The 57,671-nt window shown below is 72.4% G+C and carries 52 protein-coding genes and 1 pseudogene (1 of these 53 running past the window's edge); 16 read left to right on the top strand and 37 right to left on the bottom strand.

The genetic code is table 11. The annotated features are described in order from the left end of the window. Positions 1-603: the 3' portion of an HD family phosphohydrolase gene (locus VFZ92_RS10710; RefSeq protein WP_330875689.1), read on the top strand. It extends 45 nt beyond the left edge of the window; the window shows 603 of its 648 coding nt (coding positions 46-648); its start codon lies beyond the left edge, outside the window; its stop codon occupies positions 601-603. A gap of 75 nt (positions 604-678) precedes the next feature. Here VFZ92_RS10710 and VFZ92_RS10705 read toward each other — a convergent pair whose 3' ends face one another. After that, on the bottom strand, positions 679-939 hold the full coding sequence (locus VFZ92_RS10705; RefSeq protein ID WP_330875688.1) for a hypothetical protein: 261 nt from the start codon (positions 937-939) through the stop codon (positions 679-681). A gap of 87 nt (positions 940-1,026) precedes the next feature. Then, positions 1,027-1,950 (bottom strand): heme o synthase, encoded by a 924-nt coding sequence (locus VFZ92_RS10700; RefSeq protein WP_330875687.1) that lies wholly within the window; start codon positions 1,948-1,950, stop codon positions 1,027-1,029. 285 nt (positions 1,951-2,235) lie between these two features. Between VFZ92_RS10700 and tkt the strand changes: the two genes are divergently transcribed. The 7 genes from tkt (at position 2,236) to VFZ92_RS10665 (ending at position 12,406) form a co-directional block, all read left to right on the top strand. After that, complete coding sequence (tkt, locus tag VFZ92_RS10695) at positions 2,236-4,332, top strand: transketolase (RefSeq protein WP_330875686.1); 2,097 nt, start codon at positions 2,236-2,238, stop codon at positions 4,330-4,332. Then, positions 4,329-5,441 (top strand): transaldolase, encoded by a 1,113-nt coding sequence (gene tal, locus VFZ92_RS10690; RefSeq protein ID WP_330875685.1) that lies wholly within the window; start codon positions 4,329-4,331, stop codon positions 5,439-5,441. Before tkt ends, tal begins: the two co-directional genes overlap by 4 nt. A gap of 8 nt (positions 5,442-5,449) precedes the next feature. Then, the gene (locus VFZ92_RS10685; RefSeq protein ID WP_330875684.1) at positions 5,450-7,063 is read left to right on the top strand and encodes a glucose-6-phosphate isomerase; all 1,614 of its coding nucleotides are present in this window, start codon (positions 5,450-5,452) and stop codon (positions 7,061-7,063) included. Next, complete coding sequence (gene zwf / locus VFZ92_RS10680; protein ID WP_330875683.1) at positions 7,060-8,610, top strand: glucose-6-phosphate dehydrogenase; 1,551 nt, start codon at positions 7,060-7,062, stop codon at positions 8,608-8,610. The genes VFZ92_RS10685 and zwf overlap by 4 nt, the downstream gene beginning before the upstream one ends. Next, positions 8,607-9,755, top strand: coding sequence for a glucose-6-phosphate dehydrogenase assembly protein OpcA (gene opcA, locus VFZ92_RS10675; RefSeq protein ID WP_330875682.1), 1,149 nt, complete (start codon positions 8,607-8,609; stop codon positions 9,753-9,755). Before zwf ends, opcA begins: the two co-directional genes overlap by 4 nt. Next, complete coding sequence (gene pgl, locus VFZ92_RS10670; protein WP_330875681.1) at positions 9,752-10,531, top strand: 6-phosphogluconolactonase; 780 nt, start codon at positions 9,752-9,754, stop codon at positions 10,529-10,531. Before opcA ends, pgl begins: the two co-directional genes overlap by 4 nt. Positions 10,532-11,185: 654 nt before the next feature. Further along, positions 11,186-12,406: a sensor histidine kinase gene (locus VFZ92_RS10665; protein WP_330875680.1), complete on the top strand. Its 1,221-nt coding sequence runs from the start codon at positions 11,186-11,188 to the stop codon at positions 12,404-12,406. Between the two features lie 520 nt (positions 12,407-12,926). Here the strand turns inward: VFZ92_RS10665 and VFZ92_RS10660 are convergent. Beyond that, positions 12,927-14,573, bottom strand: coding sequence for a serine/threonine-protein kinase (locus VFZ92_RS10660; protein ID WP_330875679.1), 1,647 nt, complete (start codon positions 14,571-14,573; stop codon positions 12,927-12,929). After that, entirely contained in the window at positions 14,570-15,352 is a 783-nt protein-coding gene (locus tag VFZ92_RS10655; protein WP_330875678.1) for a hypothetical protein, read from the bottom strand. Before VFZ92_RS10655 ends, VFZ92_RS10660 begins: the two co-directional genes overlap by 4 nt. 189 nt (positions 15,353-15,541) lie before the next feature. Between VFZ92_RS10655 and VFZ92_RS10650 the strand changes: the two genes are divergently transcribed. Next, positions 15,542-16,432 (top strand): hypothetical protein, encoded by an 891-nt coding sequence (locus VFZ92_RS10650; RefSeq protein WP_330875677.1) that lies wholly within the window; start codon positions 15,542-15,544, stop codon positions 16,430-16,432. A 134-nt stretch (positions 16,433-16,566) separates the two neighbouring features. Here VFZ92_RS10650 and VFZ92_RS10645 read toward each other — a convergent pair whose 3' ends face one another. From VFZ92_RS10645 to VFZ92_RS10590, 12 genes are all read right to left on the bottom strand, one after another. After that, positions 16,567-16,911, bottom strand: coding sequence for an RNA polymerase-binding protein RbpA (locus VFZ92_RS10645; RefSeq protein WP_106196854.1), 345 nt, complete (start codon positions 16,909-16,911; stop codon positions 16,567-16,569). 51 nt (positions 16,912-16,962) lie between these two features. Then, positions 16,963-17,196 (bottom strand): preprotein translocase subunit SecG, encoded by a 234-nt coding sequence (gene secG, locus VFZ92_RS10640; protein WP_330875676.1) that lies wholly within the window; start codon positions 17,194-17,196, stop codon positions 16,963-16,965. A 91-nt stretch (positions 17,197-17,287) separates the two neighbouring features. After that, positions 17,288-18,076 (bottom strand): triose-phosphate isomerase, encoded by a 789-nt coding sequence (tpiA, locus tag VFZ92_RS10635; protein ID WP_330875675.1) that lies wholly within the window; start codon positions 18,074-18,076, stop codon positions 17,288-17,290. Next, positions 18,076-19,239 carry a phosphoglycerate kinase gene (locus VFZ92_RS10630; protein WP_330875674.1) on the bottom strand — a complete coding sequence of 388 codons (1,164 nt, stop codon included), beginning with the start codon at positions 19,237-19,239 and terminating at the stop codon, positions 18,076-18,078. Before VFZ92_RS10630 ends, tpiA begins: the two co-directional genes overlap by 1 nt. A gap of 7 nt (positions 19,240-19,246) precedes the next feature. Further along, positions 19,247-20,251, bottom strand: a complete 1,005-nt coding sequence (gap, locus tag VFZ92_RS10625) for a type I glyceraldehyde-3-phosphate dehydrogenase (protein ID WP_330875673.1) — start codon at positions 20,249-20,251, stop codon at positions 19,247-19,249. Between the two features lie 505 nt (positions 20,252-20,756). Further along, positions 20,757-21,743: a DNA-binding protein WhiA gene (gene whiA, locus VFZ92_RS10620; protein WP_330875672.1), complete on the bottom strand. Its 987-nt coding sequence runs from the start codon at positions 21,741-21,743 to the stop codon at positions 20,757-20,759. Then, complete coding sequence (locus VFZ92_RS10615) at positions 21,734-22,753, bottom strand: uridine diphosphate-N-acetylglucosamine-binding protein YvcK (protein ID WP_330875720.1); 1,020 nt, start codon at positions 22,751-22,753, stop codon at positions 21,734-21,736. The genes whiA and VFZ92_RS10615 overlap by 10 nt, the downstream gene beginning before the upstream one ends. An 8-nt stretch (positions 22,754-22,761) precedes the next feature. Continuing rightward, the gene (rapZ, locus tag VFZ92_RS10610) at positions 22,762-23,619 is read right to left on the bottom strand and encodes an RNase adapter RapZ (protein ID WP_372506937.1); all 858 of its coding nucleotides are present in this window, start codon (positions 23,617-23,619) and stop codon (positions 22,762-22,764) included. A gap of 26 nt (positions 23,620-23,645) precedes the next feature. Beyond that, positions 23,646-25,604 (bottom strand): excinuclease ABC subunit UvrC, encoded by a 1,959-nt coding sequence (uvrC, locus tag VFZ92_RS10605; protein WP_330875671.1) that lies wholly within the window; start codon positions 25,602-25,604, stop codon positions 23,646-23,648. A 58-nt stretch (positions 25,605-25,662) separates the two neighbouring features. Beyond that, entirely contained in the window at positions 25,663-26,151 is a 489-nt protein-coding gene (locus tag VFZ92_RS10600) for a Rieske (2Fe-2S) protein (protein WP_330875670.1), read from the bottom strand. 101 nt (positions 26,152-26,252) lie between these two features. Beyond that, the gene (locus tag VFZ92_RS10595; RefSeq protein ID WP_330875669.1) at positions 26,253-26,648 is read right to left on the bottom strand and encodes a Rieske (2Fe-2S) protein; all 396 of its coding nucleotides are present in this window, start codon (positions 26,646-26,648) and stop codon (positions 26,253-26,255) included. A gap of 616 nt (positions 26,649-27,264) precedes the next feature. After that, positions 27,265-27,756, bottom strand: coding sequence for a hypothetical protein (locus VFZ92_RS10590; protein WP_330875668.1), 492 nt, complete (start codon positions 27,754-27,756; stop codon positions 27,265-27,267). Between the two features lie 345 nt (positions 27,757-28,101). Between VFZ92_RS10590 and VFZ92_RS10585 the strand changes: the two genes are divergently transcribed. Then, positions 28,102-29,598 (top strand): helix-turn-helix transcriptional regulator, encoded by a 1,497-nt coding sequence (locus VFZ92_RS10585; protein ID WP_330875667.1) that lies wholly within the window; start codon positions 28,102-28,104, stop codon positions 29,596-29,598. Beyond that, positions 29,599-30,078, top strand: a complete 480-nt coding sequence (locus VFZ92_RS10580) for a hypothetical protein (protein WP_330875666.1) — start codon at positions 29,599-29,601, stop codon at positions 30,076-30,078. It abuts the gene before it with no gap. Here VFZ92_RS10580 and VFZ92_RS10575 read toward each other — a convergent pair. Both VFZ92_RS10575 and paaK read right to left on the bottom strand, forming a co-directional pair. Further along, positions 30,075-30,531 (bottom strand): annotated as a pseudogene (locus tag VFZ92_RS10575) (TetR family transcriptional regulator). The gene VFZ92_RS10580 and the pseudogene VFZ92_RS10575 overlap by 4 nt on opposite strands. Beyond that, complete coding sequence (gene paaK / locus VFZ92_RS10570; protein WP_330875665.1) at positions 30,528-31,868, bottom strand: phenylacetate--CoA ligase PaaK; 1,341 nt, start codon at positions 31,866-31,868, stop codon at positions 30,528-30,530. The pseudogene VFZ92_RS10575 and the gene paaK overlap by 4 nt, the downstream one beginning before the upstream one ends. 119 nt (positions 31,869-31,987) lie before the next feature. On the opposite strand from paaK, the gene VFZ92_RS10565 reads away from it, so the two are divergent. Continuing rightward, positions 31,988-32,962 carry a YafY family protein gene (locus tag VFZ92_RS10565; protein ID WP_330875664.1) on the top strand — a complete coding sequence of 325 codons (975 nt, stop codon included), beginning with the start codon at positions 31,988-31,990 and terminating at the stop codon, positions 32,960-32,962. A 168-nt stretch (positions 32,963-33,130) separates the two neighbouring features. Here the strand turns inward: VFZ92_RS10565 and VFZ92_RS10560 are convergent, their stop codons facing one another. The 7 genes from VFZ92_RS10560 to rpe form a co-directional block, all read right to left on the bottom strand. After that, positions 33,131-35,551 (bottom strand): hypothetical protein, encoded by a 2,421-nt coding sequence (locus VFZ92_RS10560; protein ID WP_330875663.1) that lies wholly within the window; start codon positions 35,549-35,551, stop codon positions 33,131-33,133. A 64-nt stretch (positions 35,552-35,615) separates the two neighbouring features. Next, entirely contained in the window at positions 35,616-36,059 is a 444-nt protein-coding gene (locus VFZ92_RS10555; protein ID WP_414719860.1) for a PH domain-containing protein, read from the bottom strand. 2 nt (positions 36,060-36,061) lie between these two features. Continuing rightward, entirely contained in the window at positions 36,062-36,559 is a 498-nt protein-coding gene (ribH, locus tag VFZ92_RS10550; RefSeq protein WP_330875661.1) for a 6,7-dimethyl-8-ribityllumazine synthase, read from the bottom strand. A gap of 37 nt (positions 36,560-36,596) precedes the next feature. Continuing rightward, complete coding sequence (locus VFZ92_RS10545) at positions 36,597-37,862, bottom strand: bifunctional 3,4-dihydroxy-2-butanone-4-phosphate synthase/GTP cyclohydrolase II (protein WP_330875660.1); 1,266 nt, start codon at positions 37,860-37,862, stop codon at positions 36,597-36,599. Continuing rightward, positions 37,859-38,500, bottom strand: coding sequence for a riboflavin synthase (locus VFZ92_RS10540; RefSeq protein WP_330875659.1), 642 nt, complete (start codon positions 38,498-38,500; stop codon positions 37,859-37,861). Before VFZ92_RS10540 ends, VFZ92_RS10545 begins: the two co-directional genes overlap by 4 nt. 9 nt (positions 38,501-38,509) lie before the next feature. Beyond that, entirely contained in the window at positions 38,510-39,517 is a 1,008-nt protein-coding gene (ribD, locus tag VFZ92_RS10535; RefSeq protein WP_330875658.1) for a bifunctional diaminohydroxyphosphoribosylaminopyrimidine deaminase/5-amino-6-(5-phosphoribosylamino)uracil reductase RibD, read from the bottom strand. Beyond that, complete coding sequence (gene rpe, locus VFZ92_RS10530; protein ID WP_330875719.1) at positions 39,517-40,176, bottom strand: ribulose-phosphate 3-epimerase; 660 nt, start codon at positions 40,174-40,176, stop codon at positions 39,517-39,519. Before rpe ends, ribD begins: the two co-directional genes overlap by 1 nt. Positions 40,177-40,377: 201 nt before the next feature. Between rpe and VFZ92_RS10525 the strand changes: the two genes are divergently transcribed. Beyond that, complete coding sequence (locus tag VFZ92_RS10525; protein WP_330875657.1) at positions 40,378-41,055, top strand: SDR family NAD(P)-dependent oxidoreductase; 678 nt, start codon at positions 40,378-40,380, stop codon at positions 41,053-41,055. Positions 41,056-41,259: 204 nt separating this feature from the next. Here VFZ92_RS10525 and VFZ92_RS10520 read toward each other — a convergent pair whose 3' ends face one another. From VFZ92_RS10520 to VFZ92_RS10490, 7 genes are all read right to left on the bottom strand, one after another. After that, the gene (locus VFZ92_RS10520; protein WP_330875656.1) at positions 41,260-43,707 is read right to left on the bottom strand and encodes a helix-turn-helix transcriptional regulator; all 2,448 of its coding nucleotides are present in this window, start codon (positions 43,705-43,707) and stop codon (positions 41,260-41,262) included. A 155-nt stretch (positions 43,708-43,862) separates the two neighbouring features. After that, on the bottom strand, positions 43,863-44,366 hold the full coding sequence (locus VFZ92_RS10515; RefSeq protein ID WP_330875655.1) for a flavoprotein: 504 nt from the start codon (positions 44,364-44,366) through the stop codon (positions 43,863-43,865). Between the two features lie 22 nt (positions 44,367-44,388). Further along, positions 44,389-45,834: an RsmB/NOP family class I SAM-dependent RNA methyltransferase gene (locus tag VFZ92_RS10510; protein WP_330875654.1), complete on the bottom strand. Its 1,446-nt coding sequence runs from the start codon at positions 45,832-45,834 to the stop codon at positions 44,389-44,391. Further along, on the bottom strand, positions 45,831-46,778 hold the full coding sequence (gene fmt / locus VFZ92_RS10505; RefSeq protein ID WP_330875653.1) for a methionyl-tRNA formyltransferase: 948 nt from the start codon (positions 46,776-46,778) through the stop codon (positions 45,831-45,833). The genes VFZ92_RS10510 and fmt overlap by 4 nt, the downstream gene beginning before the upstream one ends. Positions 46,779-46,780: 2 nt before the next feature. After that, positions 46,781-47,326: a peptide deformylase gene (def, locus tag VFZ92_RS10500; protein ID WP_330875652.1), complete on the bottom strand. Its 546-nt coding sequence runs from the start codon at positions 47,324-47,326 to the stop codon at positions 46,781-46,783. 49 nt (positions 47,327-47,375) lie between these two features. Then, on the bottom strand, positions 47,376-47,522 hold the full coding sequence (locus VFZ92_RS10495) for a hypothetical protein (protein WP_330875651.1): 147 nt from the start codon (positions 47,520-47,522) through the stop codon (positions 47,376-47,378). Between the two features lie 267 nt (positions 47,523-47,789). After that, positions 47,790-48,353, bottom strand: a complete 564-nt coding sequence (locus VFZ92_RS10490) for an XRE family transcriptional regulator (protein ID WP_330875650.1) — start codon at positions 48,351-48,353, stop codon at positions 47,790-47,792. A gap of 17 nt (positions 48,354-48,370) precedes the next feature. Here VFZ92_RS10490 and VFZ92_RS10485 point away from each other — a divergent pair, with 17 nt between their 5' ends. Beyond that, positions 48,371-48,907, top strand: coding sequence for an N-acetyltransferase family protein (locus VFZ92_RS10485; RefSeq protein WP_330875649.1), 537 nt, complete (start codon positions 48,371-48,373; stop codon positions 48,905-48,907). An 85-nt stretch (positions 48,908-48,992) separates the two neighbouring features. On the opposite strand, the gene VFZ92_RS10480 is transcribed toward VFZ92_RS10485, so the two are convergent. From VFZ92_RS10480 to VFZ92_RS10465, 4 genes are all read right to left on the bottom strand, one after another. Then, on the bottom strand, positions 48,993-49,802 hold the full coding sequence (locus VFZ92_RS10480) for a hypothetical protein (protein WP_330875648.1): 810 nt from the start codon (positions 49,800-49,802) through the stop codon (positions 48,993-48,995). After that, positions 49,799-50,290, bottom strand: coding sequence for a SigE family RNA polymerase sigma factor (locus tag VFZ92_RS10475; protein ID WP_330875647.1), 492 nt, complete (start codon positions 50,288-50,290; stop codon positions 49,799-49,801). Before VFZ92_RS10475 ends, VFZ92_RS10480 begins: the two co-directional genes overlap by 4 nt. Positions 50,291-50,890: 600 nt before the next feature. Next, entirely contained in the window at positions 50,891-52,663 is a 1,773-nt protein-coding gene (gene ggt / locus VFZ92_RS10470; protein WP_414719857.1) for a gamma-glutamyltransferase, read from the bottom strand. 29 nt (positions 52,664-52,692) lie between these two features. Continuing rightward, the gene (locus tag VFZ92_RS10465; protein ID WP_330875646.1) at positions 52,693-54,693 is read right to left on the bottom strand and encodes a primosomal protein N'; all 2,001 of its coding nucleotides are present in this window, start codon (positions 54,691-54,693) and stop codon (positions 52,693-52,695) included. 107 nt (positions 54,694-54,800) lie between these two features. Here VFZ92_RS10465 and VFZ92_RS10460 point away from each other — a divergent pair, with 107 nt between their 5' ends. Both VFZ92_RS10460 and VFZ92_RS10455 read left to right on the top strand, forming a co-directional pair. Next, positions 54,801-56,021, top strand: coding sequence for an SGNH/GDSL hydrolase family protein (locus VFZ92_RS10460; RefSeq protein WP_330875645.1), 1,221 nt, complete (start codon positions 54,801-54,803; stop codon positions 56,019-56,021). Continuing rightward, entirely contained in the window at positions 56,022-56,480 is a 459-nt protein-coding gene (locus VFZ92_RS10455; RefSeq protein WP_330875644.1) for an ATP-binding protein, read from the top strand. It begins immediately after the preceding gene. A gap of 669 nt (positions 56,481-57,149) precedes the next feature. Here the strand turns inward: VFZ92_RS10455 and VFZ92_RS10450 are convergent. Continuing rightward, positions 57,150-57,671, bottom strand: a 522-nt coding sequence (locus VFZ92_RS10450; RefSeq protein WP_414719856.1) for a hypothetical protein, incomplete at its 5' end; no start/stop codon positions are given.

Genomic DNA, 57,671 nt, shown 5'->3' with positions numbered 1-57,671 from the left:
GAGCGGCGCGTGTGGGAGTTGTGCACGCGCCTCGCTCCCCGATTGCAGTTCCACGGCTGGCACCACGTCAGCTTCGTGCGGGACAAGGCGGTCCACTTCGCCGAGCGCAACGGTTCCGAGGTGGACGTGGTGCACGTGGCCGCGCTGGTCCACGACGTGAACTACGTGGTGCGCCGCAACTCGCCCGCGGCCGAGGGCGACGGCCTCCGCCGGGAGATCCTCACCGGAGCCGGAGTGGACCTCGACACGGCGGAGTGGGTGGACCGGATCGTCGACGAGGCGGAGATGCGGACCCGCCACCGCGACATCAGCCTGGAGGCGCAGGCGCTGTCCGATGCGGACACGCTGTTCAAGGCGCTCCCCGTCACACCCGTCGTGCTGGCGCACAAGTACCTGCTGGAGAACGGGATCACGCTCCAGGAACTGGCGCACAAGATCGTCGGCGAGCAGCAGGGCAAGCAGGACGACGGCTACTACTTCTACGACCCGGAGGCCGCCGCGACCTACACGAGGTGGGCGACGGCGAACCTGGAGCTGTGGCAGTGCATCGTCGAGTCCCTCGACGACCCGTGCGTCACCGACCTGCTCGCGGCGGTGTCCTAGCGCTCGGGTGCGGGGCGTCGGGCGGCTCGGTGGGGGCCGCCAGCCCCTCTTCGCCGAGCCGCGTTCCCGGCCCGCTCACCGGGCCCGCGTCGACGCCAGCACCTCGCGCGCAGTGGCCACCAGGGCCGGGCACGGCTCCCGGAGGGCGTCGAGGAGTTCACCGCGCCGCTCGGCGGGGTGCTCGACCAGGTCGGCCCCGCGCCCGCCCAGCGCCTTGCACACCAGTGCCCTCAACGCGGCGGACGAGTCCACCACGGCGGGCGACGCCCTGCCCGCCTCCCGTGCGACGACCCTCGCCACCAGGGCCTCGACCACCAGCTCCGCTGACCCGACCACGCGCCTTCACCCCCCGGAACCCCGACGACGGACTACCGGGACTATCGGGAGGGCGCGGGGATCGCTACGGGGAGTCCCCCGAAGGAGTTAGAACGGCCGGCCGAGGACGGGCAGGCCGACGACGGCGTCCACGGCGAGGCCGCAGAACACCAGCATCAGGTACAGGTTCGACATGTGGAAGAACTTCATCGTGTTGGTCGAGCCGCCCTTGCGGACCACGTTGTGCAGCTTGTGGGCGAAGACGGCGAACCAGACGCCGGAGACGGCGGCGACCGAGACGTAGATCCAGCTCGTGACGGGGGCCAGCAGCAGGGTGCAGACGACGGTGATCCAGGAGTAGATGACGATCTGCCTGGTCACCTGCTGTGCCGTGGCGACCACGGGGAGCATCGGGACACCCGCTCGCGCGTAGTCCTCCTTGAACTTCATCGCGAGCGCCCAGGTGTGCGGGGGCGTCCAGAAGAAGATCACGCCGAACATGACGATCGCGGGCCAGTCCACCGTGCCGGTGACGGCCGACCAGCCGATGATCACCGGCATGCAGCCTGCCATGCCGCCCCAGATGATGTTCTGCGACGTGCGGCGCTTGAGCACCAGCGTGTAGACGAAGATGTAGAAGAGGATCGTCGCGACGGCGAACACGGCCGACATCAAGTTGGTCGTGATCCAGAGGAACGCGAACGACAGCACGCCGAGCACGACGCCGAAGATGAGGGCGTTGCGGGGTGGAATGGTCTGCTGGGCCAGCGGCCGGGCCGTGGTGCGCTTCATCACCGAGTCGATGTCGGCGTCGACGTAGCAGTTGAGCGCGTTCGCGCTGCCCGCCGCGAGGGTGCCGCCGGTCAGCGTGCACGCGATCAGCCACAGCGGCGGCACGCCGCGCGCGGCGAGCAGCATCGCCGGGATGGTCGTGATCAGCAGCAATTCGATGACGCGGGGCTTCGTCAGCGCCACGTAGGCGCCCACGACCTGTCGGGGCGACCGCGCCGGGGCCTCGGTGACGGCACTCATCGCGACGCACTCCTCTACCAGGTCGGGGATGCCGGAATCGTAACCGCGCGCACCCGGCGCCACCCGGCCGGGTGTCCGGCCGACCGGGACCTTGGTCCTGAACAGAACACCCGTTTGTTCCGTATGCCCTTGTGCCGACACACACAGTCGTGTCGTTTCGCGCTCAGATCACACACGCGGACCCTCAGGACTAGGCTGAGAGGAGGACGAGGGAACCCGCGGGGACGAGCCGACTGTATCGATGGAGAAGGCCGTTTCCGCCAACGTGAGAGTGGAGCTGTGTCCGTGTCCGTGAGCGACGACATCACCCGGTTGACCGAAGCGCACCTGCCCGAAGACTGGACCGAGCTGGACAAGCGAGCGGTGGACACGGTGAGGGTCCTCGCGGCCGACGCCGTGCAGAAGGTCGGCAACGGCCACCCCGGCACCGCCATGAGCCTCGCCCCCCTCGCCTACACGCTGTTCCAGCGCGTCATGCGGCACGACCCGGCCGACGCCGACTGGATCGGGCGCGACCGGTTCGTGCTCTCGGCGGGCCACTCCAGCCTGACGCTGTACATCCAGCTGTTCCTCGCCGGCTACGGCCTGGAGCTGGACGACCTCAAGGCCCTGCGGACGTGGGGCTCCAAGACCCCCGGCCACCCGGAGTACCGCCACACCAACGGCGTCGAGATCACCACCGGCCCGCTGGGCCAGGGCCTCGCCTCCGCCGTGGGCATGGCGATGGCGGCCCGCCGCGAGCGCGGCCTGTTCGACCCGGACGCCGCCCCCGGCACGAGCCCGTTCGACCACGACATCTTCGTGATCGCCTCCGACGGCGACATCGAGGAGGGCGTGACGTCCGAGGCCTCCTCGCTCGCGGGCACCCAGCAGCTGGGCAACCTCACGGTGGTCTACGACGACAACAAGATCTCCATCGAGGACGACACCGCCATCGCGCTCGGCGAGGACACGGCGAAGCGCTACGAGGCGTACGGCTGGCACGTGCAGGTCGTCGAGGGCGGCGAGAACGTCACCGGCCTCGAAGCCGCGCTCAAGGCCGCCAAGGCGGAGACGGACCGCCCGTCGTTCATCCTGCTGCGCACGATCATCGGCTACCCCGCGCCCAAGAAGATGAACACCGGCGCCGCGCACGGCGCCGCGCTGGGCGACGAGGAGATCCGCGCCGTCAAGGAGGCGCTGGGCTTCGACCCGGAGCAGACCTTCGAGGTCTCCGACGAGGTCCTGGCGCACGCCCGCGAGGTCGGCAAGCGCGGCGAGCACGCGAAGGCGGAGTGGCAGAAGGGCTTCGACGCGTGGGCGCAGGCCAACCCGGAGCGCAAGGCGCTGCTGGACCGGCTCGTGGCCAAGGAGCTGCCCGAGGGCTGGACCGACTCGCTGCCGACCTACCCGGTCGACGCGAAGGGCACCTCGACCCGCAAGGCCTCCGGTGAGGTCATCAACGCGGTCGCCGGTGTGCTGCCCGAGCTGTGGGGCGGTTCCGCCGACCTCGCCGAGAGCAACCTGACCTCGATCAAGGGCGAGAAGTCCTTCGGCCCGCCGAACATCTCCACGGAGATGTGGAAGACCGACCCGTACGGCCGCACGCTGCACTTCGGCGTCCGCGAGCACGCGATGGGCTCGATCCTCAACGGCATCGCGCTGCACGGCCCGACCCGCCCGTACGGCGGCACGTTCATGGTGTTCTCCGACTACATGCGCCCGGCCGTGCGGCTCGCGGCGATCATGGAGGCGTCGGTCACCTACGTGTGGACGCACGACTCCATCGGCCTCGGCGAGGACGGTCCGACCCACCAGCCGATCGAGCACCTCTCCGCGCTGCGCGCGATCCCCGGCCTGGCCGTGGTCCGCCCCGGCGACGCCAACGAGACCGCGTTCGCGTGGCGCACGATCCTGGAGAACGCCGCCCCCGCGGGCCTGGCGCTGACCCGGCAGAACGTGCCGACCCTGGAGGGCACCTCGTACGAGGGCGTCTCCAAGGGCGGGTACGTGCTGGTCGAGGCGTCGAGCGGCACCCCGGAGCTGGTGCTGATCGGCACGGGCTCCGAGCTCCAGATCGCCGTGGAGGCGGCCAAGGTCCTGGAGGCCGACGGCGTCCCCACCCGCGTGGTGTCCATGCCGTGCTTCGAGTGGTTCGACGCGCAGGACAAGTCCTACCGGGACGGTGTCATCCCGCCGTCCGTCAAGGCTCGGGTCGCGGTCGAGGCGGGCATCGCCCAGTCCTGGTACCGCTACGTCGGCGACGCGGGCGAGATCGTCTCGATCGAGCACTTCGGCGCTTCCGCCGACTACCAGACCCTGTTCGAGAAGTTCGGTTTCACGACCGAGAACGTAGTTGCTGCGGCTCGCACTTCGCTGCAGCAGGTGAAGGAGAGCAAGTGAGCAACCCCAACCTCGTCGCCCTGAGCGAAGCGGGCGTCTCCATCTGGCTGGACGACCTGTCCCGCGAGCGGCTGAAGTCCGGCAACCTGGCCGAGCTGGTCGCCACCAAGAACGTGGTCGGCGTGACCACGAACCCGACGATCTTCGCGAGCGCCCTGGCGAAGGGCGAGTCCTACGACGAGCAGGTCCGGGAGCTGGCCGCGCGCGGCGCGAGCACCGAGGCCACCGTCAAGGAGATCACCACCACCGACGTGCGCACGGCGTGCGACCTGTTCCGCGACGTGTACGCGTCGACGGACGGCGTCGACGGCCGCGTGTCGCTGGAGGTCGACCCGCGCCTGGCGGGCGACACCGACGCCACGATCGCCGAGGCGCTCGACCTGTGGAAGACGGTCGACCGCCCCAACCTGATGGTGAAGATCCCCGCCACCGTCGAGGGCATCCCGGCCGTCACGAAGGTGCTCGCCGAGGGCATCAGCGTGAACGTGACGCTGATCTTCTCCACCGAGCGCTACCGCCACGTGATGGAGGCCTTCATCGCGGGCCTGGAGCAGGCGAAGGCCAACGGCCACGACCTGTCCACCATCCACTCCGTCGCCTCGTTCTTCGTGTCCCGCGTGGACAGCGAGATCGACAAGCGCATCGAGAAGCTGGGCACGCCCGAGGCGCAGGCGCTGCGCGGCCAGGCCGCCATCGCCAACGCGCGCCTCGCGTACGCCGCCTACGAGGAGGTCTTCGCCGGCGAGCGCTGGGAGGCCCTCGTCGCCGCGGGCGCGCGGGCGCAGCGTCCGCTGTGGGCGTCGACCGGCGTGAAGGACCCGTCCTACTCGGACACCCGGTACGTGGACGAGCTCGTCGTCGAGAACGTCGTCAACACCATGCCGGAGAAGACCCTCGACGCGGTCGCCGACCACGGCAACATCGTGGGCGACACCGTCACCGGTGGCGCCGACGAGGCCCAGGAGGTCTTCGACTCGCTGGCGCGGGCCGGGATCGACATCGACGACGTGTTCGTCGTGCTGGAGACCGAGGGCGTCGAGAAGTTCGAGAAGTCCTGGGAAGAGCTGCTGGAGACCGTGACGGGCCAGCTCGACAAGGCGAAGGGCTGAACCTCCACATGACCGACGTGATCTCCGTGGAGATCGTCCGCACGCCGAACCAGGACCAGGTCGACACGATCGTCGGCGACCTGGTCACCGACCGCGTGGCGAGCAGGCTCACCGCGAAGGACGCCACCCTGTGGGGTCCGGAGGCCGAGTCCGAGTCGGCGATCCGGCTGGCGTGGACGACGCTGCACGAGACGTCCCGCCCGCTGGTGGACGAGATCCTCGCGCTGCGCGGCGAACTGCACGCCGAGGGCGTCGACCGGGTCGTGCTCGCGGGCATGGGCGGCTCCTCGCTGGCCCCCGAGGTGATCACCGGCACGGCGGGCGTCCCGCTCGTCGTGCTGGACACCACGGACCCGGCGCAGGTGGCCGACGCGCTCGCGGGCGACCTCCAGCGCACCGTGGTCGTGGTGTCGTCGAAGTCCGGCGGCACCGTCGAGACCGACAGCCACCGGCGGATCTTCGCCAAGGCGTTCGCCGACGCGGGCATCGACGCCGCGTCGCGCATCGTCGTGGTGACCGACCCCGGCTCGCCGTTCGAGGCGCTGTCGGGCGAACTGGGCTACCGCAAGGTGTTCCTGGCCGACCCGAACGTGGGCGGGCGCTACTCGGCGCTCACCGCGTTCGGCCTCGTGCCGTCCGGTCTCGCGGGCGCCGACATCGGCGGCCTGCTCGACCAGGCGGCGGACGCCGCCGAGCTCCTGTCGACCGACTCCCCCGAGAACCCCGCGATCGTGCTGGCGGCCACGTTCGGCGCCGCGCACGCGCACGGCACCGAGAAGGTCGTCTTCGCCGACAGCGGCTCCGGCATCAGGGGTTTCGCCGACTGGGCGGAGCAGCTGATCGCCGAGTCCACCGGCAAGAACGGCACGGGCCTGCTGCCGGTCGCCGTCGAGGGACCGGGCGCGCCCGGTTTCGTCGACGCGCGCTCCGACGCCACGACCGTCGCGATCGGCCCGGCCACCGGGTCCTCGTCGGTGGCCGTGGAGGGCTCGCTCGGCGCGCAGTTCCTGCTGTGGGAGTACGCGACGGCGATCGTCGGCCGCGTGCTCGGCATCAACCCGTTCGACCAGCCGGACGTGGAGGCCGCCAAGAAGGCCGCCCGCTCCCTGCTGGACGCCCCGGCCTCCTCCCCCGCGACGCCCGCGTTCGTGGACGGCCCGGTCGAGGTGTACCCGAGCGAGGGGTGGCTGTCGACGGACGTGAAGACGGTGGCGGACGCGATCACCGCGCTCATCGCCGCCGCGCCGGACCACGGCTACGTGTCGGTGCAGGCGTACCTCGACCGGCTCGACGACGCGTCGTTCGCGCTGCTGCGCCCCGAGGTCGCGCGCAAGTCGCACCTCCAGACCACGTTCGGCTGGGGTCCGCGCTTCCTGCACTCCACCGGGCAGTACCACAAGGGCGGACACCAGAACGGCGTCTTCCTCCAGATCACCGGTGCGTCCGAAGTGGACCTGGAGGTCCCCGAGCGGCCGTACTCGCTCAGCGTGCTCCAGCTCGCGCAGGCGCTCGGTGACGGCCAGGTGCTCGCCGGCCGCCGACCGGTGCTGCGCCTGCACCTCACCGACCGCGTCGCCGGGTTGGCGCAGCTGGTCGAAGCCATTCAGGAGGATGGTTCGTGACTTCCGGCACCAAGTGGCGCAACCCGTTGCGCGATCCCCGCGACAAGCGGCTCCCCCGCATCGCGGGGCCGTGCGGCCTGGTGATCTTCGGCGTGACGGGTGACCTGTCGCGCAAGAAACTCATGCCCGCGATCTACGACCTGGCCAACCGCGGCCTGCTGCCGCCGGGCTTCGCGCTCATCGGCTTCGCCCGCCGCGACTGGGCCGACCAGGACTTCATGCAGGTCGTGCACGAGGCCGTGAAGGAGCACGCGCGCACCCCGTTCCGGGAGGCCGTGTGGGAGCAGCTGGCCCAGGGCATCCGGTTCGTGCAGGGCACCTTCGACGACGACCAGGCGTTCGACAACCTGGCCGCGACGGTGGCCGACCTCGACCGCGAGCGCGGCACGGGCGGCAACCACGCGTTCTACCTGTCGGTGCCGCCGAGCGCGTTCCCGCTGGTGATCAACCAGCTGAAGCGGGCCGGTCTGGCGAAGCCGCCCGGTGACAACCCGGCGCAGTGGCGGCGCGTGGTCATCGAGAAGCCGTTCGGCCACGACCTGACGAGCGCGAAGCAGCTCAACAAGACCGTGAACGACGTCTTCCCCGAGGAGTCGGTGTTCCGCATCGACCACTACCTCGGCAAGGAGACGGTCCAGAACATCCTGGCGCTGCGCTTCGCGAACCAGCTCTACGAACCCATCTGGAACGCGAACTACGTCGACCACGTGCAGATCACCATGGCCGAGGACATCGGTCTCGGCGGTCGCGCGGGGTACTACGACGGCATCGGCGCGACCCGCGACGTGATCCAGAACCACCTGCTCCAGCTGCTGGCGCTGACCGCGATGGAGGAGCCCGTCTCCTTCGCCCCGGCGGACCTGCGGGCGGAGAAGGTGAAGGTCCTCTCGGCGACCAAGCCGATCCAGCCGTACGGCGAGACGTCCGCGCGCGGCCAGTACACCGGCGGCTGGCAGGGCGGGCAGAAGGTGCCCGGTCTGCTGGAGGAGGGCGGCTTCTCGCCCGAGTCGAAGACGGAGACGTTCGGCGCCATCACCGTCGGCGTCAACACGCGGCGCTGGGCGGGTGTGCCGTTCTACCTGCGCACCGGCAAGCGGCTGGGCAGGCGCGTGACGGAGGTGGCCGTGGTGTTCAAGCGCGCGCCGCACCTGCCGTTCGACGACACCGCGACCGAGGAGCTGGGCCAGAACGCGCTCGTCGTGCGCGTGCAGCCGGACGAGGGCGTCACCATCCGGTTCGGCTCGAAGGTGCCGGGCAACACGATGGAGGTCCGCGACGTCACGATGGACTTCGGCTACGGCCACGCGTTCACCGAGTCGTCGCCCGAGGCGTACGAGCGGCTGCTGCTCGACGTGCTCCTCGGCGAACCGTCGCTGTTCCCGAAGAACGACGAGGTCGAGCTGTCCTGGGAGATCCTGGACCCGATCCTGGAGCACTGGGCGAAGAAGGACGAGCCCGCCCTGGAGCCGTACAAGGCGGGCACGTGGGGCCCACCGTCCGCCGACGAGATGGTCGCCCGCACGGGGCGCAACTGGAGGCGACCGTGATCATCGACCTGCCGTCGACGACCACCTCACGCATCAACAGCAAGCTGGTCCGGCTGCGCGACGAGGGTGGCGCCGTCACCCTCGGGCGCGTCCTGACGCTGGTGATCGTCACCAACGACGGGGAGAAGACCGAGGAGGCCGTGGAAGCGGCCAACGACGCCAGCCGCGAGCACCCGTGCCGGGTGATCGTGGTGGCGCGCGGCGCCCGCAAGGCGTCGCCCCGGTTGGACGCCCAGATCCGCGTGGGTGGTGACGCGGGCGCCAGCGAGGTCATCGTGCTGCGCCTGTACGGCGAGCTGGCGGACGAGGGCGCGAGCTGCGTCGTCCCGCTGCTGCTGCCGGACACCCCCGTGGTGGCGTGGTGGCCCTTCGAGGCCCCCGCGGTGCCCGCGAAGGACCCGATCGGCGTGCTCGCCCAGCGGCGGATCACCGACGCCGCCGCCGAGAAGAACCCGATCAAGGCGTTGGAGCAGCGCAGGAGCGCCTACACGCCGGGCGACACCGACCTCGCGTGGACGCGGCTCACGCTGTGGCGGGCCATGCTCGCCTCGGCGCTGGACCTGCCGCCGTTCGAGCGGGTCGTGGACGCCGAGGTCAGCGGCGAGGCGGACTCCCCGTCCACCGAGCTGCTGGCGGCGTGGCTGGCGTCCGGGCTGAAGATCCCGGTCAAGCGGACCAAGGCCGTGCGCGGCGAGGGCATCTGCCTCGTGACGCTCGACCGGAAGTCCGGTGGTGTGGAGCTGTCGCGTCCGGACGGGCGCGTCGGCACGCTGCTCCAGCCCGGTCAGCCGGAGCGCAGGGTGGCGTTGCAGCGCCGGTCGATCCGCGACTGCCTCGCGGAGGAGCTGCGCCGCCTCGACCCCGACGAGGTGTACGAGCTGGCGCTGAAGTCGCTGGGGAAGGTCGTGCGCGGCCGGGCCCACACGGCGAAGCCCGCCGCGGCGCGCAAGCCCGCGGCCAAGGCGGCCCCGAAGTCCGATTCGGCCAAGGCCGACTCGGCCAAGGCCGACTCGGCGAAGGCCGCGGAGAAGGTCTCGGCCAAGGGGGTGCCAGCGAAGGTGTCGGCGGCGAAGACCTCGGGCGGCAAGGCCGTCGTGGCCAAGTCCAAGGACTCGAAGCCGTCGGCTTCGAAGGCGAGTTCGTGAACGGCCCCCAGGTGGTGGTGCACCGTGACGGCGACCTGCTGGCCGCCGCCACGGCCGCCCGCCTGCTGACCCGGTTGGTGGACGCCCAGGCGGCCCGCGGGTCGGCGTCGCTCGTGCTCACCGGTGGCCGCACCGGCACGGCGGTGCTGGAGCACCTGCGGGCGCTGCCCGCGCTGCACGCCGTGGACTGGAGCCGGGTCGACCTGTACTGGGGCGACGAGCGGTTCCTGCCCTCCGGCCACCCGGACCGCAACGAGACCCAGGCCCGTGCCGCCCTGCTGGACCACATCCCGGTGGACCCGGCGCGGGTGCACGCGGTGGAGGCCTCCGACGGTCGGTTCGGCGACGACCCGGACGCCGCCGCCGAGGCCTACGCCGACGTGCTCGCCGAGGCGGCCCGGCCGGAGGACCACGGGTCGGTGCCCTCGTTCGACGTGTGCCTGCTGGGTGTCGGGGAGGAGGGGCACGTCGCCTCGATCTTCCCGGAGTCCCCGGCGGTGCACGAGGTGGAGCGGTCGGTGGTGGCGGTGCGGAACTGCCCCAAGCCGCCGCCCACGCGCGTGTCGCTGACGCTCCCGGCCGTTCGGCGGGCTCGGGAGGTGTGGCTGATGACCACCGGTGAGGCGAAGGCCGCCGCGGTCGCGATGGGGTTGACCGGCGCGGGCGAAGCGCAGTTGCCCGCGGCCGGGGCGACGGGCCAGCGCCGCACCCTGTGGCTGCTCGACACCACGGCGGCGTCGAAGGTGCCCGACCTCTTCACCCCGCCACTGGCGTGAGCGGTGGTTCGGCGCCCCGCTCGGGGCGCCGAACCACCCTGCCGGGGCTCGTCACACCCGGTACTGCCCGCCTCCACCACGCGGGTCCACAAGCACCACCCCGTCGGGCAGCGGGTCACCGCCGGCCACTCCGAGGGTGAACACCGGTGCGGCGGCGGAGGCCCCGGTGCCCCCACCAGAGCGGTTCCGACGGCCGCCGCCACCCCCACCAGCGCCTGCCGCCTGGTCAGCACGGCATCCGACGTCAAGCCCTCCTTGACCACCCGGCTTCCGACCCCAGCGGAGGGGCCGCGCTCGGGGACGGGCCGGAGCACTGCCCCGATGCCCGGTCGCGGGCCGGCTGACGTCCCGGACCCGTTGTCGTGACGTGCGGTTGTGGGTGTGCGGCTCCTGGATCTGCGGTGCTTCGTGGCCTGCGGTGCTGTGGCGCGCCGCCGACCGGCGGGGGGCCGTGCGGGTGTTCGTGGAGTCCCGCGTGCGCTGTTCGCGCGCTTGACGTGTGCGTCCGCACATTTGTGTCATGTTCTGCCGGGTGCGGCGTCCCGTTCCTGTGGTCGACTCGTCTCCATCAGTAACGGGGCACGTCAGGTGCGCCGGGGCGAAGGGGCGGCCATGCCAACCGTGACACCGGCGCAGTACGGTGAGGATCGGCAAGTGGGTGACTCTGGAGGTCGGGTCCTGGTCGGCAACGCTGTGCGGAGACGGCCTGGGGTCGATGTGCCCGCCGTGGCGGCGGCGGCCGTCGAGCAGGTCGTGCGCGGGCGGTGGGGCTGGCTCGCGAAGCGCAGGCAACCGCTGGTGGACATCGCCGCGGTGCTGGTCGGAGCCGCGGACGTGTGGCTCGGGTACAGCTGGAACCGCGACGCGGAGCTGTACTCGCTCGTGCTGTCCGGGGTCGCGGCGGCGGCGCTCGTGTTCCGCGGGCGGTTCCCGTTCCTCACGCTGCTGCTGACCGTGCCGGGGTTCTTCGTCGGGTGGTCCGAGCTGGCCGCGATGATCGCGCTCGCCACCCTCGCCCGGCGCAGGGCGCTCGGCTGGCAGACGCTGGTCGGGGCGGCGCTGGTGTGGGCGGCCCGGTTCTTCTGGTGGCCGCCGGACAAGTTCCTCGCCGCCGAGTGGCAGCAGCACGTGCACAACGCCATCTACGGCTGCCTGGTCGCCGGGCTCCCGCTGGCCATCGCGCTGCTCGCGCACGCGCGGGAGGAGCTGTCGAGCCGCATCGCCGAACTCGCCGTGAGCCGCGAGCGCGAACGTTTGCTGCACGCGCACGCCATCAGGGCCGACGAGCGAGCGCGGCTGGCTCGGGAGATGCACGACGTCGTGTCGCACCAGGTCAGCCTCATCGCGATGCAGGCGGGCGCGTTGCGGGTGGCGGCCGTCGACCAGAACGCGAAGCAGGTCGCGGGCACGATCCGGATGCTCAGCACGAGAACCCTGGACGAGCTGCGGCAGCTGGTCAGCGTGCTGCGCACGACCAACGGCGACGACTCGCCGCAGCCCGGTGTCGAGGAGCTGCCGCAGTTGGTCGCCGGGTGCGGCATGCCCGTGAACCTGACGGTGATCGGGTCGGCCGAGGTGCCCGCGTCCATCTCGGGCGCGGCGTACCGGACGGTGCAGGAGGCGCTGACCAACGTCCGCAAGCACGCCAACGGGTCGCTGGTGACCGTGCGCGTCGACCTGGGTGACGACGAGGTGCGCGTCGAGGTCCGCAACAGCCCGCCGCCCGTCCCGCAGGCGTCACCCGCGCTGCCCAGCGGTGGCCACGGGCTGATGGGGCTGCGGGAACGGGCGGACCTGCTCAGCGGCACCTTCGAGGCGGGTGCCACCGACGACGGCGGTTTCGCCGTGAGGATGACCCTGCCGACCCTGCGGTAGGGGTGAGACGTCCGCGACCAGGCCGCCGTCCTGGTTGTGAGTCGAGCGCTCGGCGGCCGGGCCTGCCCGGCCGCCGAGCCGGTTCGGCCCGCTGGTGACCCGTGATCTCGACGCGGATGTCGCCGGAGTCCGTGAGCAGCGAGACGGTGACCCGTGGACGTCCGGGTTCCCGGCCCACGATCACGACCCAGCGGTCGTTGGCGTAGGACGGCGGCCGGAGACCCGAGTACCGGTGGCGGGCCCTCCCGTCCGGGTCCGCGGTCCTGGTCTCCGCCACGAGGCCGGGCGGGAGGTCGAGCTGCTTCGCGCTGTGCACCGTCAGCGCCGGTCGGGCGGTCGGGTACTGGTCGATGTAGCGGCGAGGTCGGTTCCGCCGCGCACCGCGTGGACCGTGGTCGAACGCTGCCTCAACCGGATCGAGCAGTTCCGCGCCATCGCCACCCGTTACGACAAAACGGCTCCGTCCTACCGGGCGGTGATCGACTTGGCGACTCTCGTCCTCTGGCTTTGAGGACAGGCCCTAGGCCGGTGCGGCCCGTCGGGTGGCGACGGCGACGCACACGGCGGAGATCGCGCCGAGCACGCCGCACACCAGGGTGGGGAGCAGGGCCGGTTCGTTGCGGAGCAGGACGGTCGGGAGCAGCCAGACCGCGACGCCGAGGCCGAAGCCGAGCGGGGCCGCCATGATGGTCGCGCCGGTGCCCGCCTGGCGGCGGCGCAGGGAGCGCAGGATCGACTCCAGGTACGCCAGGGTGAACAGGAGCACCACCGCGCTGCCAACGCCCATGATGCTCAGCAGCGGGTTGGCCGGGGGCGTGAGCAGGTACTCCTGCCTGCTCTCCCCCGTCACCTCGGCGACGACCGCGCCGCCCGCGATCCAGCGGGTCACGCCCGGCAGGACCAGGCCCGCGGTCGGGTCGCCGGTGACGGTGGCGAGGGGCACGCCCGCGACGGTGAGGGTCAGCGTGACCGGCGGTGAGGACGGGAGGTCGAGCACCACCGGTTGGCTGAGGTCGCGGGTCAGCACGGGCAGGTCGCGGCCGGTGACGGTGAACGGCAGCACCAGCATGAGGATCGCGGTCAGCGCTCCCGCCAGCGCGAACCAGCGCGGCGTCCTGCGGGCGGGCGGGCCCGCCGCGAGCACGGTGCTGGCCGGGATGAGGGTCTGGCTGCCGATCTGGGTGACCGGGGGCGCGTCCACCGCCGTGCCGCGCACCCGGTTCAGCGCCAGCGTCTCGCGCGGCTGGGTCGGGTGCGGGGACGGGCGGGTGCTGCCGGTCGCGACGGCGGGCGACAGGTGGACGCGGACGCCGAGGCGGGTCAGCCAGTCGGGCCCGAACACCTGGGCCGCGGCGCCCGCCAGGTCGATCGCGAACGTCTCCGCGTTGCGGTAGCGGGCCTGCGGTTCGCGCGCCAGGCTGCGCATCACGACCTCGGCCAGCGGCGCGGGCACGGACGGGCCGAGCGGGCGGGGTTCCTGGTGGACGTGCCGCTGGATCATGGCGAGCGGACCGCCGCCGCTCTCGTAGGGCAGCGCGCCGGAGAGCAGTTCGTAGAGGACGGTGCCGGTGCCGTAGACGTCGGCGGCGGGCGTCAGCGGGTTGCCCAGTGCCTGTTCGGGCGCGATGTAGGCGGGTGTGCCGAGCACCTGACCGGCGTGCGTCATGAGGGTGGCGCCCTCGCTGACGACCTGCGAGATGCCGAAGTCGGCGACCTTCAGGACACCGGACGACGTGAACAGCAGGTTCTTCGGCTTCACGTCCAGGTGCAGCACGCCCGCGACGTGGGCGGCGTGCAGGCCGGACAGGGTCGCGAGGCCGATGGCGCACGCCTGCCCCGCGGTGACGCCCTCCTCGCTGAACTTCGACCACACGGTGCCGCCGTCGAGCTTCTCCATCACCAGGAGGTGCTCGCCGTTGTTCTGCACGTAGTCGTAGACCGGCACGATGTGCGGGTGGTCGAGCCGCGCGAGCAACCGGGCCTCGTGCTCGAAGCGGGCGCTCATCCCCTGGTCCTCGGCCAACAGGCCGGGGAGCCTCTTGATCGCGACGGGACGGCCGAGCGGCCGGTGCACGGCCGCGTACACCACGCCCATGCCTCCGTGCCCGATCTGCTCACCCAACTGGTACTGCGGCAGCGCGGCGACGACGCTCGGGGCGACGGTCACACCGCACCGCCGGGCGGCAGCGGACGGGTCGTGCGCTCGGTCAACGGGACCGCGTCGTAGGTGGCGGTGAAGGCGTCGGTCTCGCGGTCGGCGTCGTCGACCGGGCGGGGCGCGTCGCCGTCACCGGGGTGCGGGGTCAGGTAGCCGAGCAGCAGCGCGACCGCCGCCGACCCGAGGATGAACGGGATCTCGGCGGCGGGTGAGGGCGCCACCAGTGTCAGCACGGACAGCGAGATGACCGCGACGAGCCCGGTGCCGATGCCCGCGGGCAGGAACCGCATCGCGCGCTGCCACCGGTTCACCGGGAGCCTGCGGCGGGCGAGCGCGAACAGCGCGCCTGCCCAGGAGAAGACCGTCAACAGCAGCACGCCGAGCCCGAACACCGCGTAGACCGACCACATCGAACCGACGACGTCGCCGGTCGTCTCCACCGAGCCCAGCACGGCCCGGTTCTCGTCGAGCACCTCGATCTCCGTCGGCAGCAGGCCGGTCGCCTGGCCGCCGAGGTCCGCGAGGTCGAGCTGGAAGGCGCGGGTGACGCTCTCCTTCGCGGGGACGTCGAACGGAACCGTGGTGTCGTAGGCGAAGAACGTCAGCGCCAGCGCCGTGCCGGACAACCGCACGGTCTTCACCTTGCGATCCGCGTCAGTTCCGTTGTGGACGGTCACCTCGACGCGGATGGACCGGGTCGGGTCGAGCACCAGCTGTTCGGAGCCGCCAACCGGTTGCCGGTCGACGGTCGCGTTGACCGTGACCTCGCCGGGCGCCGCGGACGCCACCGGAACCGATCCCAGGAAAATCCCGCACAGCAGGAGTAAACCCGCACCGCCGGTCAAACGTCTCACGATGCACCTCTAGTTCAGCACGGCGTTCTGCGGGCGGATGCTACATTCCGGCGCCGCTGACGGCGACACATTCGGGAGATGGCCATGCGGGCGACCAGAACACTAGGTGTACTCGGTCTGGCGGTGCTCTCCGTTACCGTGCTCGCCGTCACACCCGCCGTGGCCCAGCAACCACCGACGGTGTCGATCAAGCCGAACCAGGGCGCCCCCGGCAGCGGGTTCACCGTGGGGTGGGCGGGCTTCGACCCGTCGTGCAAGGACCGGGTCGTCACCATCCTGTGGGACGGACAGCAGCCCGTCGGCTCCGCCACGATGCCCATCCGCGTTGGCACGGGGTCGGCAGGCGCGACCGTACCCACCGGTGCGACCGCGGGCAGCCACCGCGTCACCGCGCGAGGTGCGTGCAACGCCGCCTCCGGCAACTTCACGGTGATCATCCCGCCACCGGTCGTGACGACGACCACCCCGCCTCCTCCGGTGGTCACCACGACGACCCCGCCGCCCCCTCCGGTCGTCACGACCACGACCCGCCCCGTCGTGACGACCACGACCACCGCCGTCACCACGACGACGACCACGACCACCGGCTCCAGCTCGTCGTCCTCGTCCGCACCGAGCAGCAGCGGCTCGACGACCCTCGCGATCGACTCCGACGGCGAGCTGACGCTCGACAAGGACAACATCCAGCCCGGCGACCAGCTCAACGCCTCCGGCACGGGGTGTGCGCCGGGGTCCGAGGTGAAGCTCAGCTCGAAGGACGAGAACGTCGGCACGGCGAAGGCCGACAGCGCGGGCAGGTTCAGCTCCCCCGTCGAGTTCGGCACGATCGAGCCCGGCCGCCACGTCATCCGGGCGCAGTGCGACATCCTGCTCGTCGGCAACGTCGACGTGTCGCTGACGAGCGGCACCAGCGGGACGTCGTCGACGCTCGTGGTGCTGGTGTTCTTCATCCTGATCGGGGCGACGATGCTGCGCCGCCAGTTCAGCGCCCTGCGCGTGCCCACCAAGAACTGATCGGAGCGGTTCCGCACCGAAATTCGGTGTGGAATCGAATTCCGGGCCGCTCGTGCGAATGCACGCGCATTCGGCCTAGTACACGACGAAGGCCCGCACCTCGAAAGGTGCGGGCCTTCGCGCTGTCGTCCGATTTACGGCACTTCGCGCTGCTTGCGCAGCTTGGTGAGCGCTTCCTGGAGGATCGCTTCGCCGTCGGCGTCGGAACGCCGTTCCTTCACGTACGCCAGATGAGTCTTGTACGGCTCGTTCCGCGGAGGAGCAGGCGGGGCCTGCTCGTCCCGCCCGGCCGGGAGCCCGCACCGCGGGCAGTCCCAGACCTCGGGGATGTCAGCCTCCATAGCGAACGACGGCCGTGACTCGTGCCCGTTCGCACACCAGTACGAGACCCGATTCCGGGGCGCGGATTCCCCGCGCTCCGATTCACCCATCGGACCTGCGCCGACGCGGGTACCGCGAATCGCGTTACCACCAGCCATCGACCCTTACACCCCCACCACGTGGTTGTCCTGCGCCTGATAGACCCGTGCTCAGCCGACCTTGATGAGCAGCCCGATCCCGACGATGGCGATGACCCACACCGCGCCGACGAACAGCGTCAGGCGGTCGAGGTTCTTCTCCACGACGCTGGAGCCGGACAGGCTCGACTGCATGCCGCCACCGAACAGCGAGGACAGACCGCCGCCACGGCCGCGGTGAAGCAGCACCAGCAGGATCAGCAGCAGGCTGGAGACGATCAAAAGGATCTGAAGGAACAGGATCATTTCTTCCTCGCTGTCAGGCAGTTGACGCCACAGAGTACCGGTTCAACTGCCGAACGTGGACCCACCCTGTGGAAAAAGGGAATGTTGGGGATCAGGGTAGTGGGCCGCCCGCGGCGAGCGCGCACAGCTTGGTGAACTCGTCCGCCTGGAGGCTCGCGCCGCCCACGAGGGCGCCGTCGATGTCCTTCTGCGCGATGAGCTCGCCGATGTTGCCGGACTTCACCGAACCGCCGTAGAGCACCCGCACGACGGCCGCGACCTCCTCGCCGTACTTCTCGGCGAGCTGGACGCGGATCGCCGCGCAGACCTCCTGCGCGTCGGTGGAGCTGGCGACGCGGCCGGTGCCGATGGCCCACACGGGCTCGTAGGCGACGACGACCTTGGCGACCTGCTCACCCGTGAGGTCCTTGAGGCCCTCGACGAGCTGGGTGTTGCAGTGCGCCACGTGGTTGCCCGCCTCGCGCACGTCGAGCTGCTCGCCCACGCACAGGATGGGGGTGATCCCGTGCTTGAGCGCGGCCTTCACCTTGCGGTTGACCAGCTCGTCGGACTCGTTGTGGTACTCGCGGCGCTCGGAGTGGCCCACGGTGACGTAGGTGCAGCCGAGCTTGGCGAGCATCGCGCCCGAGACCTCACCGGTGTAGGCACCGGAGTCGAACGCGGAGATGTCCTGCGCGCCGTACTTGAGGAGCAGCTTGTCGCCGTCCGTCAGCGTCTGCACGCTGCGGATGTCGGTGAACGGCGGGAGCACCGCCACCTCGACCTTGGCGTAGTACTTCTCCGGGAGCGAGAACGCGATCTTCTGCGTCAGGGAGATGGCCTCGAGGTGGTTGAGGTTCATCTTCCAGTTGCCCGCGATGAGCGGCAGACGGGAGGCCATCACTGCTCCAAAACGGAAACGCCGGGGAGTTCCTTGCCCTCAAGGAACTCCAGGGAGGCCCCACCACCGGTGGAGATGTGCGAGAAGCCGTCCTCGGGCAGGCCGAGCGCGCGCACGGCCGCGGCCGAGTCGCCACCGCCGACCACGGTGAACGCGTCGCTCGCGACGAGCGCCTCGGCGACGGCACGGGTGCCACCGGCGAAGGACTCGAACTCGAACACGCCCATCGGGCCGTTCCAGAACACGGTGGCCGCGTCGGCCAGCTTGGACGCGAACAGCTCGCGGGTCTTCGGGCCGATGTCCAGGCCCTCGCGGTCGGCCGGGATCTCGGTCGCGGGGACGACCTCGAACTCGGCGTCGGGCGCGAACTTCGTCGCGGCCAGCACGTCGACCGGCAGCACGAGTTCGACGCCGCGCTCCTCCGCCTCGGCGAGGAAGCCGCGGACCTGGTCGAGCTGGTCGGCCTGGAGCAGCGAGTTGCCGACCTCGTGGCCCTGGGCCTTGAGGAAGGTGTACGCCATGCCGCCGCCGACGAGCAGCCGGTCGACCTTGGACAGCAGGTTCTTGATTACGCCGAGCTTGTCGGAGACCTTCGCGCCGCCGAGCACCACGACGTACGGGCGCTTCAGGTCCTCGGTGAGCTTGTGCAGCACCTGGACCTCGGACAGCACGAGGCCGCCCGCGTAGTGCGGCAGCTTCTTCGCCACGTCGTAGACCGACGCCTGCTTGCGGTGCACGACGCCGAAGCCGTCGGAGACGAACGCGTCGGCCTTCGCGGCCAGCTCGTCGGCGAGGGCCTCGCGCTCCGCGTCGACCTTGCTGGTCTCGCGGGCGTCGAAGCGGATGTTCTCCAGCAGCACCACGGTGCCCTCGGCACCGGCCTCGGTGCCGATCTCCACCGGCGCCCCGAGCAGCTCACCCAGCCGCGCCACGACCGGCGCGAGGGAGAACTTCGGGTCCGGCTCGCCCTTCGGGCGGCCGAGGTGGGCGGCCACGAGCACGCGCGCACCGGCCTCGGTGAGCGCCTTCAGCGTCGGCACCGACGCGCGCACGCGGCCGTCGTCGGTGATCTTGTCGCCGTCGAGCGGCACGTTCAGGTCGGCGCGCACCAGCACGCGCCGACCCGACACACCCTCGGCGAGCAGGTCGCTAAGAGTCTTCACGTGTTCCTCAGAGCTTGGAGGCGACGAGGTTGACGAGGTCCACGAGGCGGTTGGAGTAGCCCCACTCGTTGTCGTACCAGCCGACGACCTTGACCTGGTCGCCGATGACCTTGGTCAGCGGCGCGTCGAAGATGCACGACGCCGGGTCCGTCACGATGTCCGTGGACACGATCGGGTCCGTGTTGTAGCGCAGGTAGCCCTTGAGCGGGCCTTCCGCGGCGGCCTTGTAGGCGGCGTTGACCTCTTCCACCGTGGTCTCGCGGCCCAGGGTGACGGTCAGGTCGGTGGCGGAGCCGGTGGGGATCGGCACGCGCAGCGCGTAGCCGTCCAGCTTGCCCTTCAGCTCCGGCAGGACCAGGCCGATGGCCTTCGCGGCGCCGGTGGAGGTCGGCACGATGTTCAGCGCGGCGGCGCGGGCGCGGCGGAGGTCGCTGTGCGGCGCGTCCTGGAGGTTCTGGTCCTGCGTGTACGCGTGGATCGTGGTCATGAGGCCACGCTCGATGGTGAAGCTGTCGTGCAGGACCTTCGCCAGCGGCGCGAGGCAGTTGGTCGTGCACGAGGCGTTCGAGATGACGGTCTGAGAGCCGTCGTAGAGGTCCTCGTTCGCGCCGAGGACGATCGTGAGGTCCTCGTTCTTCGCGGGCGCGGAGATGATGACCTTCTTCGCGCCGCCCTCGTCGACGTGCTTGCGCGCGACGGTCGCGTCGGTGAAGAAACCGGTCGACTCGACGACGACGTCGACGCCCAGGTCCTTCCAGGGCAGCTTGCCGGGGTCGCGCTCGGCCAGCGCCTTGATGGTCTTGCCGTCGACCGAGATGCCCTCGTCGTTCACGGTCACCTCGTTGGGCAGCCGACCGAGGACGCTGTCGTACTTGAGCAGGTGAGCCATGGTCTTGACGTCACCGAGGTCGTTGAACGCGACGATCTCGATGTCGTGCCCACTGGCCTGAACGGCGCGCCAGAAGTTGCGACCGATGCGGCCGAAACCATTGACACCTACGCGAACCGTCACGGTACGTCTCCTCGATGCTCGACTGGCGGGTGGGCCAGGGCGTACGGATGGGCTTTCAGTCAGCCACGGCCAGACTATCCCCATCACTGCGGCCCTGGTCACGTGGACCTACAGGATCTCTTGATCGAGCAAGAAAATCCAGGTTGCGGGGGTGTTAATCCCGAGGAGTGAGCTTGTCCAGTGTCCGGGGGTGAGCGTGGAGGGGCAACCGCCAGGAAGGGGAAATCCACATCACAGAAAGTAGATTCCGCATGGTGGAGTTGCCGATGGTCGCCGCTTCCAGTTCGACCGCTGGCCGTCCGCCGCTTCCAGCGTGGGTGGCCGATGCGACTCGGGGCCCCTCTTGTGGCGCTGGGCAGGCCACAAGGGCGGGGTTGAACGCCCTGAGCCCGACCAGTGCCAGCGCCGAAAACCCCGAGCGGAGCCGGCCACGGTCCAGGGCCCCGTCCTGCTCAGGTGGTGGGTCGGGTCTCAAGCGAGCCGACCCACCTGTGCTGAGCCGCTGCTACACCTCTGCTTCGAGCATGTCGGCGGTGACCGCTGACTCGGTGTCGTCCATGCCGAGGTCCTTCGCGCGCTTGTCGGCCATGGCCAGCAGGCGCCTTATGCGGCCGGCGACGGCGTCCTTCGTCATCTGGGGTTCGGACAGCTGCCCCAGTTCTTCCAACGAGGCCTGTCGGTGCGCCAACCTCAACGCGCCGGCGGCTGCCAGGTGGTCCGGGGCCTCCGCGCCCAGGATCTCCAACGCCCTCTGCACCCGAGCGGCGGCGGCGACGGCGGCCCTGGCCGAGCGCCGCAGGTTCGCGTCGTCGAAGTTGGCCAGGCGGTTGGCCGTCGCCCGCACCTCGCGCCGCATCCGGCGTTCTTCCCAGGCCAGCACGCTGTCGTGCGCGCCGAGGCGGGTCAGCATCGCCCCGATGGCGTCGCCGTCGCGGATGACGACCCGTTCAGCACCCCGCACCTCGCGGGACTTCGACGCGATACCCATGCGACGAGCGGCGCCGACCAGCGCCAACGCCGCCTCAGGTCCGGGGCAGGTGATCTCCAGCGAGGACGACCGCCCCGGCTCCGTCAACGACCCGTGCGCCAGGAAGGCTCCCCGCCACGCGGCCTCGGCGTCGCAGACGCCGCCGGACACCACGGGTGCCGGTAGGCCCCGGACCGGGCGGCCTCGGGGATCCAGCAACCCGGTCTGCCGGGCCAGCCCCTCCCCGTCCTTCACGACCCGCACCACGTACCGGGTCCCCTTGCGCAACCCGCTGGAGGTGATCGTGAAGACCTCCGACTGGTGCCCGTACAGCTCGTGGATCTCCCGACGCAACCGACGCGCCGTGGACCCGAGGTCAACCTCTGCTTCCACGACCACTCGGCCAGCCACGATGTGCAGGCCTCCGGCGAACCGCAGCAGCGAGGACACCTCGGCACGGCGGCAGCAGGTCTTCGAGACGGCGAGCCTGCTCAGCTCGTCCTTGACCGCCGAGGTCATCGCCATGATTCCTCGCCTCCCCTGTGCTGACTACTCCTGTGGAGCGTTCTACTGGACGTCTGACCGGCGCTTTCACCGGGGCCACCCAACGCGCGGTGGAGACTGGCGGCCAACGCGGCGGGGTCGTGGCGCTCCGGTTCCCCCCGTTCCGCGACGCGCGAGAGGTGCGCCGCAGCGCCCAGAGCAGCGGCGGCGCGGCGAAGGCGGTCCGGGACGGGCACGGAGTCGACGTCCGCGATGACGGCGTCGACCTTCAAATCCGGCGCGTGCTGCCACAGGACGTCGAGGTGCAGCTCCGGCGAGAAGCCTTCGGTTTCGCCCGGTTGGGGGACGAGGTTCAGCACCACGACCCGCTTCGCCGCGGTCGCTTCGAGCGCTTCGCGCAGTTCCGGCACGAGCAGGTGCGGCAGCACGCTGGTGAACCACGAGCCCGGCCCGAGCAGCACGACGTCCGCGCCGAGCACCGCCTCGACGGCCTGCGGGCACCCTCGCGCCCGCTCACCGCCGGGCCCGCGCAGCCGGATCCGCTCGACCCGGCCGGGGGTCGTGGCGACGGCGACCTGCCCGCGGATGCGGCGCACCTGCGCCGCGTCCTCGTCCAGGCCGACCACGTCCGCCTCGATCTGGAGCGGCTGCACGCTCATCGGCAGCACCCGCCCTCGAACGCCGAGCAGCTTGCACGCCTCGTCCAGCACGGCGACCGGGTCGCCGAGCTGCTCCAGCAGCCCGGCGAGCACCAGGTTCCCGACAGCGTGGCCCGCCAGCGCGCCGGTCCCGCCGAAGCGGTGGCCGAAGAGGCTGGTCCAGAGCTTGCTGGACTCGTCGGTGCCCGCCAGGGCGGCCATGGCCTTGCGCAGGTCTCCGGGCGGCAACAGGCCCAGCTCGCGGCGCAGCCGACCGGACGACCCGCCGTCGTCGGCGACGGTGACCACGGCGGTCACGTCGTCGGTGAGCAGGCGGAGCGCGGTCAGCGTCGCGTGGAGGCCGTGACCTCCACCCAACGCCACCGCCTTCAACGAACGGGTCACTCGCGACCCAGATCCCGGTGGACGACCTTCACGGCCATGCCGTCCTCGGTGGCCAGGCGCGACGCCAGCTCCTCCGAGATCGCGACGCTGCGGTGCTTGCCGCCCGTGCAGCCGACCGCGAGGGTCAGGTACCGCTTGCCCTCACGCCGGTAGCCCGCGCCGATGAGCCGCAGCAGCTCGTGGTAGCGGTCGAGGAACTCCTCGGCCCCCTCCTGGCTGAGCACGTAGTTGCGCACCTCGCCGTCCAGGCCGGTCTGCTCGCGCAGCTCCGGGATCCAGAACGGGTTCGGCAGGAACCGGACGTCCATGACCAGGTCGGAGTCCATCGGCAGGCCGTACTTGTAGCCGAACGACAGCACCGTCACGCGGGTGCGGGTCGCCGACTCGGTGCCGAACGTGTCCTCGATCTTGGCGCGCAGCTGGTGGATGGACAGCGCCGAGGTGTCGAGCACCAGGTCCGCTTCCTCGCGCAGCGGGGTCAGCAGGATCCGCTCGGACTCGATGCCGTCCGCGAGCCGCCCGTCCCCCTGCATCGGGTGGCCGCGCCGGACCGCCTCGAACCGGCGGATCAGCACGTCGTCGGTCGCCTCCAGGAACAGCACCTTCGGCTTGTAGCCCCTGGCGTCGAGGTCCTTGATGATGGCGGCCAGGTCCTCGGTGAACGCGCGGCTGCGCACGTCCATGACGACCGCGACCCTGGTGATCGCGCCGCGCGCCTGCGCGCCCAGCTCGACCATGGTCGCGATCAGCTCGGGCGGCAGGTTGTCGACCACGAACCAGCCGAGGTCCTCCAAGCACTTCGCGGCGGTGCTGCGGCCCGCTCCCGACAGGCCGGTCACCACCGCGACTTCGATGCCGGACTTCTCGCCGGCCGGTGCGCTCACGATTTCTCCCCTTCGGTACTCGCCGCGCCGCTCCCCGTCGTCAGGGACGCGTGCACGGCTTCCGCGGTGCGCCTGCCCACGCCGGGCACACCGCTGATCTCGTCGACGCTCGCCTCGCGAAGCTTCTTCAGCGAGCCGAAGTGCTTGAGGAGAGCGGCCTTGCGGGTCTGCCCGAGACCGGGCACCTCGTCCAGCTCGGACGTGGTCATCCGCTTGGACCGCTTCTGCCGGTGGTACGCGATGGCGAACCGGTGCGCCTCGTCGCGCACGCGTTGCAGCAGGTAGAGGGCTTCGCTGGCGCGGGGCAGGATCACCGGGTCGGGTTCGCCCGGCACCCACACCTCCTCCAGGCGCTTGGCCAGGCCGACCACGGCCACGTCGGTGATGCCCAGCTCGGCCAGCACGTCCGCGGCGGCCTGCGCCTGCGGGCCCGCGCCGTCGACCACCAGCAGGTTCGGCGCGTAGGAGAACCGGCGGGGCTTGCCCGTCTCGGGGTCGATGCCGGGCACCTGGCCGGGCACGTCGTTGGCCGTCTCCCTCAGGTACGCCTGGAACCGGCGCCGCACGACCTCCGCGATCGAGGCCACGTCGCCCTCGTCCGCGGCCTCCCGGATCGCGAAGCGCCGGTACTCCGACTTGCGCGCCAGCCCGTCCTCGAACACCACGAGCGAGGCGACGACGTCCGTGCCCTGGACGTGGCTGATGTCCGTGCACTCGATGCGCAGCGGTGCCGTGTCGAGGCCCAGCAGCTCCTGGAGCTCCTGCAACGCCGCCGACCGGGCCGTCAGGTCGCCCGCGCGCTTGAGCTTGTGCAGCTGGAACTGCTCCTGGGCGTTGCGCGCGACCGTCTCCATCAGCGCCCGCTTGTCGCCCCGCTGCGGGACCCTGATCTGCACCCTGCTGCCGCGCTGGTCGCTGAGCCAGCGCTCCAGCACCTCGGCGTCCGCGGGCAGCTCGGGGACGAGCACCTCGCGCGGGACGGCCATGGCGACCACGCCGCTGGACTCGGCGCCCTCGACCTGCTCGCCGTAGAACTGGGTGACGAACTGGTCGACCAGCCCGGCGACGTCGACCTCCTCGACCTTGTCGACGACCCACCCGCGCTGGCCGCGCACCCGGCCGCCGCGCACGTGGAAGACCTGGACCGACGCCTCCAGCTCGTCCTGGGCGAACGCCACCACGTCGGCGTCCGTGCCGTCGCCGAGCACCACGGCCTGCTTCTCCAGCGCCCGGCGCAGCGCGCCGAGGTCGTCGCGCAGGCGGGCGGCGCGCTCGAACTCCAGCTCCTCGGAGGCGGCCAGCATCTCCTTCTCGACGCGGCGCACCATCGCGTCGGTCTTGCCCGCGAGGAAGTCGCAGAAGTCGTCCACGATGTCGCGGTGCTCGGCTGCGCTGACCCGGCCGACGCACGGGGCGGAGCACTTGTCGATGTAGCCGAGCAGGCAGGGGCGGCCCATCTGGTTGTGCCGCTTGAACACGCCCGCCGAGCAGGTGCGCGCGGGGAACACCCGCAGCAGCAGGTCGAGCGTCTCGCGGATCGCCCACGCGTGCGCGTACGGGCCGAAGTAGCGGACGCCCTTGCGGCGGGGGCCGCGGTAGACGTAGAGCCGGGGGAACTGCTCGTGCAGCGTGACCGCGAGGACCGGGTAGGACTTGTCGTCCCGGTACCGGACGTTGAACCTCGGGTCGAACTCCTTGATCCAGTTGTACTCCAGCTGGAGCGCCTCGACCTCGGTGCTGACGATCGTCCACTCGACACTGGCGGCCGTCGTCACCATCTGGCGCGTGCGGTCGTGCAGGCCCGCGAGGTCCGCGAAGTACGAGTTCAGCCGGGAGCGGAGGCTTTTCGCCTTGCCCACGTACACCACACGACCGCCGGCGTCGCGGAACTTGTAGACGCCGGGGGCTTCCGGGATGGTGCCGGGCGAGGGTCGGTAGGTCGACGGGTCGGCCACGGGACAAGCCTACGTGCGGCCACCGACAGTTCTGCGCGTGGCCGACCCATCGGCGCCCTCAGGCCATGACCACCTGGTCGCCGTCGACCTTCACCGGCACCTCGGTGAGCCCCTTCGTCGAGGGCCCCTTCTTCAGGGAGCCGTCGGTGGCGGCGAACTGGCTGCCGTGGTTCGGGCAGGTGATGATCCCGCCCTTGGGCGGGCTGACCGTCGTCCCCGCGTGCGGGCAGGCCGCGCCGAACGCCTTGACGACGTCACCGGTCCGGGTGAGGACCAGCGGCTTGCCGCCGGACTCGACGATCAGGCCGCCGCCGTCGGGCACGTCCGCCAGCGCGGCCAGGCCGGCCGCGCCCGCGCTGCCGGTGCTGCCGCCGGTGGTGTTGCCGGTCCCGGTGCTGCCGCCGGTGTTGCCGGTGCCCGTGCTCGGGTTGGTCGTCGTCGTGCTGCACGCGGCCAGACCGCCGGGCACGACCATCGCGACCGCGAGCCCGCACAGCATCGAGCGGCGGGACGTCAACGGGCCTGCGTTCTCGGCTAGGGAAGTCAACCGATCCTCCGCGTAGTGGTGGGGTGGTGGTTCGGGCTACACCGGACAATTACGCGTTCGGCGGATCAAGGGTTCACCAGTTCGCCACATTCAGCGAGTCTTCAGGCCAGGACCACACCCTCCGGGGTGATCCTCACCGCCACCTCGGTCAGGCCCCTGGGCGCTGGACCAGTCAGGACGGCGCCGGTGGCGGGGTCGAAGCCGCTCCGGTGGGTGGGGCAGGTGATCTCGCCCGCGGTGGGCGGGGCGACCGTGGTGCCCTGGTGCGGGCAGGCCGGGTTGAAGGCCTTCACCGTGCCCGCCCCGGGCTGGGTGAGGAGCAGCTGGCCGTTGCCGGGGGTGTCCACGAGGACACCGCCGCCCACCGGGACGTCGGCGAGGGCGGCGAGGCGGTCGCCCGGTTTCGCGGTGCCGGGGCCGGGGGTCTTGCCGGGGGTGGAGGCGCAGGCCGCGAGCGGGAGGGCGGCCAGTCCGCACAGGAGGGTTCGGCGGTTCACCCCGGCCAGTGTGCCCCCGCGGTTGGGTCGCGGGTGCCGGACGGGGGTGGTCACGCCTGCCCTCGGCGGGTCCGGCACGTGATCGCGGCTGGTCAGAGGCAGTGCCCCGGTGGCCGGACGGGTCGTCACGCCTGACGGCGGTGGGTCCGGCGCGTGATCGCGGCCCGCCGGACGCGGTGTCGCGGCGGCCGGACGGGGCGGTCACGTCCGATGGCAGCGACTCCGCAGGCCACGCCGGCAGCCGGACAGATCGTCACGAACAGGCCCGACCCGTCATCGCGGCTCGTCAAGCGCGGTATCCCGACGACCGGACGGAGCGATCACGTCCCATGGCAGCGACTCCAGCGGCCGGACGGGTCGTCACGCCTGACGGCGGTGGGTCCGGAGCCGGGTCGTCGGAGTCGGGCGTGGCCCCTCCTGGGTGTGAGCCGAGCACCTGGTCGCGGGGTTGCCGTGGCCAGGTGCTTCGCGTTGCGGCCCACTTCCACCGCGACTGTTCGCCGCGGTGGCCTGTGGCCCCGTCTCCCCTGCTCGATCCCCGAGAACAGGCGGAGACGTCCACCCACCGGACTTCTGGTGGGTGTTCCGACGTGGGCGCGTGGGCGCCCACCGGAAATCAGCGGTCGTTCGCCGCGCTCCGCGCCAGCGCCAGCACCGCCGTGAACGGCGGGAACCAGTGCCTGCTGTGCGACGGCGGGTTGGCCCAGCGGAGCGAGCCGTAGCGGGTCATGGTCGGCGGGAGCGCGATGCGCTGCGGGGACCTGACGAACTGCACCTCCGGCGGGGCCTTGAGGTGGGTCGGCAGCAGGGCGACCAGTTCGGCCAGGAAGATCCAGTGCTCGCGCGGGCCGGGGATGACGGTGACCGGGCCCGCGAGCATGCGCGCCTTGAGGTCGGCCAGCACGCGGGAGCCGATCCTGGCGGGCATGGCGAGCGCGGTCGTGGAGGGGCCGAGGGGCAGGAACACCCCCTGCTCGGTGACGGACACCCGCCACCCGAGGAGCCGGTACCCGGCGATGGCCTCGCCCAATAACTGCTCGTGGGCGCGGCTGTGCGGGACTCCCGGTCGCTTGGCGGTCTCGGAGGTGGTTGCGGCGGTGATGCTCATGGGTGGTCGTCCTCCCTGGTCGGGTGGTCGCACTCAGGCACGTGCTGATCTCCTCCGGCACGGGGATCAGGCCCGTTGACGGTGATGGGAGCAGGGTGCTGGTCCCGCGACGCGGACACCACACGCCCGGCGGGTGCGGCTCATGCACCGGATGCATCGCCGGCATCCACCACTCGGCGTCACCGGGGCTCTTTCCCGACGTCGACCGCGCTTTATGCACGAAATGCATGGACTCCCGATCACCGCGGCATACACTTGTGTGCACGCTCAGTGACGGGAGCGAAGGCCATGGCACAGAACAGCCCAAGGGCATCCAGTTCCAGGCGCGCATGCCCGTGCGGGGCGTTGATCGCCGCCGACAACACGGACCGGCTCTGCCACGGGTGCAGGCGCAGCGCGCGAGCCGACGTCTTCGGGCCTCCCGAGCAGCCTGCCGAGTTCTGGGACCACCTGACGATCGCGGGGGCACTGGCCGAACGCGACATGGGCGCGGTCCTCGCCGCGTACCGCCGCCACCCGCAGCACGTCAGCCGGGTGACCCAGGACCGCATGGCCTCCTGGCTGGGCATCAGCCAAGCACAACTGTCCCGGTACGAGAGCGGTGAGAACCCGATCGACCGGATGGACCGCCTGCGCCACTTCGCGCAGACGCTGGGCATTCCCGGCGACCGGTTGTGGTTCGACCGGTCCGGCATCCAGAGCCAGGCGGGCCCGGAAACGGCTGCCCCGCCCGATGTGCTCGGCGCGGCGTGGGACGCGTCGAGCATTGCCCGATCGGTCGAGGAGACGGCGAGGAACGACTTGGCGATCAGCAGACGAGCGGCGCTCGCGGGAGCGGCCGCTGTGGCAGTGGGTCCCGCACTGGTCGAACCGCTTCAGCGGTGGCTACATCCGTTGCAGACCATGTCCAGGTGGTCGTCGAGTTCGGCGATCAGCGAGGAGGAGTTGGCGGCGCTCCAGCGCGTCGCGGACGGACTGCGCGGTTGGGGCGGGCGGGGCGGGTTCGGGTTGGCCCGCAAGGCGGTGCTCGGTCAGCTCGACGAGCTGGCCGAGAGGCTGTCGCGCGCACCGGCGGGCCCGACGACGGAACGGGCCTTCTTCATCGGTGCGGAGCTGTCGAAGGTGGCGGCGAGCATGTCGTGGGACGCGGGGCTGCACGACGCCGCGCAGCGCTACTACGTGCTCGGTGTCCGCATGGCGAAAGCGGGCCGCAACGACCCGTTCGCCGCGCTCTGCCTGGCCGCGATGGCCAGGCAGATGTTCGACCTCGGGCGTCCCGAGGACGGGCTGGAGCTGGTGCAGCTCGCCCAGTACGGCACGAGGCGGACGGCGACGCCGACCCTCCAGGCGCTGTTGCTGACGAGGGAGGCGTGGGCGTACGCGCAGATGGGTCAGGTGCGGGAGTTCGACCGGGTGGTCGGGCTCGCGCAGGACAGCTTCTCGCAGCGCGAGGCCGACACGGAGCCGTGGTGGTTGCACAGCTTCGACGAGGCCGAGCTGGAGGGCGTGATCGGCGCGCGGACGAGGGACCTGGCGGGGCACGATCCCCGGCAGGCTCCGTCGGCCGAGCTGCACATCCGGCGGGCGCTCGACCTGCGCGACCCGTCACGGGTGCGCAACCGGGCGTTCGACGTGATCGGGTTGGCCCGCACGAAGATGGTCGCGGGTGAACCGGAGGAGGCGTGCGACCTGATCGGCGACGTGCTGCCGACCGTGGAACGGCTCTCGTCTGGCCGGGTGCTGCGGAAGTTGCAGGACTTCTCGAAGGAGGCGGAGAGGCACCGGAACCTGCCCGGTGTCCAGGACACGCGCGACGCCATCCGCGCCATGCGGACGGCCTGAATGCGGGTCGGCATCACCGGGCACACGAATCTGGTGCCGGAGTGCGTGGACGCCGTGCACGCGGCGATCCGCGCGGTGCTCGTCGAGGAGGCGGGCGGGTCATCCCTGATCGGGGTGACCTGCCTGGCCCCCGGCGCGGACCAGTTGTTCGCGCGCGTGGTCCTGGAGCTGGGCGGCAAGGTCGAGGTCGTGCTGCCCGCGATGGACTACCGCGCCAAGCTCAAGCCGGAACGGGTGGCCGCCTACGACGAGCTGATCGCGAGGGCGGACATCGTCAGCGTCCTGCCGTTCATGCTGTCCGGGCGGCAGGCGTACGTGGCGGCGAACGAGCGGATGCTCGCCAGCGTGGAGCTGCTCGTGGCGGTGTGGGACGGGCAGCCCGCGGGCGGCAGGGGTGGCACCGGCGACGTGGTCGAGCACGCCCGCGCGTCCGGCGTGCCGGTGGTCGTGGTGTGGCCGGAGGGCGCCGCCCGCGGCTAGCGCACGCGCAGACCGGTGGACGCCGTCGCCGCCACGGCGTCGGCCGGGTCGGCGGCGCGGACGTCGCCGACCCGGCCGGTTCCACTCGACCGGCGAGTCGACCACGCCGAACAGCGGGCGGGCGGCGGTGGCGGGGTCGACGTCGGCCCGCGGATCGTCGTCGACGGCCTGGGCGACCAGGCCCGCGACCGCGCCGTCGAACCAGCGGCGGCGGGCGGGGGCGGCGTCGGTGTCGCCGCGCACGCGCGGCGGCAGCGTGACGAACGGCAGCCGGTCGACCAGCAGCAGGACGCTGCCGCGCACCAGGTGCTCCAGCCGTTCCAGCGCGCGGCCGTCGTGCCGCTCGACCTCGGCGGCCAGCGCGAACAGGCCGTCGAGCGCCCGGCCGACCGCGACCCGCAGCAGCGACTCCAGGTCGTGACCCGGCCTGCCGCGGCGGGCCGCCCCGGTCACGGGCGCTGGTCGATCACGCGCCGCATCTTGCCCACCGAGCGCTCCAGCGTGTCCGGGTCGACGACGTCCACCTCGACGCTGACCCCGACGCCGTCCTTGACCCCGGCACGGATCTCGTCGGCGGCGGACCGGCGCCGGTCGGCCGTGGTGTCCGGGCGGGCCTCGACCAGCACGGTGAGGCGGTCGAGCCGCTCCCGGCGGGTGAGCAGGATCTGGAAGTGCGGCGCGACCCCGTCGACCCGGAGGACGATCTCCTCGATCTGGGTGGGGAACACGTTCACCCCGCGCAGGATGATCATGTCGTCGGTGCGGCCGGTCACCTTCTCCATCCGCCGGAACGCGGGCCGCGCGGTGCCGGGCAGCAGCTTCGTGAGGTCGCGGGTGCGGTACCGGATGATCGGCAGCGCCTCCTTGGTGAGCGAGGTGAACAGCAGCTCCCCGTCCTCGCCGTCGGGGCGGGACTCCCCCGTCTCCGGGTCGATCACCTCGGGCAGGAAGTGGTCCTCCCACACGTGCAGCCCGTCCTTGGTCTCCGCGCACTCCTGGGCGACGCCCGGCCCCATGACCTCGGACAGGCCGTAGACGTCGACCGCGTCGAGGTCCGCGCGCTCCTCGATCTCCAGGCGCATCTGCTCGGTCCACGGCTCGGCGCCGAAGATGCCGGTCTTGAGCGAACTGGTGCGCGGGTCGACGCCCTGGCGCTCGAACTCGTCCAGCAGCGTCAGCATGTAGGAGGGGGTCACCATGATGACCTCCGGCTGGAAGTCGGTGATGATCTGCACCTGGCGGGCCGTCATGCCGCCCGACGCCGGGATGACGGTCGCGCCCAGCTTCTCCGCGCCGTAGTGCGCGCCGAGCCCGCCGGTGAACAGCCCGTACCCGTAGGCGACGTGGACCTTGTGCCCCGCCCGTCCGCCCGCGGCGAAGATGGACCGCGCCATGACCGTGGCCCACGTGTCGACGTCGCGCTCGGTGTAGCCGACGACGGTGGGTTTGCCGGTGGTGCCGCTGGACGCGTGGATGCGCCGGACGTCGCGCTGCGGCACGGCGAACATGCCGAACGGGTAGTTGTCGCGCAGGTCGTGCTTGGTGGTGGCGGGGAACTTCGCGAGGTCCGCCAGCTCGCGGCAGTCGTCGGGGTGCACGCCCGCCGCGTCGAACGCGGCCCGGTAGAAGGGGACGTTGTCGTAGGCGTGCCGCAGCGTCCACCGGAGGCGGTCGAGCTGGAGGGCGCGCAGCTCGTCGACGCCGAGCCGCTCGACGGCCGTCAGCTCGTCCCGCGACGGGGCGGCGCCGAGCCGCCTCGACCGGGGCACGCCGCTGTGCGTGGTGGTCACGAGGTCACCTCTCCGCGCGGTTTACTGACCGAATGGACGGTAATTAGCGCCGGGCTTCCGGTCAAGGTCCGCACCCATCGCGGACCGTCCTTGTCCGCGATGGGTGCGAGACTCGTCCCATGCTGGAGACCTCAGCTCGACTGCTGCGCCTGTTGTCGCTGTTGCAGGTGCGCCGCGACTGGACCGGGGCCGACCTCGCGAGCCGCCTCGGCGTGGACGTGCGCACGGTGCGCCGCGACGTGGACAAGCTGCGCAGCCTCGGGTACCCGGTGAACGCGACCTCGGGCGTCGCGGGCGGCTACCAGCTGGGCGCGGGCGCCGAGCTGCCGCCGCTGCTGCTGGACGACGACGAGGCGGTGGCGGTCGCCGTCGGCCTGCGCACCGCCGCGAACGGGACGGTGTCCGGCATCGAGGAGACGTCCGTGCGGGCGCTGACGAAGCTCGAACAGGTGCTGCCGTCCAGGCTGCGGCGGCGGGTCAGCGCGCTGACCGCGCACACGTCGACGCTGGCACCGTTCGGGCCGACGATCGACGCCGGGACGCTGACGACCATCGCGGGCGCGACGCGCGACCACCAGGCGATCCGGTTCCGCTACCAGGGCCGCGACGCGGACGCGGCCCCCCGGCACGTGGAACCGCGGGGCATGGTGCACACCGGCAGGCGCTGGTACCTCGTCGCGTGGGACCTCGACCGCGCCGACTGGCGGACGTTCCGGCTCGACCGCATCGACGGCGACCCGACGCTCGCCGCCCGCTTCACCCCGCGCGAGCCCCCGCACGAGGACCTCGCGGTGTACGTGTCGCGGCAGGTGAGCAGCGTCGTGTACCGGCACCGGGCGCGGCTGCTCGTGCACGCGCCGATCGAGGCCGTGCGGGAGGAGACGTCACCGACCTCGGCGTCGCTGGAGGCCGTCGACGAGCACAGCTGCCTGATGACGACCGGTGCCGAACGCCTCGACGTGCTCGCCATCCACCTCGGCGTGATGGGCTTCGACTTCGAGGTCCTCGACCCGCCGGAGCTGCGCGAACACCTGCGCGTGCTGGGTGAGCGGTTCACCAGGGCCGCCGGGGCCGAGCACCTCAGCGCGGATTGACGCTCGGCCACGAACCTTCAGCTGCGCCACCGCTTCCCACCGGGCACCGTCGACGGCGTGGCCACCGCGTCGCGGGTTCGGATGGTGGTGCTCGCCCTCCCCTGGCGCGCCGCGCGCTGCCGGACGAACCCCCTGACCGCGCCGCCGGGTGCGGTCAGGGGGTCGGCGTCAGGCGTTGGACAGCGACCGCAGCGCCACGGCGGCGCGTTCGAGCTGGGTCAGGACGCCCGGCCGCATCTGGGCGAGCTGCCGCTCGGTGCGCGAGTCCGCGACCTCCTGGAGCAGCACCTGCGTCGGCGCGGCACCGTCCGATTCGGACACCGCGAGCACCTTGAAGCAGGAGCCGGGTGCGAACAGGACGCGCTCGTTCACGACGCCCGCGCGGCGGTCCACGACCTCCACGCGCCTGCCGCTGAGCGACCAGACCAGGTACTCGACGCCGCCGTCGAACGACTCCTGCGGGTTGGCGTGGGTGTTGAGGATGCCGTGCTCCACCAGCACCTCGCCGGTGCGGAACCGGTTGGCCACGTTGGCGGGCGCGACGCTCCAGCACGTCGTGATGCCCTGGTGCAGCGGCAGCCTGTTCAGCCCGGAGACGATGGCCGCGACGTACGGGCGGAGCCTGCCGAGCGTGCCCTTGCGCAGGGTCTCGACGATCATCTCCTCGTCCTGGCCGACGAACGCCGCCAGCGCCGCCAGCTCGGTCACGAGGGTCTCCACCGGCACGGTGTCGACGAGCGGGCCGGACCGCTGCGCGAGCAGCCTGCCGACGGCCGTGGCGTAGGACGGGTAGCGCTCGCCGAGGATCCGGCGGACCGAGTCGCGCTCCTGGTCGGTGGTCCGGTGGTCGGCGGGGACGGTCTCGCGCTCGTTGTGGATCTCCTCGCCCCACTTGGAGTTCTTCGGCTCCCACGCGGGCGACGGCGGCGTCGGCACCGGACCCTCGACGCGCAGCGGCACCTCGGAGTCGGCGAGGTCCTCGTGCCGCCCTGCCGACTCCTCGATCGACGCGGTGGCCGTGACCTGGGTCGGCAGCTCGACGTGCGGCTGGGCGACCGGCTGGGGAGCGGGTTGGTGGGCGACCACCGGGGCCGCCGGGGCCGCCGGGGCGGGCTCGGGGGTGAGCTTCGCGGTCACGACGGTGGCGGGCTCGGCGGCCAGCGCGTGGGCGGGGGCGGAGCGGACGGGCTCGTCCGGTTCGGAGAAGACCGGCGTCGGCCGGGTGCTCTCCTCCTCCACGGCCGTCGGCCACGGGATGGCCGTCTCGGTCGCGTCGCAGAACACCAGCCGCAGCAGCTTGCGCACCTCGGGTTCGAGGCGTTCCACCAGCGCGGCGCCCGCGACGGCGACCGCGCCCGGCGTCGACCGGCCCGGCGTGCCCACGGTGAGGCGGGCCCACTCCGGGTCGACCGGCAGGGAGCGCACGTCGGCACCCCCGGTGGTGGTGGCCTCGCGGACCCACAGCCCGGAGGCCACGACCTCCAGCACCACGCCGTCGCCGAGCCCGAACACGCCGGGGCTCAGCTCGGCGAGGCCGGGCACGGGGTTGCGGTAGCCGGAGACCTCGTTCTCGTCCTTCATCGCGCGCGGGATGCAGCGCAGCTCGGTGACGAACGGGTGCCACGTCGGCTGGCCGCGCCGGTTCACCGCGACCACGACGGCACCGCCGCCCTCGCGCAGGTTCGACACGGGCAGACCGGTGTAGACGGTGATCGGCTCGCCGAGCTGCTCGGCCACGAGCTGCGCCTGGTCGGTGCCCGACTCGATGTCGTACTGCACCAGCCGGACCCGGCTGCGGGCCGCGGACGGCAGCGCGTTGAGCAGCTTGCAGATCTCCTCGGTCGGGATCGACGGCTGGCCGGGCCCGCCGATCACGATCGTCAGCACGTTCTCGCGGCACGGCAGCGCCACGATGGCGCGCGCGTCCGCGGAGTTCGGGTCGAACGGCACGCTCTGCGCGCGCAGCCACAGGCCCGCGGGGATGGGTTCGGCGATGCCGACGTCACCGGTCGGCCACGCCGAGTTCGGGTCCATGGCCTCCCACGCGGGAACGGGGAAGCGCCTGCCGAAGGGCGTCGGGGACGCGCCGGGCAGGAAGCGGAGCCAGCTGCCGTAGCCGGACGAACCGGTCACGAACGCGGCGCCGGGGACCGTGGTGAGCGCGCCGTCCGGGGCGATGACCTCGGCGTTGAGCTGCGACGCCAGCCACTGGGCCGGTGCTGTCGGGCGCATGCTGCCCGCGAACGACACCGCCAGCCGGATGCCGCCCCGGCCGCGCAGGGCGTTCGCCGCCGCCTGCCAGAACGTGCTCTCGCTGCCCGACGGGAAGTCGATGACGACCACGGTCCGGCCTCGGTCGGCGGGCAGGGAGCGCGCGAGTGTCAGCGCCGCCTGGCTCGCCCCCTCCGGTGGTCCCACCACGAGTGTCGCTCCCGCGAAGACCACGGAGGCGTTGGCCGCGGGTGCGGGGGCCGCCTGCTCGGGTTCGGGGCGTACTTCTTGCTGCTGCTCCACCGGTGCCACCTGTTCCACCACAATCTGCTGCTGCTGCACGGCGCGTTCCGCTGGAACGGCACGTTCCGCCTGCACCGCAGAGTCCTTGCGCACGCCCCGCCAACCCCTCAACCGTTCGAACACCTCCAGCTCACAACCCTCACCGTGCTGTGGCGGCCTTGTGCAACTCCCGCAGTGCCCGTACCGCGGCGACCGCGTGCTCGCGGTCGACGGCCTGCACGGCCATGACCGAGACGTACTCGTCGTCGGGCAGTTCCAGCCTCGCCCACGAAGCCCCGTCCGGGAAGCTCACGTGCAGGACGTCCTGCCACGAGTACCGGCTGGCCGTGACCACGTTGCGCACCTCGACGCCCTCGGCGTCGGCGCGCACCCGCGGCCTGCCGAGCAGCAGCACGCCGCACGCCAGGAGCACCCCCAGGCACACCATCGCGATCTGGTCGGACACCCGGAAGATCACCCCGGTCGGCGTGTCGCCGAGCAGCAGCCCGACCGCGGTGAACACGGCCACGAGCCCGACCGCGCACACGACGGTGACCTTGCGGATGCGCTTGGGTCGGAACTCCACCGTCTTGGCCACGGCCACGCTCACCGGATCTCCCGTTCCGCCTTCGTCCGCCGCAGGTCCTGGAGCACCAGCGCGGTGTCCAGGGCGGCGGACGTCGCCTCCACGCCCTTGTCCTCGACCGAGTCCGGGAAGCCGGCACGGGCGAGCGCCTGCTCCTCGGTGTCGCAGGTGAGCACACCGTTCCCGACCGGAGTCGATTCGTCCAGGGCCACGCGCGTCAAACCCGCCGTCACGGCGTCGCACACGTACTCGAAGTGGGGGGTGCCACCGCGGATGACGACGCCCAGCGCGACCACGGCGTCGTGGTCGCGGGCGAGCGCCTGCACCACGACGGGCAGCTCGACGGCACCCGCGACCCGCACCACCGTCGGGTCCTCGACACCGGCCTTGGCGGCGGCCTCCAGGGCGCGCGCCAGCAGGTTGTCGGTGATCCTGGCGTGCCACCGGGTAGCGACGACCGCCAGCCGCAGGCCCTCGCTCCTCGGGACCTCGATGTCCGGACGACCCTCGCCGCTCATGCCCTGCCCCCCAGCTCGCTCATCCGGTGCTGCCCGCTCATTCGGCGCTCTCCGCGCTCACCACGACGCCGTCGGTGCCCTGTGCCTCGTACTGCTCCAGCTGGTGCAGCTCGTGGCCCATGCGGTCGCGCTTGGTGCGCAGGTACCGCAGGTTCTCCGGGTTCGGCGAGATGGGCAGCGGCACGCGGTCGATCACGCGCAGCCCGTAGCCCTCCAGGCCGACCCTCTTGGCCGGGTTGTTCGTCAGCAGCCGCATGGACTTGATGCCCAGGTCCGCGAGGATCTGGGCGCCGGTGCCGTAGTCGCGGGCGTCGGCGGGCAGGCCCTGCTGGAGGTTGGCGTCGACGGTGTCCGCGCCCTGGTCCTGCAACTGGTAGGCCTGGAGCTTGTGCATCAGGCCGATGCCGCGGCCCTCGTGGCCGCGCATGTAGAGCACGACGCCGCGGCCCTGCGCGGAGACGGCCTCCAGGGCCGCGTCGAGCTGCGGACCGCAGTCGCAGCGCAGCGAGCCGAAGATGTCGCCGGTCAGGCACTCGGAGTGCACCCTGACCAGCACGTCCTCGCCGTCGCCGATCTCGCCGTTGACCAGCGCGACGTGCTCGATGCCGTCGAGCAGGCTGTCGTAGCCGACGGCGGTGAAGGTGCCGTGCGCGGTCGGGATGCGGGCCTCGGCGACCCGCGTCACCTGGGTCTCGTGGCTGCGGCGGTAGGCGACGAGGTCGACGATCGAGATGAGCGTCAGGCCGTGCTTCTCGGCGAACACGCGCAGGTCGGGCATGCGGGCCATGGTGCCGTCGGCGTTGGCGATCTCGCAGATCGCGCCCGCCGGGTGCAGGCCCGCGAGGCGGGCCAGGTCGACGGCGGCCTCGGTGTGGCCGGGGCGGCGCAGCACGCCGCCCTCCCTGGCGCGCAGCGGGAAGACGTGACCTGGGCGGACCACGTCGTACGCGGTCGTCGCGGGGTCTGCCAGCGTGCGGATCGTCAGCGCCCGGTCGGCGGCCGAGATGCCGGTCGTGACGCCTTCGCGGGCGTCGACGGAGACGGTGAACGCGGTGCCCATGCGCTCGGTGTTGTGGGAGACCATCTGGCCGATCTCCAGGCGGTCCAGCGCCTCGGGCTCCATCGGCGTGCACAGCAGGCCGCGGCACTCGGTCATGACGAACGCGACGAGTTCCGGCGTGGCCATCTCGGCCGCGAACACCAGGTCGCCCTCGTTCTCGCGGTCCTCGTCGTCCACGACCACCACGGCCTTGCCGTCCGCGATGTCCTTGATCGCCTGCTCGATGTCGGAGAAGTCCCTCACGAGCGGGTCACCCCCTCTTCGGCGCTGTCCGTGACCCCAGTGTGGCGCAGGTGCGGCATCGTGAGGCGCTCGACGTACTTCGCGAGCACGTCCACCTCCAGGTTGACCGCGTCACCGGGGCCGCGCCTGCCGAGCGTGGTCAGCTCCAGCGTCGTGGGGATCAGGCTCACCGTGAACTCGTCGTCGGTGACGGTCACGACGGTCAGCGACACGCCGTCGACCGTGATGGAGCCCTTCTCCACGACGTACCGCGCCAGCGACGGCGGCAGTCCGATGTGGACGATCTCCCAGTGCTCGGTGGCCTCGCGCGCCAGCACCGTCCCGGTGCCGTCGACGTGGCCCTGCACGATGTGCCCGCCCAGCCGCTGGCCGACCGCGGCGGCGCGCTCCAGGTTGACCCGGTCGCCCGTGGCCACCTTGGCGAGGCTGCTGCGCACGAGGGTCTCGCGCATCACGTCCGCGGTGAAGGCGCCGTCGACGACCTCCACGACGGTGAGGCACACCCCGTTGACCGCGATGGAGTCGCCGTGCTTGGCATCGCTCGTCACCAGCGGACCTCGAACGGTCAGCCGTGCGGCGTCGGGCAGGTCGGTCACCCCCACAACCTCGCCCAGCTCTTCAACGATCCCGGTGAACACCGTTCCTCCTCAGCCGTCCAACCCCACCGGAACGGCGGAGATCCGCACGTCCGGCCCGCACATACTGACCTCTTCGACCACCAACCCGACAGCGTCGGTGATGGTCGCCACCCCAGCATCGCCCAACGCCACCGGACCCGCGCCCAGGAGCTTCGGCGCGACGTAGGTCAACACCCGGTCGACCCGGCCCGCGGCGACGAACGCCCCGGCGAGCGTCGGGCCGCCTTCGAGCAGCACGTCCACGACGCCGCGCGCCGCCAGCTCGGCGAGCACCTCGTCCGGGTCGTGCGTGCGCACGTGCAGCGTCTCGGCCCCGCCGTCGGACACCTTCGCGCCCGGCGGCAGGTCGCCCTCGCCCACCACCACCCGCAACGGCTGGCGGGCCTCCGGGATTCCCCGCGCGGTCAGGCTGGGGTCGTCGGCGCGCACGGTGCCCGTGCCGACCATGATCGCATCGATCCGGGTGCGCAGCAGGTGCACCTGCGCCCGCGACTCCTCGGAGCTGATCCACCGGCTCGTGCGGTCGGCGGCGGCGACCCTGCCGTCCAGCGTCGAGGCGTACTTCCACGTGACGTGCGGGCGGCCGGTGCGGGCGAAGTGCAGCCACGCGCGCAGCGGTCCGCGCTCGACCTCCACGGCCAGCAGCCCGCCCTCGGCGTCGACCCCGGCCGCCCGCAGCACCGCGCCACCCCCGGCGGCCTTCGGGTTCGGGTCCGCCACCGCGTACCGGACGCGCGCCACGCCCGCGGCGAGCAGCGCACCCGTGCAGGGCGGCGTGCGGCCGTGGTGCGAGCACGGTTCGAGCGTCACGACGGCCGTGCCGCCGCGTGCCCGTCCACCGGCTTCGGCGAGCGCCACGACCTCGGCGTGCGGACCGCCGGGCGGCTGCGTCGCGCCGACGCCGACCACCTCGCCGTCGCGGTCGAGGACGACGGCGCCGACCGGCGGGTTGGGGCTGGTCGTTCCCCTGACCAGCTCGCTCGCGGCGATGGCGCGCCTCATCGCCTCGTCGAGCATCAGGAGCGGGTCGAGTTCGCGGCGGCGAGCGCGCGCAGCGCCTCCACCGCGCGGCCGGGGTCCTCGGCGTCGTAGACGGCCGAGCCCGCGACGAAGCAGTCGACACCGGCCTCCGCGGCGGCGGCGATGGTGTCGGAGTTGATGCCGCCGTCGATCTCGACGACCAGCCGCAGGTGGCCGGTGTCGACCAGCCTGCGCGCGGTGCGCACCTTGTCCAGCACCTCGGCCATGAACGACTGCCCGCCGAAACCGGGCTCGACGGACATCACCAGCAGCGTGTCGTAGTGCTTGAGCACCTCGACGTACGGTTCCAGCGGCGTGCCGGGCTTGATCGACAGCCCGGCCTTGGAGCCCGCCGCGCGCAGGTCCTTCGCGAGCTGGACCGGGTCGGCCGCCGCTTCGACGTGCACGGTCACGTTGTGCGCGCCCGCCTCGGCGTAGCCGATCGCCCACCTGTCCGGATCGTCGATCATGAGGTGGCAGTCCAGCGGGATGTCCGTCGCCTTGAGCAGCGACTTCACCACCGGCAGCCCCAGCGTCAGGTTCGGCACGAAGTGCGCGTCCATCACGTCGACGTGCAGCCAGTCCGCTCCGGTGACGGCCGCGGCCTCGCGGGCGAGGTGGGCGAAGTCGGCGGACAGGATGCTGGGGGCGATCATCGGCTGGTGGACCACGGAACAGGAGTCTAGGTACCGCCGCCCCACCGCGCGGGCCCGGACTACTCGTTTGTGCGGTAACAATGTCCACAAAGCCCTGAGCTGCGAAGACATCGCGTCGGACGCACTACTCACGCAGGTAGTTCCACCCGAGTACCGGGGCGCATACCGTCGGGGCGGGGGTTCGATCTGGGAGTGGCAGCGATGAACCGGCAGTTCGACGGCAAGACCGCGGTGGTGACCGGCGCGTGCGGCGCCGTCGGAGCCGAGGTGGTCGCCGCGCTGGCGGCTCGCGGTGCCGTCGTGACAGCCGTGGACCGGGACGGCCGCGCCCTCTGCGACCTGGTCGAACGCCTCCAGCACGAGGGCCTGCGCGTGGCGGGCAGGCAGGTGGACATCACCTCGGGTCCCGCCGTCGAGGCCCTGGTCGACCAGGTGGAACGCGAGGTCGGCCCCGTGGACATCGCCGTGAACGCGGCGGACCTGCTCCGCACCGGCGGCGCCACCGGCCTCACCGACGACGACTGGGCGCAGAGCTTCGCCATCAACACCCACTCGGTCTTCCACCTGAGCCGCGCGGCGGCCTCCCGCATGGTCCCGCGCGGGCGCGGCTCCATCGTCACCGTCGCGACGACCCTGCCGCCCCACCAGCCGGGCTTCACCGCCTACGCGGCGTCCAAGGCAGCGGCCACCACCTACGCCAACGGCCTGGCGGCCGAGATCACCCGCCACGGCGTCCACTGCACGGTCATCACCCCGACCCGCCCGGAAACCCCGGTGCTCCGCTCGGTGGCGGACCAGAACGCGCACGCCACCTCGGTGACGGCGGCCGTCCTGGCAGCGCTGGCCCACCACGCCGACGGCACAGCCGTGGGCGCCTGACCTCCCGCCGAACCCGCAGGCGGTAGGGGGTGCCTGAGCACTGGGGGTGCTCAGGCACCACGACCGGGCTCCAGGTCGCAAGGCAACGCGCCCAAGCCCTCCGCCCCACCACCCCCAAGCGCGGCAACGCAACCAGCCCAGCCACCCGCCCGCCCAACGGGACGCACGCAGCCAGGGCGACACCCAGACCCACCCCGCCACCCGTCAAGACCTCGACGAAGCCTCCTCGTGCGCCATCCGAGCCAGCTCCACCCGAGAGTTGATCCCCAACTTCCGGAAGATCCCCCGCAGGTGGTAGTTCACCGTGTGGGGCGACAGGAACAACTGCTTCGCCACCTGCCGGTTGGTCAACCCGGCCCCCACCAACAACGCGATGTCCCGCTCGGGCTCCGACAACCGCCGCCACTCCCGTGCGCCCCCGGCCCCGACCCCCTCCACGGGCCGTGCCATCAACCGGCCGATCTCCCCATCGGCCCCCATCTGCCCGAGGATCCGACACGCCACCTCCAGGTGGGGGCCGCCGTCCTCCCCCCGCTCCCCGTGCAGCGCGACGAGATCCGCGTTCGCGCACGCCTTCGCCCACGGATGCCGGTGCCGCCCCGCGGCGACCAGCAACCCCTCCACGTCCCGATCCGCCAGCGCGTGCGCGTGAGCGGCGGACACCGACACCGACCCGTAGCCGGGGTTGTTCGCGGCGAGGTCGTCCGCGGCCACCAGCACGGCGGCCACCATCCGGCTGTCCCCCACCGCCAACCCCAGCCGCACCAACCAGGGAGCGGCACCGGGCTCCTCGATCACCATGCGCCGCAACGAGTTCCGCTCCGCCACCCGCTCCCGAGCCAACCCGACGGCCCGCGCGGGCCCCCCGGAGGCGTGGGCGAGCAGCAGCTCCACCCAGTCGTACTGCCCGGAGTGCAGCACCGCCTCCCCCCCGGCCAGGTCACCCCGGTACCGCCGCACGTGCTCGGCGGCCACCTCGTACTCGCCGCGGTAGATCGCCACCGTCCCCAGCACCGTGGAGGCCAACGGCACCAACAACCTCAGCCCGCGGTCGTGCGCCAGCGCCAACCCGGCCCGAGCGGCCGAGTGCGCCTCGGCCAACCGCCCGGCCTGCACGAGCACCCGCGACCGGGCGATCAGCCGGGCCGCCCGCGCACCGCTGGTGACCGCGTCGTCGGTGACCGGCCCGTCACCCGCCACCAGTTCCTCGGCCTCGTCGAACTCCCCCAGCGCGGCCAGCTTCAGCGCGTAGGCCACGGGCGTGTGCGAGAACCACCACGCCGACGGCCCGGTGGGCAGCCACTTCGTGGACTCGCGCCCCCAGTAGACGCCCTCGGCGAGGTTCCCGGCGTTCCACTCCAGGCAGGAGTGCACCGTCGCGGCCATGACGGCGTCGGCGTCGCCGGCGTCCCGGTCGCGGACGGTCAGCAGCGACAGGGCGTGCTCGCGGACCCGGCTGCCGGTCGCGAAGTACAGCGACAGCAACCGCCCCGCCGCGGACAGCCTGCGCAGCGGTCCGGTCACCGACGGGATGGTCAGCGCGTGGTCGGTCTCCACGACCGCGTCGCCGGGGCGTCCGTCGGCCAGCAGGATGCCCGCGAGCACGCAGTGCAGCTCCGCCGCGACGGTGGGGGGCACGCGCTGCGCCAACGTCTCCCGCGCCAGCGCGATGGCCGACCCGAGCCTGCCGCTCGCCGCGAGCGTGCGCACGCCCTGCACGACGTCGCCGCCCACCTCACCCGGCAGCGGCGCGTGCGCGGTCGGTTCGACGGCGAACGGCGGGCGCAGCACGGCGACGTCGTGGCGCAGCGCGTGCAGGATCGAGCGCGGGATCGACTCGACGACGGCGCGCCGCACGAGGTCGCTGGGGAACTCCAGCCGCTCGTGCGCGGGCACGAGCAGACCGGACTGGAGGACCTCGTCCACGGCCAGCAGCAGCGAGGCAGTGGTCTCGCTCATCATGGTGGCGACGTCGTGCAGCAGGAACGACCGGCCGACGACGGCGGCGACCCGCAGCAGCTGCGTCGCCTTGGCGGACAGCAGGTCGACGCGGTCGCGCACGAGGGCCGCGACCCGCTGCGGCAGCCAGCCGCCGCGCACGTGCGCGACACCGCCGCGCAGCTCCAGCTGGCCCTCCTCGCGCAGGCCCTCGATCAGCTCGGTGACCAGCCTCGGGTTGCCGCCCGCTCCCGCGATGAGCGCGCGCAGGTCGGCGTGCGGGGTCGCGCCGAGCAGCCCGCGGGCGATCTCGTCGACGGCCTCGTCGTCCACCGGCCCCAGCACGACGACCTCGGCGCGGGCCGCGAGGGCCCGCTGCGCCTCGGTGCCCGCCGTGGCGCCGTTCACCGCCATCAGCACGGCCAGCGGTGTGCCGCTCAGCTTCGGCAGCAGCGCGAGCACGCCCGCAGGGTCGAGGTGGGCGTGGTCGACGGCGATCAGCAGCGGGTGGTCCGCGACGAGCGCCTCGGCGGCGTCGGTCGACCCGCCGAACAGGTCACCGGAGGTCGCCGTGACGAGCACGACGGGCAGGTCCTGGTCGCGGGCGACGCGCACGGCCTCGTGCAGCAGGAGGGTCTTGCCGGACACGGGCGGGCCGTCCAGGACGAGCAGACCACCGGCTCCGGAGCCCGCCGCCAGCAGAAAGCGGCGCACCGAACCCCATTCACGCGCACGCCCGGAGACCATCGACACGGTGCAGCGTGCAACGCCCGTCCGGCGCCTGTCAATTCGCGTGGAATGAATACTTCTAATGGCCGAACGGCCCGGTCAGAGCAGGTGCGACCCGGCGGGAGCGGCTCCGGGCAAGATCATCGCCAGCGGTCGAGTTCGGCCAGCACCGGCTCCGGCCCGCCCTCGGGCACGACCAGCACCCCGGCGTTCCGCAGGGTTTCCAGGTGCCCGGTCCACGCCGGGTGCCGCCGCTGGGCCTCGTTCGACTGCGGCTGCACGATCACCGGCACGTCCGGCGTCCCCAGCGCCTCGCAGAGCACGGTCAGCGCCTGGTTGTCCGAGATGCCCAGCGCGAGCTTGGCCACGGAGTTCGCCGTGGCGGGCGCGAACACGAAGCAGTCCGGTGGCGGGTGCGGCTTGGGCTCACCGGGCAGCCGGGACGTCCAGCGCACCGGCAGGTCCGTCAGCGCCCCCAGCGGGTCCAGCTCGCCCGCCTCGTCGAGCCAGCGGGCGGCCGTCGGCGTGAGCGTGACGGCGAGCCGCCAGCCGCGGTCGGCCGCGGGCGCGGCGAGGCCGGTGCGGAACCACCGCTCGACCCCACCGGCGCCCGAGGTGACCAGACCCAGCACCCCGCCGTTCACCGGGTGCCGCTCACGCTGCTCCTCATGCCTCGGCCGGCCGCCGCAGCAGAGCGCAGAACATCGCGTCGGTGCCGTGCAGGTGCGGCCAGAGCTGGACGTTGTGCGGGTCGGCCAGGTGCGGGACGCCGGGGAAGAACTCCTTGGTGTCCAACCGCTCCGCGCCGGTCCGCCGGGCCACGTCCGCGACGATGCCGACCGTCTCGGACAGGTGCGGCGAGCACACGACGTACGCCACGACACCGCCGGGCCGGACCAGCTTCAGCGCCTTGGTCAGCAGCTCGCGCTGCAACCGGGTCAGCGGCGCGACGTCCGACGGCTGCCGCCGCCACCGAGCCTCCGGCCTGCGGCGCAGCGCGCCCAGCCCGGTGCACGGCGCGTCGACGAGCACGCGGTCGAAGCCGCCCTCGGGCAGGTCGGTCTCGCGGGCGTCGCCGACGTGGACGGTGATCGGGAGGCCCTTGGTCGCCTTGCGCACCAGCTCGGCGCGGTGCGGGGCCAGTTCGACGGCGTCCAGCGCGCCGCCGTTCAACGCGGCCAGCGCGCCGAGCATCACGGCCTTGCCGCCGGGGCCCGCGCACAGGTCGAGCCAGCGCTCGTCGGTGCCCTCGACCGGCACGTTCGTCAGCGCGATCGCGCAGAGCTGGCTGCCCTCGTCCTGCACGACGGCGAGGTGCTCCCGCAGCGGGTCGAGGTCGCCGGGGTCGCCGGAGCCGGACTCCAGGTGCACGCCGTAGGGCGAGTACGGGGCGACCTCGCCGCCCGTCATCGCGGCCAGTTCCTCCGCGCTGACCTCGCCCGGCCGTGCGGCCAGGTGCACCTCGGGACGGGTGTCGTCCGCGGCCAGGGCGTCGCGCAGCGGCTCGTCGCGGCTGCCCAGGGCCTCCGCGAACGCTTGCGCGATCCAGCGCGGGTGCGCGTTGGCGAGGGCGACGTGGCCGATCGGGTCGGAATCCGGGTCCGGGGCCAGCTCGTCGACCCAGGACGCCTCGTCCTGCTCGGTGACGCGGCGCAGGACGGCGTTGACGAAGCCCGCCGCACCGGAGCCCTGGCCCGCGCGGACCAGGTCCACAGTGGACGCCACGGCGGCGTGCGCCGGGATCCTGGTGCGCAGCAGCTGGTACGCGCCCAGGCGCAGCGCGTCGAGCAGCAGCCCGTCCACATCGGACAGCGGCCGGTCGGAGCACGCCCCGATCACCGCGTCCAGCAGGCCCTGCGCGCGCGCCGAGCCGTACGCCAGTTCGGTGGCCAGCGCCGCGTCGCGGCCGGTGATCCGCCGCTCGCGCAGCAGCTTCGGCAGCACGAGGTTCGCGTAGGCGTCGCGCTGGCGGACCGCGCGCAGCGTGTCCAGCGCGGCCAGGCGGGCCGGGTCCTCGACGGGAGGGCGCTCCGGGCCCACGCGCCTGCGCGGCGGCGCGGGCTTGCGCGGCCGGGACGGCCGCGAGGGTCGGGAGGAGGAATTGCCGTTCATGAGATCCGCTCCCCTGCCTCGACCCGGACGCCGCGCGCCCAGTCGGTCGCGGCCATTCGCTTCTTGCCAGGTGCCTGGACGTCGCCCAGCGCCACCGGTGTGGTGGCGGTGCCGACGAGCACCTGCTTGCGCTGCACCAGGAGTTCTCCCGGAGCCAGCTTCTCCCGAGGCTCCTGGCCCTCCTCGACGACGACGGGCGTCACGGGCCCGAGCTTGAGGCGTTCGCCCCGGAACTCGGCCCAGGCTCCCGGATCGGGCGTGACCGCGCGCGCCAGCCGGTCGACCGCCGCGGCGGGCGCGGTGAAGTCCAGCCGGGCGTCCTCGACGGTGATCTTGGGGGCGTAGCTGACGCCCTCGGACGGCTGCTCGACCGGGCGCAGCGTCCCGTCCTCGATACCGTCGATGGTGGCCAGCAGCAGCCGCGCGCCGCGTTCGGCGAACCGGGCCAGCAGCTCACCGGCGGTGTCGCGGGGGCGGGCCTCCTCGGTGATCGTGCCGAACACCGGGCCCGCGTCGAGCGGCTTGACGATGCGGAACGTGGACGCGCCGACGATGTCGTCGCCGTTGCGGACGGCCGCCTGCACGGGGGCCGCGCCGCGCCAGGCGGGCAGCAGCGAGAAGTGCAGGTTCACCCATCCGTGGGTGGGGATGTCCAGCGCGGCCTGGGGCAGCAGCGCGCCGTACGCGACCACGGGGCACGCGTCGGGCGCCAGCTCCGCGAGCCTGCGCAGGAAGTCGGGGTCGCTCGCCTTGGCGGGCGTGAGCACCTCGATGCCGTGCTCGTCGGCCAGCGCGCCGACCGGCGACCGTTCGAGGTGGCGACCGCGGCCCGCGGGGGCGTCCGGGCGGGTGACGACCGCGACGACCTCGTGGTTCGGCGACTCGATGAAGGCGCGGAGGGACGGCAGCGCCGGTTCCGGTGTGCCCGCGAAGACCAACCGCACGACTACCTACCCCCGAAGAGCGGGTGCGGGCTCTGCTTCAGGACGGGGACCCCGCCGTCGAACCACTCGGCCTGCCGGATCTCCCGCATCGCCTGCTTGCGGGTCTCGGCGTCGAGCCGGTCCAGGAACAGCACGCCGTCCAGGTGGTCGGTCTCGTGCTGGATGCAGCGGGCCAGCGTGTTCGTGCCCTCGACGACCACCGGCTCGCCGTGCATGTTCCAGCCCCTGGCCACGACGTTCAGGTGGCGGCGGCAGTCCCAGTGCATCTCCGGGATGGACAGGCAGCCCTCGGGGCCGTCCTGGAACTCGTCGCCGACGACGGTCCAGGTGGGGTTGATCAGGTGTCCGGCGAAACCGTCGACGTGGTAGGTGAACACCCGCAGGCCGACACCCAGCTGCGGTGCGGCCAGACCGGCGCCGCCCGCCTCGCTCATCGTGTCCCACAGGTCCTTGACCAGGGTGCGCAGCTCGGCGTCGAAGTCGGTGACCTCGGCGGCGGGTGTCCGCAGCACCGGGTCGCCGAACAGCCGGATGGGTTGGACGGTCACGCACTCTCCTCGCACTGGGCAGACGACCAGTCTAGGAGAGTCGTCGGGTTCAGTGGTCGAGGCCCGTGCCCAGGAACACGACGCCGACCAGCGCGAGCAGGAAGTGGCCCGCGAAACGGGCGGCGTTGACGATGCCGCGGCCCGCCGCGGTGACGGCGGCGGGCGTGTGCGGCGTGGCGATCGTGGTGGTGACCATGGCGGGCTCCTCTTCGTTCGGTGGTCCCAGGATCACCCGCGCGGGGGTGCGCCCGCGTCCACTCGGAGTAGCGCCCTGCCGTCATCCCCTGGTCGTAGGCCCGGACGTGCCACCCGGCCGGGCGGTGGGCACCCACCGACCACGAGGCTGGAGCGGACCAGCCGGCGGGGAGCGGCGTGACGACCCTCGCGGGCACCACCGGCTCGCTCGTGTTCACCCGTCCGGCCACGAGTCGGGCCGGGCGGGGATCGTCGCCGGGCCTGTTGGTCACCCCCGTGGCCGCATGATCAGCGCGGCCACGTGGTAGACGCACGGCTCGCCGCCCGCGTTGGCGAACCCGTGCTCCTGGTCGGCCTCGAAGTAGGCGGAATCGCCCGCTCCGAGGCCGACCACCCGCTCGCCGACCGTCAACCGCAGCGTCCCGGTCTCGACCACCACGTACTCGTGCGAACCGCGCGCGTAGGCCGGGAACCCGCCCGCGTCACAACCGACGGGCAGCACCACCCGCACCAGCTCGAAGTTGACCCCGGCCACCACCGGCGACACCACGGTCTTCTCCCACCCGCCGGGGTGGGTCGACCGCTCCTGCTCCGCACGGCGCCGAACCACGAACCGCCGCTCCTCGTCGTCCTCCAGCAACGACACCAACGGCACCCCCAGCCCGTCCGCGATCCGCGCCAGGACCACGACGGTCGGCGCCTTCTCCGCCCGCTCGACCGCGGACAGCATGCTCACGCTCACCGAGCACCGCGTGGCCAGCGCGGACAGGGTGTGCCCGCGCTCGGCCCGGAGCCGCTGGATCCGCCGGGCGAGTTCATCCAGGTCAAACATGACGCTATAGTAGAATGGTGAGCACTATAGAGGAAATTGTGGCCGATCAGCGGGTCCGCGACACCCGCGCCGACGACCTGCCCGCGATTGCCGCGATCTACGCCGACTACGTGGACAACACCACCGTCACGTTCGCCGAAACCGCCCCCGACGCGGCGGAGTGGCAGGCCAGGCTCACCGACCTGACGGCGCGCGGCCTGCCGTTCCTCACCGCCGAGGTGGGGGGAGAGGTGGTCGGCATGGCGTACTGCTCACCCTGGAAGACCAAGACGGCCTACCGCTACACCGCCGAGAGCACCATCTACCTGGCCCCCTCGGCCGCGGGCCGGGGCCTGGGCACGGTGCTGCTGACCAGCCTGGTCGACCGGTGCGGGGCGGCGGGCATCCGCGAGATCATCGCCGTCGTGGCGGACAACGGCAACGCGGCCTCGGAACGCCTGCACCAACGCTGCGGCTTCGTCGAAGCGGGCCGCCTGACAGGCGTGGGCGTGAAGCACGGGAAGACCCTGGACACCGTGCTGCTGCAACGAAGCCTCCCGTCCCGACGAGTGTGACCAGGCACGTGCGGTGGCGCGGCCGTCGCCCGCGCGGGGGTGGCCCGTCGTTCGACGTCCGGTGGCGGGCCACCCCGCAACCTCGTCACCACCTGTCGGAGGCGACGATCGCCTTCATCTGGTCGAGGGTCACCGGCGGCCTCGGCGCGTAGATCGCACCGCCCGGCGAGTTGATCTCGGCGCCCCTGGGGTCCTCCTGGTTGCCGACGTGCATGAGCACCATCGTGCCGTCGGGCCGCTTGAGGCACGCCAGGTACGACACCGAGCCGGGAAACCGCCTCGCGGTCCCGGTCGCCAGCCGGGAGCCGTCGGGCAGCGTGCTGACGTCGCAGACCTCCATGCGGGAGTAGTCGCACCACACGTCGGGCTCGGAGTCGCCGGGGTAGATCGTCAGGCTGAAGCCCCCGGTGACGCCCGCGGAGGTCAGGGTCCCGTCGATGAACGCGCTGGTGGGGGCGTTCGCGTCCTCCCGCTGCGGTGCCACGGCCGATCCCGTCCCCGGTTGCGCGGGGTTCGCCGAGGACGGGGGTGGCACGGTGACCCCCTTGACCACCTCGAACGTCGCGGTGTCGCCGAGCACCACCCTGAACCGGGCGATCAGGTCTTCCGGCGTCGCGGGGACCGGGCCGCGCGCCGTGGTCGTGGTCGTGGTCGGTGCGGGCGACGACGGGGACTGCGGGCCTGCGACGTGCGAGCCGGGATCGCCCGGCACCAGCCACACCGCACCCGCGACCAGGGCCGCCACCGCGACGACGGTGGCCGCGACGGGCACCAGCCGCACGGCCCGCCGCGGTCGCACGACCGGGGCCGTACCCGTAGCCGTACCCGCGGCCGCGGCGTCGGCGCGCCGCTCCAGCTCGGCGAAGGCGTCGTGGAGGGTCCGCAGGTCACTCATGAGGTCTCCTGGAAGTTGGGGGCGCTGGCGGTGAGGTCGATGCGCAGAGCGTTGAGCGCGCGGTGGATCTGGCTGCGCACGGTCGGTTCCCGGCACCCCAGCTGTGTGGCGATCTCCTTGTCGGACAGGCCCGCGTAGTAGCGCAGCACCACGGCCGCGCGCTGCTTCCTGGGCAGACCCGCGAGACGGCGAACCATCTCGTCCCGCTCGGCCCGCTCGGTCGCGCCGTCCGAGATCACCATCGGCTCGACCTCGGCGCGCGGGGACGTACGGGTCAGCCTCCTGCGCCAGGACAGGTACTCGTTGACGACCATCCGCCGCACGTAGGCGTTCGGCTCGGCCATCACCGAGATCCGGTCCCAGCGCTCGAACGCCCGACCCAGCACATCGCTCACCAGGTCCTCGGCCAGCCAGGTCCGGCAGGTCAGGACCGTGGCGAACCGCATCAGCGCGGGACGCTGCCTTGCCACGTATTCAGCGAACTCCATCGGCCACTCCCGATCGTCGACCAGACCTCGATTCCGCACCCCTAATGCGGAAGTGACCTCATACGTTGCATTCGGTCTGCGCGCTCGGTCTGCGCGCTCGGTCTGTCGACGGCTGTCGGGAGCGCCGAGCCCGTGCCGGGATCGGTGGCCTGCTGCTGGTCCGCTGCCGTGGGGAGCCGTTTTGCGACCACTGGACCTCCCCCCGCTTGCGCGATGGTCTCCATGGCCGGACGCACCGCGTCAAGGCGGGAAAGATGCCTTGACACGGCACGGCCGACCATGAGGGCGCTGGGGATCGGGGGCGGGGTGGGAACTGAGCTCGAAGACCCTGGCTCACAGCACCGTCGTGCCCCGGAGCAGGTCACCACCGTGCTGCCCAAGAGGCTCAGATGCGGCCTGGGCACAGGCGGCTGGAATCCGCCGCTGGAGATGATCAGCCACCACCGCTCCGGCAACCATCACGCCAGCCAGCCAGCCGTCACCACCCACGCGGCAGTGCCTCACCCAGCGGCGCCCCACCCAGCGGCACTCAGCCAGCCAGAGCCGCAGCCGAGTCCTCCCCCACCACCCGGCCCACCACGGCCTGACCAAGCCCCACCCTCACTTCGTCGGAAACACCACCCTCGCAGCCCCTCCACCCCTCCGAGTCGTCTCAGCGGCAGCCCTCCACCGGCCATCGCGCAACAACTCCACCCCGGTCGCCGCCCCGATCTCCGTCGTGGACGTGAACCGGTGCCCCAGCGCCTGGAGCGCCGCGGCCTCCGGCGTCCCCAGGAACGCGGCCTCGGCCTGCGTGGACGCGGCGTTGCGCTGTGAAGCCCTCGGCGCGGCGATGGCCCGCACCAGCGGCAGGTCCCGGTCGACCTGTCCGACCAGCACCTGCAACACCGTCGTGATGATGCTCGCGCCACCCGGCGATCCCACCGCCAGCACGGCCTTGCCGTGGTCGAGCACGATGGTCGGCGCCATCGACGAGCGCGGCCTCTTGCCCGGTCCCGGCAGGTTCGGGTCGGGTACGCCGGGCGTGACCGGGGTGAACGAGAAGTCGGTCAGCTCGTTGTTGAGCAGGAACCCGCGACCCGGCACGACGATGCCGCTGCCGCCCTCCTGCTCGATCGTCAGCGTGTACGCCACGACGTTGCCCCACCGGTCGGCGGTCGTCAGGTGGGTGGTGTGCTCGCCCTCGTACGGCGTCGGCGCGGCGGCGCCGACGGTGGCGCACGCGGCGGGATTGCGCGGGTCGCCGGGAGCGACCGGGCTCGTCAGGACCTTGTCCGGCGCGATGAGGCAGGCGCGGCTGTCGGCGAAGCGCTGCGACAGCAGTTCGCGGGTGGGCACGTCGACGAACGCCGGGTCGCCCACCCAGCGGTTGCGGTCGGCGAACGACAGCCTGCTGGCCTCGATGAACCGGTGCAGGTACTGGGTCGGGGTGAGGGAGCCGACGTCGACGCCCTCCAGGATGTTCAACGCCTCGCCGACGGTCGTGCCGCCGGACGACGGCGGCGCCATCCCGTAGACGTCGAGGCCCCGGTAGCTCGTGCGGCTGGGTTCGCGCAGCGGCGCGGTGTAGCGCGCGAGGTCGGACCTGGTCAGGTCGCCGGGACGCACGACCCGCGTCGAAGCCGGGTCGACCGGGGGTGTGCGGACGGTCTCGACCAGGTCGGCGCCGATCTCGCCTCGGTAGAACGCGTCCACGCCGCGGCGGCCCATCTCGCGGTAGGTGTCCGCGAGGTCGGGGTTGCGGAAGCGCGAGCCGACCGCGGGCGCCGCGCCCCGCGGCAGGTACAGCTCCCTGGTCGACGGGAAGTCCGCGAAGCGAGCGGCGTTGTTCGTGATCTGCGTGGCGAAGGTCGCGTCGACCGTGAAGCCCTCGCGCGCGATCCGCTCGGCCGGGCTGATCGCCTCGCGCAGCGAGAGCGTGCCCCACCGCTTCAGGGCTTCCTGCCACGTCCTGGGCGTGCCGGGCACGCCGACGGACAGCCCGCTGGTCACGGCCTGGTCGAACGGGATCGCGGCCCCGTTCTCCACGAACAGCCCGTCGGTGGCGGACGCGGGCGCGGTCTCGCGACCATCCACGGTGGACACCTGGCGGGTGCGGGCGTCGTAGTGGACGAAGAAGCCGCCGCCGCCGATGCCAGCGGAGAACGGGTCGGTCACGCCGAGCGCGGCGGCGGTGGCCACGGCGGCGTCGACCGCGTTGCCGCCGCGGCGCAGCACGTCGATGCCCACCTGCGAGGCGTCGGGATCGATGCTGGACACCGCACCGCCCCAGCCGGTGGCCTCGGGTGCTCTCGGCGGGGCCTGGCTCGCCCGCGCGGTGCCCGGCAGCAGAACGGTGGACGCGACGAGAGCACACGCGATCACACGGATCACGGGCCTCTTCGTACCCGAGGGTGACACGGTCACAGCACCTCCAGCGGATCGAGCTTCACGCGCACGGGGTCGGGGTCCTTGCGTGCGCTGCGCACCCCAAGAGCTTCCGTCAACACGGCGGCCAACGCACGCCCCTCGGCACGGGAAACCCGAACCAGCGCGCGCTCCTTCGTGCCCTCCTCGTCCAGCGGCACCGGCCCGAGCACCTCCCCGCTCGGGGGTAGCCGCAGCTCGTCCAGCAGGGCCGCGACCGCGTCCGGCGAGCCGTCGACCGTGGCCATCCGCACCGCGGGCGGGAACCCCAGTTCGGTGCGCGCGGCCAGTTCCTGCCGGGCGTGCCACACCGGGTCCCAGCGGACCAGCGCCTGCACGGGCGCCAGCGCGGACTCGGCGATGACCACGACCCTCCCGCCCTCGACACCGGGTTTCGCCAGCGCGGCGGCGGCCATCCACCGGCGCAGCGCCTCCTCCGCGGCGCGCAGGTCCGCGCGGCCGAGCAGCGACCAGCCGTCCAGCAGCAGCACGGCTCCGTACCCGCCTTCGGCGACCGGCTCGGCCCCCGGTGTCGCGACGACCAGCGCGGGTTTGCCGGTCACCGACGCCAGCACCTCGTCGCCGCCCGACGTCCGCACCGGCACGCCGGCGAACGCGCGGCCCAGCTCCTCGGCCGTTCTCCTGGCGCCGACGATCTGCGCGCGCAGCTTGCGCGAACCGCACGCCGGACACCGGTAGGCGGCCTCGGTCGCCCCGCACCAGCGGCAGTACGGCGGACGCGGCAGTCCGTCGTCCGACCCGCCGGGCAGCGCCAGCGGGCCCGCGCAGCGCCGGCACCGGGTGGGCGCGCGGCAGCTCCCGCACGCCAGCGCGGGCACGTACCCGCGGCGCGGCACCTGGATCAGCACCGGAGCGCTGGCCGCCAGCGCGGCGCGCGCGGCGTCGAACGCGATCGACGGCAGCCGGGCCGACCGCGCCGCCGCGTCCTTGACCTCCTGCCAGTCGCTGTCGCCGACGGCGGCGACCCTCGGCGCAGCCGTGCGCAGCGTCTCGCGCGCCGCGACCACCTCGTGCGCCCACCCGCTCTCCACGAGCAGCTGCGCCTCCGCCGTGCGCGCGAACCCGCCCACCAGGAACGCGGCCCCCGTGAGGTGGGCGCGCTGCACCAGCACGTCCCGCACGTTCGGGTACGGCATCCTCGGTTCGGAGTGCAGGTCGTCGCCGTCGTCCCACACCACGACCAGGCCGAGGTCCGCGACGGGCGCGAACGCCGCCGCCCTGGTGCCGATGACGACCCGGACCGAGCCGCGCCGCACGGCGAGCCACCTCTTGTACCGCTCGGACGGCCCCAGGTCGGCCGACAGCGTCACCACACCGGTCTCCCCCACCAGCGCCGCGCACGCCGCTCGCAACCGCGCCACGTCGCGGTGGTCGGGCACGACCAGCAGCACGCCCTTGCCGGTGCTCGCGACCGTCGCCGCCGCCTCGGCCAGCCGCGCGGGCCAGTCCTCGGCGGGCAGCGCCTGCCACACCGCGCGCGCCGTCCGACCGGAGAGCAGCGCGTCGAGCAGGTTGGGCCCGAACGGGTACCGCGTCCACCCGGCCGCCACCGGCACCTCGGGCGGCGGGGCCGGTTCCGGCGACGGCTGCCCCTCCGCTCTGGCGTGCCTCGGCGGGATCGCCATCCGCAGCACGTCGATCAGCGTGCCCGCGAACCGGTCCGCGACCACGCGGGCCAGCTCCGCCACCTCCGGCGACAGCACCGGTTCCGGGGACGTCACCCGTTCCAGGTACGTCAGCTTCTTCCCGTACTCCGAACCCTCCACCCGTTCGAGGAGGAACCCGTCGACGAGCTGACCGGCGAACCGCACCCGCACGCGGCACCCCGGAACCGCGGCCTCGGCCTGGTCCGCCGACACCTGGTAGTCGAACGCCCGGTCCAGGTGCGCGAGCGGGACGTCCACACAGACGCGCGCGACCGGCAGCACCTCGGCGGGGGTGCGTTCACCACGCCTCGTCGTCGCTTTGCTCGCCATGCCCTTTGGTCTACCAGAGGAGTACGACAGGAAAGCGCTCGGACCGGAATTGTCGGACCCCGCCGCTACCTTGTCCTCAGAACTCGCGAACCAACGGGGGTAAGGACGTGAAACGCACCGCGGTGGCGCTGGTCGCCACGACATCGTTGCTGATGAGCGCACCTTCGGCCGCCTCGGCCGCCGAGGCGCGGTGGGCTGGCGGCTGGGGGGCGTCGCCCCAGGCGCCGGTCGCGGGCTTCGAGCCGAACTGGTCGCGGGAGGGCTTCGCGGACCAGAGCGTCCGGCAGGTGGTCCGCGTCACCGCGGGCGGCCCGCTGCTCCGAGTACGACTGTCCACTGTGCACAGCGGCCCGGTGTCGCTCACGGGGGCGACGATCGCCCGTGCCGCCGACGGGGGCGCGGTGCGGCCGGGGTCGGTGCGGCGCCTGACCTTCGGGCACCGCGCGGGCGTGGAGATCCCGGCGGGGCGCGAGATCGTGAGCGACGCGGCCGCCCTGCCCGTCGGTCCGCTCGACGAGGTGGCGGTGACGCTGCACTTCGCGAGACCGACCGGCCCCGCGACGTTCCACGCGAGTGCCCTCGCGACCAGTTTCCGGGCGTCGGGCGAGCACCTGTCCGACACGTCGGCCGCCGCGTTCACCGAGACCACCCGCTCGTGGTACTTCCTGACGGGCGTCGACGTGCTGGACACCTCGCCGAGACGTGGCACGGTCGTGGCGTTCGGCGACTCCATCACCGACGGCGTGGGGTCGACGGTCGACGCCGACAACCGCTACCCCGACGAGCTGGCCGAGCGGCTGCGCGGCCGGTTCGGCGTCCTCAACGAGGGCATCGGCGGCAACCGCGTGCTCAACGACTCGCCCTGCTTCGGGGAGTCCGCGACGAAGCGCTTCACGCGCGACGTGCTGGGCAGACCGGACGTCCGCACGGTGGTCGTGCTGGAGGGCATCAACGACATCATCTCCAGCGACGTCGAGTTCGAGTGCTTCGTCCCGAACCCGGAGGTGACCGCCGCCGAGGTGATCGCGGGCCACCGCACCCTCATCCGGCAGGCCCACGCGCGGGGTGTGCGGGTCGTCGGCGCGACGCTGCTGCCCGTGAAGGGGTTCGCCACCTACGGCGAGCGCATCGAGGCGGTGCGCTCGGAGGTGAACGCGTGGATCCGCACGTCCGGCGAGTACGACGCCGTGGTCGACTTCGACCGCGCACTGGCCGACCCCGCCGACCCGCGCGCTCTGCTGCCCGCGTACGACAGCGGTGACCACGTGCACCCCAACGACGCGGGCTACCGCGCCATGGCCGCGGCGGTGGACCTGAGAGCGCTGTAGATGCGCCTGATCGTGCTGTGCGGCCTGCCGGGGGCGGGCAAGACGACGCTGGCGAGGAAGCTGGCGGCGGAACTGCCCGCCATCCGCCTGTGCCCGGACGAGTGGATGGCCGCACTCGGGGTCGACCTGTTCGACGAGCGCTTCCGCGCCGCCCTGGAGGCGGTGTTCTGGCGCCACGCGCGGGCCCTGCTGGTGCAGGGGGTGACGGTGGTGCTGGAGAACGGCTTCTGGTCGCGCGCGGAGCGGGAGGTGGTGTTGCGGGAGGGCAGGGCGCTGGGTGCGAGCGTGGAGCTGCGGTTCCTGGACGTGCCGTTCGAGGAGCTGGTGCGACGGCTGGAGGTGCGCAACGACCAACCGGGGATGGTGCCGATCACGCGGTCGATGCTGGAGCACTACACGACCCAGTTCGAACCACCGGACGCGGCTGAGATCGCCCTGTTCGACCCTGTCCGGGAGTGAGTGTGGGAGGAGGGGCGGTATCGGGCCGCGGCTGCCCTGGGGCCGCTGGCTGACGGTCGGCGGGTTGACCTGAGTAGCCGAACGGTCTGAGAAACCTGACGGCTCGGCTCGGCTGTGCTGGGTTGAGTTGGGTTGGGTTGGGTTGGGTCAGACTCGGCTCGGCTGGCTGGCTCGACTGGGCTACTGGCATTGGCTGAAGCCAGTCAGGACGGGTCACGTCGGTTGCACCAGGCGACAGGTTCAGCCACGCCGGCTGCGCCTCGCTGGCTGGACCCGCCATGCTCGGCCAGATGAGGCAGCCGGTCGGCAAGCTCAGCGAGGCCGGTTGGTCCAGTCGCGCAGGGCCCGATCAGGTTCGTCAACTCGTCCAGCGATCAGGTTGGTCAGGTTGTCCTGCGGGCAAGCTCAGCCGTGTCGGCTCCCGGCCAGCCTGATGCGGAACGCTGCTCGGCTGGTGTGCCGTGCGTCGGCCGGAAGGGAGGTCGTGTCCTCCCCCGCTCCGTCACGTCGTCTTGCGAACCAGGCCGGTGGTGGTCGAGATCTGGCAGCGTTGCCCGCCGCCTGGTGGGCGGCGGCCAGGTGGAGGTACGGCTGGCTGGCGTAGCGGCTGGTGCGGTTTGCCAGCAGGTCCAGCCAGTCCGTCAGGGCGGCGTCGCGGGAGACGCCGACTTAGGTCAGGTCGACCAGGCCGTCGGGGAAATCCGGGGCGAAGAGGATCTTCACACCGACTCGGACCTGCTCCAGGTCCAGGGCGACGGTGCCGGTGGCCTTGGCGTCGCGCAGGACGAGCTGACCGCCGACGCGAGCGCCGCGGATGCGGACGCCGCGGATGCGGACGGCCGCGACGGCGGTGGAACCGGTGGTGGTGTGGAAGCCGTTGCTCAGGAGGAGGTTGTCGTCGACCTGGAGGTCCGCGGCCACCAGCGCCGCGTCGGTGCTGCTGGTGAGCCGGGCGCCGTCGCAGCCGAGGTTGCCACCGACGCAGGCACCGTCGCAGCCGAGGTTGCCACCGACGCAGGCACCGTCGCAGCCGAGGTTGCCACCGGTGCGGGCACCGTCGAGCTTGACCGTGCCCGAAGCGCGCAGGTCGGTGAGGTGCACCTGGCCGCCGGTGCGTATCTCGGGGGCGTGCAGGGCGAACCTGGCGCCGGTCAGGTGTGCGCCGCGCGGGCTGTGGTGGCCTCCGTCAGG

Origin of the sequence: Umezawaea sp., assembly GCF_036375055.1 — a bacterium.
Classification (GTDB): Bacteria; Actinomycetota; Actinomycetes; order Mycobacteriales; family Pseudonocardiaceae; genus Umezawaea.
This window is presented reverse-complemented; position numbering and strand designations above follow the sequence as displayed.

Bases quoted from the DNA above. Each gene is read 5' to 3' on its own strand.
- VFZ92_RS10700 (WP_330875687.1), bottom strand. From the start codon at position 1,950: ATGAGTGCCGTCACCGAGGCCCCGGCGCGGTCGCCCCGACAGGTCGTG.
- VFZ92_RS10510 (WP_330875654.1), bottom strand. From the start codon at position 45,834: ATGAACGGCAATTCCTCCTCCCGACCCTCGCGGCCGTCCCGGCCGCGC.
- VFZ92_RS10645 (WP_106196854.1), bottom strand. From the start codon at position 16,911: ATGGCTGGTGGTAACGCGATTCGCGGTACCCGCGTCGGCGCAGGTCCG.
- ribH (WP_330875661.1), bottom strand. From the start codon at position 36,559: ATGAGCGGCGAGGGTCGTCCGGACATCGAGGTCCCGAGGAGCGAGGGC.
- VFZ92_RS10475 (WP_330875647.1), bottom strand. From the start codon at position 50,290: ATGGAGTTCGCTGAATACGTGGCAAGGCAGCGTCCCGCGCTGATGCGG.
- whiA (WP_330875672.1), bottom strand. From the start codon at position 21,743: ATGGCGATGACCTCGGCGGTCAAGGACGAGCTGAGCAGGCTCGCCGTC.
- tpiA (WP_330875675.1), bottom strand. From the start codon at position 18,076: ATGGCCTCCCGTCTGCCGCTCATCGCGGGCAACTGGAAGATGAACCTC.
- VFZ92_RS10465 (WP_330875646.1), bottom strand. From the start codon at position 54,693: ATGGCGAGCAAAGCGACGACGAGGCGTGGTGAACGCACCCCCGCCGAG.
- secG (WP_330875676.1), bottom strand. From the start codon at position 17,196: ATGATCCTGTTCCTTCAGATCCTTTTGATCGTCTCCAGCCTGCTGCTG.
- VFZ92_RS10455 (WP_330875644.1), top strand. From the start codon at position 56,022: ATGCGCCTGATCGTGCTGTGCGGCCTGCCGGGGGCGGGCAAGACGACG.
- VFZ92_RS10490 (WP_330875650.1), bottom strand. From the start codon at position 48,353: ATGTTTGACCTGGATGAACTCGCCCGGCGGATCCAGCGGCTCCGGGCC.
- VFZ92_RS10685 (WP_330875684.1), top strand. From the start codon at position 5,450: ATGACCGACGTGATCTCCGTGGAGATCGTCCGCACGCCGAACCAGGAC.
- VFZ92_RS10495 (WP_330875651.1), bottom strand. From the start codon at position 47,522: ATGGTCACCACCACGATCGCCACGCCGCACACGCCCGCCGCCGTCACC.
- rpe (WP_330875719.1), bottom strand. From the start codon at position 40,176: ATGATCGCCCCCAGCATCCTGTCCGCCGACTTCGCCCACCTCGCCCGC.
- VFZ92_RS10565 (WP_330875664.1), top strand. From the start codon at position 31,988: ATGCTGGAGACCTCAGCTCGACTGCTGCGCCTGTTGTCGCTGTTGCAG.
- VFZ92_RS10580 (WP_330875666.1), top strand. From the start codon at position 29,599: ATGCGGGTCGGCATCACCGGGCACACGAATCTGGTGCCGGAGTGCGTG.
- ribD (WP_330875658.1), bottom strand. From the start codon at position 39,517: ATGCTCGACGAGGCGATGAGGCGCGCCATCGCCGCGAGCGAGCTGGTC.
- VFZ92_RS10525 (WP_330875657.1), top strand. From the start codon at position 40,378: ATGAACCGGCAGTTCGACGGCAAGACCGCGGTGGTGACCGGCGCGTGC.
- VFZ92_RS10480 (WP_330875648.1), bottom strand. From the start codon at position 49,802: ATGAGTGACCTGCGGACCCTCCACGACGCCTTCGCCGAGCTGGAGCGG.
- VFZ92_RS10590 (WP_330875668.1), bottom strand. From the start codon at position 27,756: ATGAGCATCACCGCCGCAACCACCTCCGAGACCGCCAAGCGACCGGGA.